The sequence below is a fragment of the Streptomyces guryensis genome, from assembly GCF_021261325.1.
In the GTDB taxonomy this organism is placed as follows: Bacteria; Actinomycetota; Actinomycetes; order Streptomycetales; family Streptomycetaceae; genus Streptomyces; species Streptomyces guryensis.
The window spans coordinates 57,672-115,342 of the sequence record NZ_JAJSBI010000009.1 but is presented as its reverse complement, the minus strand read 5'-3'; the positions used below and the strand labels follow the sequence as shown (position 1 = coordinate 115,342).

The following is a 57,671-nucleotide window of genomic DNA, read 5'->3' as shown; positions in this document are numbered from 1 at the left end:
CGGAAGCGTGCCCGGCCCGTCCTTCACGGTCACGAAGTGGGCATGGCTGGCGGAGAACGAGCCGGAGGCCGTGCGCGCCACCAGGGCGGTGCGCCTGCCCCACGACTACCTCACCGAGCGGCTGACCGGGCAGGGCACCACCGACCGAGGAGACGTCTCCGGTACGGGCTGGTGGGCTTCGGGGACGGAGTCCTACGACGAGGAGACCCTGGCGCACGTGGGACTCGATCCCGCGCTGCTGCCCCGGGTGGTCCGGCCCGGCGAGGTGGCCGGAACCGTGCGCGACAGCCACGACCTGCCCTTCTCCAAGGGCACCCTGGTCGCTCCGGGCACGGGCGACAACGCCGCCGCGGCGCTGGGCCTCGGGCTGCGTCCGGGCACGCCTGTGCTCAGCCTGGGCACCTCGGGCACGGTGTACGCCGTCTCCAAGCGGCGTCCGGCGGATCCGACCGGCACGGTGGCGGGCTTCGCCGACGCCCACGGCGACTGGCTGCCGCTGGCCTGCACCCTGAACTGCACGCTCGCCGTCGACCGCGTCGCGACGCTGCTGGGCCTGGACCGCGAGGCCGTCGAGCCGACCACCGCCGTCACGCTCCTGCCCTACCTGGACGGCGAGCGCACCCCCAACCTGCCCGGCGCCTCCGGTCTGCTGCACGGCCTGCGCCACGACACCACCGGCGGCCAGCTCCTGCAGGCGGCCTACGACGGCGCCGTGCACTCACTGCTCGGCGCGCTCGACCTGGTACTCGACGAGGACGCGGACCGCTCGGTCCCGCTGCTGCTGATCGGCGGCGGCGCCCGGGGCGCGGCCTGGCAGCAGACCGTACGACGGCTGTCGGGCCGCCCGGTTAAGGTGCCCGAGGCCAAGGAACTGGTCGCGCTCGGCGCCGCGGCGCAGGCGGCGGGCCTGCTGACCGGGGAGGATCCGGCCTCGGTCGCCCGGCGCTGGAACACCACCGCGGGCCCGGTGCTGGAGGCCGTGGAGCGGGACGAGGCGACGCTGGCGAGGATCGCCGGGGTACTCTCCGACGCGGCCCCGCTGCTGGAGCGGAGCACCGACAGCTGAGGACGGGGGCATGACCGCACCGCTGCACGAGGCCCACCCGGCCGGCCCGGGGCGGGTGCTGCCGGACACCCAGCAGGGCATGCGCCGCCGCAATCTCGCCCGGGTGATGCACAGCGTCAGCGCCGAGGGACCGCTCTCCCGCGCCGCCGTCGCCTCCCGCATCGGCCTGACCCGGGCGGCGGTGTCGACCCTCGTCGACGAGCTCATACGCACCGGGCTGCTCGAGGAGCTGGGCCCCGAGCGGCCCGGACGGGTGGGACGTCCCGGCTCGGCGCTCGCCGTCAGCGGGCACGGCCCCGCCGGCATCGGCGCCGAGATCGGTGTGGACCACCTCGCGGTCTGCGCGGTCGACCTGCGCGGACAGGTACGCGCGCGTGCCGTAAGGCACGGCGCCAACCGCGGCTGTTCGCCCGAGCCGGTGATCGAGGAACTGACCGGTCTGGTGCGCCGGGTGGTCGCCGAGGCGGAGCGCGAGGGGCTGTGGCCCGCGGGGCTCGCGGTGGCCGTGCCGGGCCTGGTGGCGCGCGACGCACGCACCGTCGTACGGGCCCCGAACCTCGACTGGCGCGACACCGACATCGGGGCGCTGCTGCCCACGGACATCCCGCTGACCGTCGACAACGAGGCCAACTTCGGTGCGCTCGCCGAACTCTGGCTCGGCGAGCGCACTCCCCACGACTTCCTGCACGTGTCGGCGGAGATCGGTATCGGCGCGGCGGTCGTCGTGGCCGGGGGGCTGCTGCGCGGGACGCGTGGTTTCGCGGGCGAGTTGGGGCATGTGCCGGTGCAGCCGGAGGGGCCCGCGTGCCCGTGCGGCGGGCGCGGCTGTCTGGAGCAGTACGCCGGTGAGGAGGCGGTGCTGCGCGCGGCGGGTCTGGAGCCGGGCGAGGACCGGGTCGGGCTGCTCGCGGGCCGGGCCGCGGAGGGCGACGAGGACGTACGGGGTGCGTTGCGCGAGGCGGGGAAGGCGCTCGGCATCGCGCTGACCGGGGCGGTCAACCTGCTGGACCCCGAGAGCGTGGTGCTGGGCGGCGCGCTGGCGGGGCTCGCGCCCTGGCTGCTGCCCTCGCTGGAGGCCGAGTTGGACCGGCGCACCGCGGGCCCGGCCTGTCCGGTGTCCGTGTCACGGCTGGGCCCCGAGGGACCGCTGCTGGGCGCGGCACATTCGGTGGTGCGGGCGGTGCTGGACGATCCTGCGGCGGTGGCCGAACGGGCCTGACCCCAGCGCCCGCGCCGTCGTTCGGGGGCAGCGCCCCGCATGCGCCCTAGGCTTTCGTGCGTCACGCACCGGCACCATCCGAGGAGCGCAATCGTGTTCGACCCCGCGGCGCAGCACCCGTATCCCGACAGCCACCGGCCGGACGCGGCACCGGCACCACACCCGCTGCTCGCGCCCGTGCTCGGTCTCCTGGGTACGTGGCGGGGCCGGGGTGAGGGCGGCTACCCGACACTCGAAGGGGACTTCGCGTACGGGCAGGAGGTCACCTTCGGCCATGACGGGCGCCCCTTCCTCCGCTACGAGGCCCGGGCCTGGCTGCTCGACGGGGACGGCGCACCGCTGCGTCCGGCGGCCCGGGAGAGCGGCTGGTGGCGGCTTCAGCCGGACGGCCGGGTGGAGGCACTGATCACTCAGCCCACGGGGATTGCGGAGATCGCCGTCGGCCGGGCGGGCGAGGGCACGGTGGACCTTTCCACCCACGACGTGGCGCTGACCCCCACGGCGAAGGAGGTCACCGCCACCCGCCGCCGCTACACCCTGGCCGGCAACGACACACTCACCTTCGTCTTCGACCTCGCGGCGGTGGGCAGGCCGTTGCAGCACCATCTCTCGGCAAGCCTGCGGCGCACGCCGTAGGCCACATCGCCCCCTCTGCTTCACCCGCAGGGGTGGCGGGGTTTTCCACATTCGCGCCGTCGTCCACCGAAGCACGTTGCGCCCTTCTGCCCAACTCGCAAGCGCCGTACCGTGATTCACGCGGGGCACTCCCGACGGATCGGGCGGCGCCGGGCAGTCGGCGTGGATTGGGGGGATTCACATGGCGGGTAATGTGGCGGCGGACGCAGGTCTCAGGCGTGACGCGATCGGCCTGCGCGAGGTGCTGTTCCAGAGCATCACGGCCATGGCGCCGGCCGCAGCCGTCGCCGCGTCCATTCCCTCGGGTGCGGCCTTCGCCGGCGGGAGCCTGCCGCTCGCGGTGCTGATCGCCCTGGTGGCCTGTCTGTTCACCGCGTCCTGCGTGGCCGAGCTGGCGCGTGAACTCCCGGCGGCGGGCTCGGTGTCGACGTACGCGGCGCAGGGTCTGCATCCGGTCGTGGGCTTCCTGGTCGGCTGGGGCTATGTGTTCGTGGAGGCTCTGGTCCCGCCGCTGCTGCTTCTGCAGCTCGGCTTCACCACGGCGGGCACGCTGCACCAGGAGTGGTCCTCGTATCCGGCGGACCTGTGGTGGCCCTGGGCGCTCGCGGGTGCGGCGATCATCGCGGCCGCGGGGTACTACGGGGTGCGTGCCTCGGCCCGCTTCGGCACCGTCCTGGGCATCTTCGAGGTTCTTGTCTTCCTCGTGTTCGCCGTCTGGCTGATCGGAAAGGCGGGAGGGGACAACACCCTTTCGGTGTTCGGCACTTCCCACACGGCCGAGGGCTACCGAGGGATCAGCGGGGTCTTCGCCGGGTCGGTGTACACGGTGCTGGCCTTCGCCGGGTTCGAGGCCGCGGCGCCACTCGCCGAGGAGACGCGGGACCCGCGCCGGACGATGCACCGCGCGGTCCTCGGCGCGGCGCTCGGCATCGGGCTGTTCTACGTGGTCACGACCTACGCGATGACGGTGTACCTCGGGCCGGACCGGTTCGCCAGGTTCGGGGCCTCCGGCGCCGCGTCCTGGGAGGGCGTGGCACGGGCGTCGTTCGGCCTGTTCTGGGTGCTGGTGTTCCTGGCCGTGGTGAACTCAGCGATCGCCAACGCCAACGCGTGCGCCAACGTCTCCACCCGGACGGCCTACGCTCTGGCCCGCATCCGCGTCCTGCCCCGCCTCTTCGCCACGCTCCACCCCAGACACCGCTCCCCCATCGCGGGAATCGCCGTGCAGACCGTGGTGGCGGTCGGTGCCGTGCTGGGGCTCGGCTTCGGCTACGACCCGGTGACGGCCTTCCTGTTGCTCGCCACGGTGATCGTCACGGTCGTGATCGGCGTCTACATCGTCGCCAACCTCGCCTGCGCCGGCTATTTCCTGCGCCGCAGACGGGAGTTGCTCAAACCGGTACGGCATCTGCTGCTGCCGCTGCTCGGCATCGTCGCGTTCGTGCCCGCGCTGCTGACGGCGGCCGGCCTACCCGTCTTCGACTTCGTCACCGAGCTGACCGCACCCGTCTCCTACGCCGGGCCGATCGTCGCCGCGTGGATGGCCGCCGGTGTCGTGGTGCTGCTGGTGCTGATGCGGCGGCACCCGGAGCGGATATCCGAGACCGCCCGCGTCCACCTCGACGACCCCTCCCCCACCGACCCTGCGCAGAGCGGAGCAGCACACCCATGAGCGACCCCCGCACCCTGACCGTCCGGCCCGAGCCGGGCGAGTACGCCTGGACGTTCGGCGGCGCACCGCCCGTCGCGCGCATCACGCCCGGCACGGTCCTGGACCTGTACACGGAGGACTGCTTCGCCGGGCGGGTGCGGTCCGAGAAGGATCTGGTGTCCGAGGTGTGCGAGTTCCCCTTCCTCAATCCGCAGACCGGACCCTTCTACGTCGAGGGCGCCCAACCGGGTGACACGGTCGCCGTGCACTTCGTGTCCGTGGAACCGGCCCGCGACTGGGCCGCGTCGACCACGGTCCCGCTGTTCGGCGCGCTCACCTCCACGCACACCACGGCCACCCTCCAGCCGCCGCTGCCGGAGACCGTGTGGATCTGGCAGCTCGACCGCGCCCGCCGCACGGCCCTGTTCCGGGCACACGACAGCGACATCGAGGCCGAGCTGCCCATGGACCCGATGCACGGCACCGTGGGCGTGGCCCCTGCCAACCTCGAGGTCCGTTCGGCCCTGGTGCCCGACGCGCACGGCGGCAACATGGACACGCCCGAGATGCGGGCCGGCGTCACCTGTTACCTCGGGGTGAACGTGGAGGGCGCGCTGCTCAGCCTGGGCGACGGGCATGCGCGGCAGGGCGAGGGCGAGACCTGCGGGGTCGCCGTCGAGTGCGCGATGAACACCGTGGTGATCGTGGAGCTGCTCAAGGGGCTCACCACGCCGTGGCCGCGCATCGAGTCGGACACGCACATCATCTCGACGGGCTCGGCCCGCCCGCTGGAGGACGCCTTCCGGATATCCCAGCTCGACCTGGTGCAGTGGCTGGTGCGCGACTACGGCTTCAGTGAGCTGGACGCCTACCAGTTCGCCACCCAGACGGTCGAGTCGCCGCTGGCCAATGTGTGCGACACCAACTACACCTGCGTGGCCAAGATCCGCAAGCAATGGCTGCCCGCGCGCGAGACTCATCGCGGAGTGCACGCTCAGCTGCGCGAGATCGCGACGACCCTGCGGGGCTGAGCCGCCCCCACCGACCGAAAGGCACGGGTTTACCGAAAGGCACAGGTTCACCGAAAGGCACGGCTTCATGGAACGGGCAAGACCGAGCACATCCAGGCGGCGGTTCCTGAAGGGCGCCGCTCTGGCCGCCGTCCCCTACGCGTTACTTCCCGAGGCGCGGGCCGGGGCGCAGGACCAGGACGTCGACTACCCGGCCGCCGAATGGCAGCCGGCGAGCAGATCCAACTACACGGTGTCGGACCGCCCCGTGTCCTATCCCCTCGACTGTGTGATCATCCACGTCACGCAGGAGACGTACGCGAAAACGCTCGCCATCTTCCAGAACCCGGAGAAGAAGGTGACCGCGCACTACCTGGTGCGCTCGGCGGACGGGCACGTGGCGCAGTGCGTGCGGGAAGCCGACATCGCCTGGCACGCGGGCAACTGGGACTACAACACGCGCAGCATCGGTATCGAACACGAGGGCTGGGTGGACCGGCCCGCATACTTCACCGACGCCCTCTACGAACAGTCGGCCAGGCTGACCGCGACGATCTGCGCCCGGCTCGACATCCCGAAGGACCGGGACCACATCATCGGGCACTACGAGGTGCCCGGGACGGACCACACCGACCCCGGGCCCCACTGGGACTGGACGCGCTACATAGAGCTCGTCAATCTCGCCTGACCGCGGCGGGCGACCGACGCCCCCGTCGGGAAGACCGGTGACCGGAAGCCGGCCGTCATTCGGGTGACCTGGTCGAAACGGTTGTCGACGCGCGTACCCGGAGTGACGATGTCCTCAGCCGCATCACCTTTCGGGGAGGCCGAGTTGACCGATCCGTGGGTGGCCCTGGAGCCGGGGGCCGACCCTGCCGAGCACGCACGGATGCTACGCCGTGCGCACGAGACGTTCACCGAGGCTGGCACGGTGACACGTCCGGTGCGTTCGGTGGTGGCCGAGTCCTGGCGCCGCTCCGCCCGCGCCGGCGTGGGGCCCGACGGCACGGCGAACGTGGAGCTGGTGGACGATGACCTCGGCACCTACCGGGCCGAGCATCCGCTGGCTCGGGTGATGCCGCTGTTCCGTGAGCTGATGGGGACGTTCGCCGCCGACGGGAAGCATCTGCTCGCGGTGTGCGACGCGAACGGCAGGCTGCTGTGGGTCGAGGGCCATCCGGCCACCCGGCGGGATGCGGGCCGGATGAACTTCGTGCCAGGTGCCCGCTGGGCGGAGACGGCGATGGGCACCAACGCGCCGGGGACCGCGGTCGCCGTCGACCGGCCCGTGCAGGTCTTCGCGGCCGAGCACTTCATCCGGCGCGTGCAGCCCTGGACCTGCGCGGCGGCTCCGGTGCACGATCCGCGCACCGGGCGGGTGCTCGGCGCCGTGGACATCACCGGCGGTGACGGCCTCGCGCATCCGCACAGCCTGGGCTTCGTACAGGCGGTCGCGCGCGCCGCCGAGTCCCAGCTGGCGCTGCTCACCCCGGCGCGGGCCGCCGCCGACATGCCCGAGCTGACGGCGCTCGGCCGGGACGAGGCACAACTCCTCGCCGGCGGGCGCAGGATCAGGCTCAGCCGCCGTCACAGCGAGATCCTCGTCCTGCTGGCCCGTCATCCGGAGGGTCTGACCGGCGACGAGCTGCTGTGCGCGTTGTACGAGGACGAGTCGGTGACACCGGTGACGCTGCGTGCCGAACTGGCCCGGTTGCGCAGGGTGCTGGGCCCTGGGCTGCTGGCCTCACGTCCGTACCGGCTGACCGTGCCGGTCGAGTGCGACGTGGCCGTCGTCGAGCGGCGGCTGGAGACCGGATCGGTCACGGCAGCCGCGACGGCGTACGCGGGGCCACTCCTGCCCGGCTCCCAGGCCCCGGCGGTGGTGCGCCTCAGGCATCGCCTCGCCGACGCCCTGCGCGCGGCGCTGATCGCCCGCCGCGACCCCGACCTGCTGGCCGACTGGGCACACGCGCCGTGGGGCGAGGACGACCTCGACGTGTGGCGGGCGCTCGCCGCGGTCCGGCCGACAGCGACGGTCCGGGCGCAACTGAGGTCGCTGGAGGGCGAGTTGACGGCACCGGCCGACTGGTCCGGCGCCGCGGCTCGGCGGACAGCCACACCGTCGTAGTGCGCGCCTGTCCCCGGCGCTCACGGCAACGTAGTTGCAACGTCGCCGTCCCTAGCCTCCCGACGGGAGCTGCCCAACGGCGGGCAGCGCTTCGAAGGAGGCAGACCAGCATGACCCGTTACGCGGCGCCCGGCACCCAGGGCGCGATCGTCTCCTACCAGGCGCGCTACGACCACTTCATCGGGGGCGAGTATGTGCCGCCGGCCCGCGGACAGTACTTCGAGAACCCGTCGCCGGTGAACGGGCAGCCGTTCACCGAGATCGCGCGCGGCACGGCGGAGGACGTGGAGCGGGCACTGGACGCTGCGCACGCTGCCGCCCCCGGGTGGGGTCGTACCTCGATGACCGAGCGCTCCGACATCCTCCTGAAGATCGCCGACCGGATGGAGGCGAACCTCGACAAGCTGGCCGTCGCCGAGAGCTGGGAGAACGGCAAGCCGGTGCGCGAGACCCTGGCCGCCGACATCCCCCTCGCGATCGACCACTTCCGTTACTTCGCGGGTGCGATCCGCGCGCAGGAGGGCTCGCTCGGCGAGATCGACGACGACACCGTGGCGTACCACTTCCACGAGCCGCTCGGCGTGGTCGCGCAGATCATCCCGTGGAACTTCCCGATCCTGATGGCGGTGTGGAAGCTCGCCCCCGCCCTCGCCGCGGGCAACGCGGTCGTCATCAAGCCCGCCGAGCAGACCCCGGCCTCCATCCACTACTGGATGAGCCTGATCGCGGACCTGCTGCCGCCGGGCGTGGTCAATATCGTCAACGGCTTCGGCGTGGAGGCGGGCAAGCCCCTCGCGTCCAGCCCGCGGGTGGCGAAGGTGGCGTTCACCGGTGAAACCACCACGGGCCGGCTGATCATGCAGTACGCCTCGGAGAACATCAAGCCGGTCACCCTGGAGCTCGGTGGCAAGTCGCCCAACATCTTCTTCGACGACGTCTGGGCGCGGAACGACGACTTCCGCGACAAGGCGCTCGAGGGCTTCACCATGTTCGCCCTGAACCAGGGCGAGGTGTGCACCTGCCCCTCCCGGGCCCTCGTACAGCGCGGCAACTACGCCGAGTTCCTCGAGGCCGCGGTCGCCCGGACCGAGCTGATCAAGCCGGGCCACCCGCTGGACACCGACACGATGATCGGCGCCCAGGCCTCCAACGACCAGCTGGAGAAGATCCTCTCCTACCTCGACATCGGCAGGCAGGAGGGCGCCCGGATCCTCACGGGCGGTGAACGCATCGAGTACGACGGCGAGTTGAAGGGCGGCTACTACGTCCAGCCGACGATCTTCGAGGGCGACAACCGCATGCGGATCTTCCAGGAGGAGATCTTCGGCCCCGTAGTCTCCGTGGCGTCCTTCGACGACTTCGACGACGCCATCAAGATCGCCAACGACACTCTGTACGGCCTCGGCGCAGGCGTATGGACTCGGGACATCAACACGGCATACCGCGCCGGCCGGGCCATCCAGGCCGGCCGCGTCTGGACCAACTGCTACCACGCCTATCCCGCGCACGCCGCGTTCGGCGGCTACAAGCAGTCCGGGATCGGGCGCGAGACGCACAAGATGATGCTGGAGCACTATCAGCAGACCAAGAACCTTCTTGTTTCATACAGTCCGAAGAAGCTTGGGTTCTTCTAGACCGTCACCGGCTACCGCACCAACCGGCACGGCAGGCTCGCGCTCACCAACGAGATCGGCATCGCCACACCGCCGTCGGCGATGTGCCAAGGGGTCATCGACCTGGCGGTGACGCAGGACGAGAAGTTCCTGTACGTGCAGAACGGGACCTCCGGCATCGTCGACGGCTTCCGCATCGGCAGGAACGGCTCCCTCACCAAGGTCACCACGGCCACCGGGCTCCCCTCCTTCGCCGAGTCCGGTATGGAGGGCATAGCCGCGGTGTGAAGAAGCGGCCACCGCGGCCGGGCGCCCTGGAGACTCCTGTCCGGGGCGCCGAACCCGTTCCGACCAGCAGGAAGTGCTCAACGCCGGTCACCGATCCGGCAGACAAACCATGCGGGTTGGACGCGCCCAGCCGACTGGAGCACCAGTTGGGAACAGACCGATCAGCCCGCCAGGACACCTGCCCTGCCAGTCGGTCCAAGGTCGTCACCCTCAACGTCGGCGGCGCCACTTGGGACCTGTATCGGGGCGACACCGGGCTTCACCCCCTCCGGTTTCACCAACGCACCGGTGAATCCTGGGCTTCTTCCAGCGCCGAGCCGAGGATGCCGAAGCGGCGCAGCTCCTCATGCTGGGCGGGGCTCAGTTCGGGCGCCGTTCAGTCTTACGTGTCCATGACGCGCGACGTGAACAGCCGCCAAGCGCCGACCACTCGGATGAGGCTGGGGCATCCGGGCGGCGAGTGATACGCGTCGCCACCGGGCCAGGAACCACGTTGTCATGAGCGCTGGAATCGGAGCAGCAGGCAACCGAAAGCGTCACCGTCTCGGCCCCGGCGCTACTTGGACTGCTCCGGGACAGTCCGGAGCCTCCATCAGACCCGGAGCGGTTCAGCGCTCCGCATCGCCGCAGCCCGCGGGTCGTCACCACGTCTCCGGCCCGACCCGACGGAGCCGCCTCGATGCGCGGCCGTTTGCCCGCCGAGTCGGTACGCCGGTACGCCGGTGCGCCGGGCATGTCAGGCCAGGGCTTGGCCTCTACCGGCCACGGCCTCGGGGCGGAGCAGGTCGGCGAGCATCTCGGCCGGCAACAGGCGTCTTTCCAGGACGAGTTCGGCGACGCCGCGGCCGGTGGCGAGCGCCTCCTTGGCGATGTCGGTGGCCGCCGTGTAGCCGATGTGCGGGTTGAGGGCGGTGACCAGACCGATGGAGTTCTCGACACTCGCGCGCAGCACCTCGGTGTTGGCGGTGATGCCGTCCACACAGCGCTCAGCGAGAGTCAGGCAGGCGGCGCGCAGATGGGTGATGGACTCCGACAGGGAGTGCAGGATGATCGGCTCGAAGGCGTTGACCTGGAGCTGTCCCGCCTCCGCGGCCATCGTGATGGTGACGTCGTTGCCGATCACCTCGAAGGCGACCTGGTTGACGACCTCGGGGATCACCGGGTTGACCTTGCCGGGCATGATGGACGAACCGGCCTGTACCGGCGGCAGGTTGATCTCACCGAGGCCCGCGCGCGGCCCGGAGGACAGCAGCCGCAGATCGTTGCAGCTCTTGGAGAGCTTGACCGCGACGCGCTTCAGCACGCCGGACATCTGGACGAACGCGCCGCAGTCCTGGGTGGCCTCGACGAGGTTGGCGGCGGTGACCAGCGGCAGCCCGGTGATCTCGGCGAGGTGGCGACGGGCCGACTCGGCGTACCCGGCGGGGGCGTTGAGGCCGGTGCCGATGGCTGTGGCCCCCAGGTTGATCTCATGGACCAGTTCGACGGCCTCGGCGAGCCTGCTGCGGTCCTCGTCGATCATGACGGCGTAGGCGGAGAACTCCTGACCGAGGGTCATGGGCACGGCGTCCTGGAGCTGGGTGCGGCCCATCTTCAGCACGTCCCGGAACTCGACGGCCTTGCGGCCGAAGGCATCCTGGAGGACGGCCATCGCCTTGAGCAGCCCGCGTACGGCGAAGACGGTCGCGACCTTGACGGCCGTCGGGTAGACGTCGTTGGTCGACTGCCCGAGGTTGACGTCCTCGTTGGGGTGCAGGTGCCGGTACTCGCCCTTCGCGTGGCCCAGCAGCTCCAGCGCCCGGTTGGCGACGACCTCGTTGGCGTTCATGTTGGTCGAGGTGCCGGCGCCGCCCTGGATCACGTCGACGACGAACTGGTCGTGCAGCTTCCCGTCCCGGACCTCCCGGCAGGCCTCGACGATGGCGGCGGCCTTCCTGGGCTTCAGCAGCCCGAGTTCCTCATTGGCGAGAGCTGCTGCCTCCTTGACGGCTGCGAGCGCGTCGATGAGGTGCGGGTAGGCGGAGATCGGCGTCCCGGTGATGGAGAAGTTCTCCGTGGCGCGCAGGGTGTGAATGCCCCAGTACACGTCGGCGGGGACGCCCCGGTCTCCGAGCAGGTCGTGTTCTCTGCGGGTGGCGGCGGTCATGGCTGTGCGGACCTTCTCTTGGAGCGGTTTCAGGCGTGGCGAACGGGGCGCACCGCAGTCATCGGCGCGTTGGCCGCCACGCGAACGCCTCAGGGGGACGCGGTGTCCCGTAACGGCGGGGGGCTCCCCACGACCACTTCGCGGAAAGCCCCCCCGAAGTGTCACCGAGGTCGGCAGCGGCTCAGCGCAGGCGGTCCTTGGCCTTGTAGTAGGCGCCGCCGAACGGCAGGAACCAGGGGGTGCCGTTGTAGAAGGGGACGGGGACCTTGGGGAAGCCGAGGCCGCGCAGGGGGTTGGCCTCCGGCTTGCCGTCCATCATCTCGGCGACGGCACGGCCCATGTAGGTGGCCATCTGGACACCGTGGCCGCAGTAGCCCATGGAGTAGTACAGGCCGTTGACCTCGCCCGCGTGCGGGAGGCGGTCCCAGGAGAAGCCGACCATTCCACCCCACACGTAGTCGACGCGGACGCCCGCCAGCTGCGGGAAGATCTCCGTCATCTCCTGCTTCAGGATGTCGCCGCTCTTGACGTCGGAGGCGGGGTTGGAGGGGGCGAAGCGGGCCCGGCCGCCGAAGGCGAGGCGGTTGTCGGGGGTGAGGCGGAGGTAGTGGCCGACGTTCTTGGAGTCGACCACCAGGCGGGCGTTGGGGATCAGTTCCTTGGCGCGCGCCTCGCCGAGCGGCTCGGTGACGATGATGAAGCTGCCGACGTTGATCAGCCGCTTGCGGAACCAGGGCAGGGCCTTGTCGGTGTAGGCGTCGGTGGCGGCCATGACCTGCTTGGCACGGATGGTGCCGTGCAGGGTCTCGACGAGGAAGCCGCCGCCGGGGAGGCGGGTGAGGCCGGTGGCCGCGTTGCGTTCGTGGATCTCCGCGCCGGCGCGTTCAGCGGCCTCGGCCAGGCCGTGGACGTACTTGCCGACGTGCAGGGCGGCGCTGAGCGGGTCGAGCAGGGCGCCGTGGTAGTAGTCCGAGCCCAGCTCCGACTTCAGCTCGCTCCGGGTGAGGAGCTGGGTCTCGTGGTCGAAGTTGTCGGCCAGGTCGCGCTGGGTGGCCTTCATCGACTCGAAGTGCTGGGGCTTGAACGCGACTCCGAGGCGTCCGGCGCGGTTGAAGTCGCAGTCGATCTTCTCGGTGTGGGTGAGTTCCTCGACGACGTCGACGGCCTCGCGGAAAGCGTCGTACAGCTCGCGGGCGCGCTCCTGGCCGAAGCGCTTGCGGGCCTCGCCGACACCGATGGTGATGCCCTGGGTGCACATGCTGCCGTTGCGTCCGGAGGCGCCCGAGCCGACCTTGTCCTTCTCGACCAGGACGACCCGGGCGCCCTTGCGGGCGGCGTGGTAGGCGGTGGACAGGCCGGTGAGGCCGCCGCCGATGACCACCACGTCCGCCTCGTCGGGCAGGTCCTTTCCGGACCGGTCGGGCAGGGCGGGGGCGGTGTCGAGCCAGTAGGGGATCTGCTTCATGGCGTGCGTCCTCTGTGTTCTCTGTCCTGTGTCGCCGTGTAGCCGTGTTGTCAGCAGCCGAGCAGCTTCGGCAGGCCCGACAGGTCGGTCAGCTCGTCGTAGGGCTGGTAGTCGGCGCTGCCGGGACGGCCGTAGCGGTTGATCCACACGCGGCGCTTCAGGCCGAGGTCGCGTGTGGGGATGTGGTCGTACTCCCAGCCCTGCGCGGTGTGGATGACCTGGGACGGCTCGACGCCCATCGTCTTGAAGGCGTGCTCGAAGGTCTGCCGGTCCGGCTTGTACGCGCCGGCCTGCTCGGCTGTGATGACGTAGTCGAAGTCGACGCCGATGTTCTCGACGTTCCGTGCGATGAGGTTGTCGTCGCTGTTGGTGATGATGGCGATCTCGTACTTGGTCTTCAGTGCGCGCAGGGCGTCCGGGACCTCCGGGAAGGGGCCGAAGGTGGGGACGGCCTCGACGAGAGCATCGCCGTCGGAGGTGCGGTACTCCAGACCGTGCAGGCGCATGGCCATCTGGAGGCTGGAGTGCAGGATCTCGTGGTAGGGGCGGTATGCCTCCAGGACGGCCTGGAAGCGCATGACGCGGAAGTCGTCGAGGAACTCGTCGACGTCCAGGTTGTCCAGGTCCAGCCGGTCGGAGAGGACCTTGAGGGTGGTGGGGCCGAGCTGGAAGTCGACCAGGGTGCCGTAGGCGTCGAAGGTGACGATCTCTCGCATGGTGTTCAACCTCGGTTTCCGGTTCTTACAGGGAGGGGGAAGGGTCAGACGATCCGCTCGCCGGGGGTGACGATCGCGTCGAGTGCGGCCAGGTCGGCCGCGTCGGGGAGCCAGTCGGCCGCCGCCGCGTTGGCGGTGACCTGTTCGGGGGTCATCGCGCCGCATATGACCGAGCCGACGGCCGGCAGGGCGGCAAGTCCGCCCACCGCGACCTGGAGGAGGGTCAGGCCGCGCTCGGTGGCATACGAGGTGAGCGCCTCGACCCGGTCGAGGGCCGCGTCGGTCAGCCAGCCCTGCCGCCAGGACAGGCGGCTGCCGGGCGGGGGCTGCTCGCCACGCCGGTACTTGCCACTGAGCAGGCCGTTGGCCAGCGGGTAGTACGGCAGCAGGCCGAGGCCGTGGCGCAGACAGGCCGGGATCAGGTCCTCCTCCACACCGCGGTCGAGCAGGTGGTAGCGGGCCTGGGTGCTGACAAACGCCTCGGACAGGTCCTCGGCCGGAAGGTTGGAGCAGCCGATGTACCCGATCTTGCCCTCGGCCACCAACTCCTGGAGCGCGGCCACCGTCTCGTCGAGCGGGGTGACGCCGTCCGGCTCGTGGTACTGGTACAGGTCGATCCGGTCGGTGCCCAGGCGGCTCAGCGACGATTCCACCGCGTGGCGGATGTAGCCGCGGGCGCCTCGCGGGCCGTACAGGTCGGCATCCCGGCCCATCTCCATGCCGAACTTGGTGGCGAGGACGACCTCGTCGCGGTGGCCCTTGAGGGCGGCCCCGAGGAGGCGTTCACCGTCCCCGCGCAAGCCGCCCTGGTCGCCGAACCCGCCGTACATGTCGGCCGTGTCGAACAGGGTGATGCCCGCGTCGAGGGCAGCGTGCACGACGGCCTTCGTTCCGTCCTCGTCGAGACGGGAGCCGAAGTTGTTGCCACCGACGCCCACCACCGAGACGGCCGGCCCGCGTTCACCGAGCGTGCGGTATCTCATGTCCGGCTCCCGAATCCGATGCAGACGTTCTTGGTCTGCGTGTAGCTGGCCAGGGCTTCGAGGCCCTTCTCCCGGCCCCAGCCACTGTGCTTGTAGCCGCCGAAGGGCAGCTCGACGCCGGTGCCGACGCCGGTGGCGTTGACGGAGACCTGGCCGGCCCGGATGCCCTCCGCGAGGCGCATCGCCTTGTCGATGTCGCGGGTCCAGACGTAGGAGGAGAGGCCGTACGGGCTGTCGTTGGCGATGTCCAGGGCCTGGTCCGCGTCGTCGAAGTCGATGACGGTGACGACGGGGCCGAAGATCTCCTCGCGGGCGCAACGGGCCTGGTTGGTCAAGCCGGTGAGGACGGTCGGCTCGACGTAGTAACCGTCGGCCAAAGCCGGGTCGGACGGTGCGCCGCCACCGACACGGACCGTCGCGCCCTCCTCGCGCGCCAAGTTGAGGTAGCCCAGCACCCGGTCGCGCTGACGGGCGGCGACCAGCGGGCCGATGTCCGGGTCGGACAGGCCGGGGCCGACGCGCAGGGTGGCGATCTTCTCCACCAACCGGTCCAGGAACTCCTCCGCGCCACGCTGAAGAAGCAGGCGCGTCCCGGCCGAGCACATCTGTCCCGCGTTGCTGAACGAGGCGCCCAGGATCGCGGTCAGCGCCAGGTCGAAGTCGGCGTCGGCGAAGACGACGAACGGCGACTTGCCGCCCAGCTCGGTGACCGACGGCACCACGTTGGCGGCGGCCGCCTGGGCGACCTTGATGCCGGTGGGAACCGAGCCGGTGAAGGTGACCTGGTCGATGCCGGGGTGCCCGGCGAGGGCCGCTCCCGTCTCGCCGTCGCCGGGGACGACGTTGAGGACACCCGGCGGAAGCCCGCACTCCAGTGCGATCCTGCCGATCTCCAGCGGGGTCAGCGGCGCCTCGGGAGAGGGCTTGAGCACCACCGTGCAGCCCGCGGCCAGCGCCGGAGCGGAGCCCCTCGCGGTGTTCTGCAGTGGGTAGTTGAACGGGATGATCTGCCCAGAGACGCCGATCGGCTCGCGCACGGTGTAGTCGAGCAGCCCCGGGCCCAGCGGGATCGTGGTACCGCCCAGCTTGTCGGCGAAGCCCGCGTAGAACTCGAAGTAGCGGGCAGCGGCCTCGACATCGGCCTTCGCCTGACTCAGCGGTTTGCCGGTGTCCTGGCACTCCAGCCGCGCCAGCCGCTCGCCTTGGTGGCGAATGGCCTCGGCGATCCGGTACAGGAGCCGACCCCGGTCGGCTGCCCGCATCCGCGACCACTCCGGCGCCGTGAACGCCGCGCGGGCCGCCGCCACCGCCTGGTCGACGTCCGCGCGGCCGGCCAGCGCCACCGTGGTGATGGCCGTGCCGTCGGACGGGTCGAGGACGGTGAAGGTGCGGCCGTCGGCGGCGGGCACCTGCTTGCCGTCGACGAGGAGCAACTGGGTGTCGCCGCTCATGGCCGTATCTCCCCCTGCACCTCACCGAAGATGACGACCTCGTCACCCGGACGGACGGTCCGGATCCGGCGCACCCAGAGCACGATGCCGTCCTGCGGGGCGATCACCTCTTCCAGCGTGTTGCCGTAGTGGTCGACGATGTGGGCGATCAGGTCGCCCTCCTTGCAGGTCTCCCCCGGCTCGGCGTGTCCGAGGAAGAAGCCGCCGGCCGCGGAACGGGCGAAGGTGCCGGAGGTGGCGGTGTAGCTGTCGCGCAGCTTCACCTCGCCGTCGATCATCTTCAGCTGCCGCATGATGTTGTGGATCGAGTCGACGTGCAGCTCGACGTTGGCCTCGCGGTAGGTGCCGCCGCCCGCCTCGATCGTGATGGCCGGCTTGCCCGCCGCGAGGGTGGGATGGCGGACGGTGCCGCCCCACTTGCCGCCCTTCCAGACCAGCTCGTGACCGGCCGCGAGAGCCAGGTCCGTGGCGAGCTCCTCGTAGCCGCCCTGGAGAATGACGAGCGGGGCGATCTCGCCGAACGTGCCGCCGGTGTGCAGGTCCACGAGCGCGTCGATGGCGGGCACGACCTGCTCGACGAAGGTGGCTGCCAGCCGCAGGGAGTACGAGCCGTCCGCGTCACCCGGGAAGATCCGGTTGAGGTTCAGGTAGTCAAGGCCGCTGGTGCGGGCGGCTGCCTCGAAGGCGGGGGTGTTCATGCAGGGGATGCCGACGAGGGTGCCGCGCAGGGTGGCCGGGTCGATGTCGGCGAGGACGCGGCGGATGGCCTCCTGGCCGTCGTACTCGTCGCCGTGCACGCCCGCGTCCACACACAGCACCGGGCCGTCCTGGGCGCCGTTGACGACGATGAGCGGGATGCCGAGCTCGACGCCGTAGCTGCTGGTGCCGACCGGGATGAGGCCCTGGGCGCGCTCGCCGGGGGCGACGGTCAGCGGACCGATGGAGTACATCAGGGTGTTCCTTTCGAAAGCATGCAGGGGTGTCACACGTGGATCACAGACGGGCGGACGCCTCGTCGAGGGTGTCGGCGAGGATGTCGGCGATACGGTCGAGGAGGTGCCGGTCGCTGATCAGCGGGGGCGCGATCTGCACCAGAGGCGCGGTGCGGTTGTAGACGCGGGCGAGCAGCCCGGCCTCGCGCAGTCTGCGCGGGATCAGGTCGGTGATCAGGCGGGCGCGGGTGCTGTCGCTGAAGCCGCCGCCGTCGAGGTCGCCGACGAGTTCGCAGGCGTAGAAGAAGCCGGCGCCGCGGACGTCGCCGACGATCGGCAGGTCGGCGAGGGAGGCCATCCGTCCCGCGAGGTGGTCCTGGAGCCCTCGGACGTTGTCCAGGATCCGGTCCCGTTCCATGATCTCCAGGCTGCGCAGGGCGATGGCCGCGCTCAGCGGGTGCCCGGCGAAGGTGTAGCCGTGGTTGAGGACCGCGCCAGGCTGATTGATGACCTCGACGACGCCGTTGCTCACCAGAGTTGCTCCCATAGGGGCGTATCCGGCGGTGATGCCCTTGGCGACGGTGACGATGTCGGGGCGGGCCCCGTAGCGGTCGCCGCCGAACCACTCCCCCAGCCGCCCGAAGGCGGTGATCACCTCGTCGGCGACGAGGAGGAAGCCGTACCGGTCGGCGAGCGCCCTGAGGCCCGGCCAGTAGCCGTGGGGCGGGGTGATGCAGCCGCCGCGGTTCTGCACCGGCTCGGCGATCAGCATCGCGATGCTCTCCGGGCCCTCCGCCAGGATCGCCGCCTCCAGCTCGGCGAGCAGCCGGGCGGCGTACACGTCGTCGTCGACGAACTCGGGGGCGAGGCCGAAGCGGTTGGTGTTGGACACGAACCGGGTCTCGATCGCGCCCGGCCCGTAGGGTTCGCGCAGCCCGGGGTCGTCGGTCAGGGAGAGAGCCCCGATGGTCAGCCCGTGGTAGGCGCCACGACGCGAGATCGCCTTCACCCGGCCCGGTTCCCCGCGCAGAGCGTGGTAGCGACGGGCGATCTTCCAGGCGGTCTCCACCGCCTCCGCCCCTCCGCCGGAGAAGAACGTGTGCTCGACATCGACGGGCGCGATCCGCGAGAGCCGCTCGGCGAGTTCGATGGCGGTGGGGTGCGCGGAGGAGGACCACAGCGGGCTGAAGCACAGCTCGCGCAGCTGCTTGTCCGCTGCCTCCGCGAACTCGGGGGCGTAGGAGTAGCCGAGCTGACAGCAGTACAGGCCGGAGAGACCGTCGATGTAGCGCTTGCCGTCGGTGTCGTCGACGTACGGGCCCTCGCCGCGCTGGACGACGAAGAGGTTCTCGCCGTCCTGGCCGAGGGAGCCGTTGGGGGTCATGTTGAGCAGGAGGTGTCTGGCCGCGGTGGCGGACAGTTCACCGGCGGGTGTGCGGGTGCTGGTGGTCATGATGCGGTCTCACTTCCGGCGGGGAGGCCCAGTCCGGGTTCTGTGGGCAGCAGGCCGTCCTGTTTGCCGGAGCCGCTGAGCTTGCGGACCACGCCGACCAGGGCGAGGGCCACGACGGCGACGGCGATGAGGATCGCGCTGACGGCGGTCACCGACGGGTCGACGTTGTACTGGAGGACGTTGAACACCTGCACGGGCAGGGTCACGGTGTCCACGGAGGACAGGAACTGCGAGATGAAGAACTCGTCGAAGCTGGTGACGAAGGAGAAGATGCCGGCGGCGACCATGCCGGGCATGGCCAGCGGGAGGGTGATCCGCCGCCAGACGGTCAGCCGGTTCGCGCCCATGCTGGCGGCCGCGTCCTCCAGCCGTTCGTCGATGCCCTTCAGGGTGGCCATGAGGATCATCACGGCGATCGGTGAGGCCAGGACGGTGTGACCGAGGGCGATGGCGATCGGACTGCCGAGCATGGAGGCAGGTTCGAAGAGGAGGAACAGGCCCAGGGCGACGACGACCTGAGGGATCACCAGGGGGGCGAGGACCAGGCCGTAGACCGCCGACCGCAGCGGCAGTTCGCTGCGAACGAGGGCGGTGGCCGCGGTCATCCCCAGGATCAGCGAGAAGACCGTGGTCATGGCCGCCACCAGGGCGCTGAGCGACAGCGCGGCGGGCCACTTGCTGCCGTCGGCGAACAACTGCTTGTACCAGCCGAGGGTCCACGCCTCCGGGGGGAAGGAGCCGAAGGCGTCCTTGCCGAAGGAGGTGACGACGATCACGATGATCGGCAGGGCCAGGAACAGCAGGATCAGCGTGGACAGGACGGCCAGGGTGATACGTCCGGCCAGCGTGGAACGCAGCTCGATCATGACGCCGTACCCCGATTCCGAAGGGCCTCGCCCGCCGACTTGAGCAGCCTGAGCAGCAGCAGTCCGGCGAAGGTGAGGAGCAGCAGGATGATGCCGAGCGCCGAGGCGCCGTTCCACTGGTTCTGCTTCATGACCTGCTCGTCGATGAGCGAGGCGACCATGGTCTGCTTCTCGCCGCCCATCAGGGCGGGCGTGAGGTAGTAGCCCAGGCAGAGGATGAAGCACAGCACGCCGGCGTTGACCAGGCCGGGGGCCACCAGGGGCACGTAGACCCGGCGGAAGATCGTGATCCGGCCCGCGCCCATGCTCGCCGCGGCGGCGAGCAGCCGCCGGTCGATGCCCTTCATCACCGCGAACAGCAGCAGCACGGTGTACGGCAGCATCACGGCGGTGGTGCCGATGACGACGCCGATCTCGTTGTAGAGCAACTGGACGGGCGCGCCGGGGACGTGCATGTCCGTCAGGGCGTTGTTCACCACGCCGTTGTCACCGAGCAGGATGATCCAGCCGTAGGTGCGCACCAGCGCGCTGATGAAGTGCGGGACGACCACCACGAGCATCGCCAGACCAGCCCACAGCGGCTTGAGCCGCGAGATGGCCGAGGCCAGGACGAACCCGACGACCAGCGCGAGCAGGGAGGTCTCGGCGGAGATCCGCAGGGTCGTGAGCAGGATCTCCAGGTTCGCGCCCTGGAAGGCGTCGGTGTACCAGTGGAGGGTGAAGCCGCCCTCCTCGCCCTTCAGGCTCAGCATCAGAGTGCTGAAGATCGGATAGACGAAGAGGATCAGCAGGTAGACGACGACGGGCGTGGCGTTGAGCAGTCCGAAGCGGGTGCGACGGTCGGACAACGCGCGGCCCAGGCCGCGCTTGCCCGGGGCGGGTGTGGGTGCGCCGGGCGCCGGGGTGGGTGCCAGTGCGGTTCCGGCCATCGTCATCCCCCGTGTTCCGTGTCCGGGAAGACGCTGATGTTCGCGGGATCCGCGGTGAGGCCGACGCGCTCGCCGAGGTCGGGGGCTCGGCCGGCGGGCAGTTCCAGCCGTACGAGTTCGGTGGCCGCCCCGCCGAGAGGGCGGACGGTGACGCGAACGAGCGTGCCGACGTAGGTGACGGTCTCGACCGTCCCGGTACAGAATCCGTCGTCGGGCGGACACAGGGCGAGTCGGCCGGGCTGGACCGCGGCACGGACCCGGGCTCCTTCGGTCCCCGCCTGCGGGCGGGCCTTCACTACACCGCCGGTGTCGAGACGTACCAGGGTGTGGCCTGACGTCTGCTGCTCCACGTGGCCCGGCAGGAAGTTGGCGGCGCCGAGGAAGTCGGCGACGAACGGGGTGCGCGGGCGCTCGAAGAGCTCCTGCGGGGTGTCGAACTGGTCGATGCGCCCGTCCCGCATCACCGCGATCCGGTCGGAGAGGACCAGGGCCTCTTCCTGGTCGTGCGTCACGTAGATGACGGTCAGGCCGAGTTCCTGCTGGATGCGCTTGATCTCGGTCTGGAGCTGGTCGCGCAGCTTCTTGTCCAGGGCGCCGAGCGGCTCGTCCATGAGGATGACCGGCGGGCGGTAGACCAGGGCCCGGCAGAGCGCGACGCGCTGCTGCTGGCCTCCGGACAGCTCGCGCGGCCGGCGGCGGGCCATGGCGGACAGCCCGGCCATCTCCAGGGTCTCGCCGACCCGGCGGCGCTGTTCCGCCTTGGACACGCCCCGCAGTTGCAGGGGGAAGGCGACGTTCTCCCAGACGGTCATGTGCGGGAAGAGCAGGTACTGCTGGAAGACGAAGCCCAGGCCGCGCTTCTGCGGGGCGAGGCGGGTCACGTCACGGCCGCCGACGACGACGCTGCCGGAGTCGGGCTCGCAGAACCCGGCGATCATCATCAAGGTGGTGGTCTTGCCGGAGCCGGAGGAGCCGAGGAAGGTGACGAACTCGCCGGCCGCGATCTCCATGGAGACCTCGTCGACGGCCGTCACTCCCCCGTAGGTTTTCCGAAGCCGTGTCACGGACAGGTGCTTGCCGGAACCGGTCAGGCCGGCAGCGGAGGCCAGGGACAGCTCGGGCATCACGTCGGTCTCAGGCATGCGTCCACTCCTGCCAGCGCTTGGACACGGCGTCCTGGTTCTTGATCCACCACTCGACGTCCAGGTCGAAGCCGGACTCCAGGTGCTCGGGCGAGCTGCCCAGGTTCGCGGCGGTGGCGGGCTCGAGCTTCTTGTAGGCGGCCGGCACCGACGGGGCCATCGGGTAGATCTCGGCGTAGGCCGCCTGTACCTCGGGCCGCAGCGCGAAGTCGATGAGCTGGTAGGCGGCGGCGAGGTTGGCGGCGCCCTTGGGGATGCCGAGGGCGTTGCTCTGCCGGCGGGCGCCGTTCCACTGGTAGGCGAGCGGGGCGCCGCCCTTGATCAGGGCGTCCAGGCGGCCGTGCCACACGCTGGAGGCGTCGACCTCCTTGCGGCCCAGCAGCACGCCGGGCAGAGCGCCGGTGTCCCAGAACTTGCGGACGTGGGGCTTGATCTCACTGAGGACCTTGAAGGCACGGTCCACGTCGAGCGGGTAGAGTTTGTCCAGCGCCACGCCGTCGGCGAGGAGGGCGAACTCCAGCTCGGGCAGGTCGGCGTCCAGAGCTTGCAGGGCGCGGTTGCCGGAGAACGTCTTGGTGTCCCAGAAGTCGGCCCACGAGGCCGGCTTCCTTCCGTCGAACGCGTCGGTGCGGTACGCCATCACGCTGGCCCAGTAGTTCTTGCCGACCGCGTTGGACGTCACCAGGGTCTTGGCGATGCCCGCGTTCTTGAAGTTCTTCAGCCGGTCGTAGTCGAGGTCCTCGGTGGCGTCCTGCTGCTTGAAGAGCACGAAATCGGCCATGGAGTCGTCGATGACGTCGAACTGGGGGCGGCCCTGCTTGATCTGGGCGAGCATCTGGGCGTACTCGATGTTCACCACCTTGACCTGGATGCCGGTCTCCTTGGTGAACGGCTCATAGATCGCCTGCTGGTTGGCGTCGCCGTACGAGCCGCCGCTGTTGCGGACCACGAGGGTCTTGGAGCCCTTGCCGCCGCTGCCGACGGACCGGCTGGTGCCGGTGCCGCAGGCGCTGAGCGATGTGGCGGCGGCGATGCCTGCGGCCACGCCGCCGACTCCGCGCAGAAACCCTCTGCGGTCTATCCGGACATCTCTCACCGGGTGCCTCCTGGTGGTGCGGTACATGAGGAAGGGGAGCGTGGGGGTGCGTGCTGGTGGGATCTCGTTCTGGTGGTGCGGGGAGGGGACTTGCTGGGGGTGGTGGGGTCAGTGGCCGCCGGAGTCCTGGGGAGCCGGGGCGGCGATGGCGGCGAGTTCGGCGCCGGGGGCGACGGTCAGTCCGTGCATGCCGTAGAAGATCCGACCGGTGGCCGGGGTGTGGACCTTGTGCTCCTGGCCGTCGGCCGGGTCGATGACGTGGCCGATGACCTGGCCCTCCGTCACGTCGTCGCCGGCGGTGAACTCCGGGTACCAGAGGCCGGTTGCCTCAGCGGTGACGCCGGCGGCCCAGACCCACTCCCGGACGGCCGACGCCGGGTCCTGGGGCTGGGTGTCGAGGACACCGAGCCGGCTCAGCACCCCGTACAGGCCGCCGACGAGACGGCGGGCGGTGTCCGCGTCGCGTTCGCCGAGTTGGCCGGTCTCCACGAGGATCGCCGGGACGCCCTGGCGGGCGGCTGCCGCGTGACTGTTGCCGCCTTCGGCGTTCATTCCGAAGATGACGTCCTCGACACCGAGCGCGCCGGCCATGTCCGCTGTCTTCGCGTCCAGTTCGGGGTCACCGGTGAGGCGGTAACCGACGAAATCCGTCAGGACCTCGTCGATGCCGCCGGAGTGCAGGTCGACGTAGGCGTCGGCGACGTCCACGAGGTTGGTGAACAGCCACGCCGCGAGACGTTCGGTGGGGCTGCCGTCGGGGTCGCCGGGGAAGACGCGGTTGATGTTCACGCCGTCGAGCGGGGAGACGCCGAGGCGACCCTGGTAGACGGCCGGGGGGTTGGCGACCGGGCAGACGATCACCTGACCGTGCACCTCGCCGGGCTCCAGCAGAGCGGCCAGTCGGGTGGCCGCGTCGACCCCCGTGAACTCGCCGCCGTGCACTCCCGCGGTGATCAGAACGCGGGGGCCGGGGTGGGCGCCGTTGACCAGGGTCAGCGGAATGTCGACGGTGAGGGTGCCGAGGTCGGCGGGGACGGTGCCGCGGGTCTTGGTCCCGGGCTCGGCGTGCAGGACGCCGACGGACAGGGTGTCGGTCATGGTCGTCACGCCTCCGCTCGGTCGAGGGTGGAGATGAAGTCGATGGGCCGGGGCGAGGTGCCGTCCAGCGCGAGGTTCGCGGCGATGTCGCCGAAGGCGGGCGAGAGCTTGAAGCCGTGTCCGGAGAACCCGGCGAGCAGGACGACGTTCTCCGCGCCCGGCAGCGGCCCGACCAGGGGGCGGCTGCTCTCGGTGTAGCCCTCCATGTAGACGGAGAGCCGGGTCGGATCGGGGTTCAGGTCGGGCATGTGACGCCCAATCAGTTCCGTGAAGATCTCCAGCTCCTCCGGGGCCACCTCTCGGTCGAGCCGGTTCGGGTCGCCGGCCGGGCGGTGCAGGGCGCGGGAGAGACCGAGCTTGACGGAGACGCCGTCCGGGGAGGGCAGGCCGTAGCAGTGGGTGGGCGCCGTGCGGATGAAGGCGGGGCGCTCCTCGCCGAACCAGGCGTCGGTGGTGGGTACGTACCAGGCGCTGATGAGGCGGCGGATGTCCACCTCCCAAGGCAGGTCCGGCAACAGGTCGTTCACCCATGGGCCGACGGTGACGACGGCGGTGTCAAAGTGCTCGCTGCCGGCGTCGGTGCGGATCTCGACGCCGCCTGCGACGGGGACGATCTCGCGGACCGTGGTGTAGCGGTGGATGCGGGCGCCGAGCTCCTCGGCGCGGCGGGCGGCGGTCTGAATCGTCAGCTCGGGCCGGATGAAGCCGGCTCGGCGGTCGAGCACGGCCGCGTCGCCGTCCTCGATCCGGAACTGCGGGAAGCGCTTGGCGAGCAGCTCGGCGTCGAGGACCTCGTGGTCGAGGCCGTGCTCGGCGATCGACTCGAGGACCGTGGCCATCTGGTGGTGATCGGTCGGCCCCATGAGCAGGCAGCCGGTCAGGCGGCGCAGCTCACGGCCGGTCTCCTGCTGAAGCTGCTCCCACAGGGCGTCGGCGTGCTGGAGCAGCGGCACGTACCGGGAGTCCTCGAAGTGGGCGCTGCGGAAGATCCGGGTCTCGCCGCCGGCCGCGCTGCGGTCGTGGCCCGGGGCGAAGCGGTCGTAGCCGACCACCTCGGCGCCACGGGCGGCCAGGCGCCAGGCGGCCTGGCTGCCCATCGTTCCGACGCCGACGACGGCGACGCGCTTCCTGGCAGCTGACACAGGGCTTTCCTTTCGTATCGCCGCGGCGCATGCTGGGCCCCCGGCGTGAGGCTGATCGATTCGAGGCGGTTTGGACGGGGACGGGCCCTCGGCGGGACCACAGCTCGCAATCGTCCGTATCTCGTAGCTCCGGCTCACTTCCGCGGGATCCCTCCCGAAGCCGTGCCACATTGTGGAATGCTGTGCTAGAATCTGGCACGAGAATGACAGTGGTAGAGAGGGGAGTCAAGAGGTGTCCGCAAAGAATTCCGAGGATTAACGGGGGGAAACCGGATGGAAATGAAGAGCGTCACGAGATCGCTGCGCATCCTGGAGGCGGTCGCCCAGCATCAGCCGGTGACCGTGGGCGAGCTGACGAAGATCTTCGGCCTGCCGAAGTCGACCGTGCAGCGCACGCTGGTCACACTGGCGGAGGCCGGCTGGCTACGGGCCAGCCGGAAGGACACCACGCGCTGGGAGATCGGCGCCCGGGTCCTGGCCGTACGCCCCGCCGCCCTGCAGGGGTCCAGCCTGTTCGCCGCCGCCCGCGACCCCATGGTGCAGCTGCGGGACAAGGTCAACGAGACCATCCACCTGTCGGTGCCGGACGCGCTCCAGTGCATGGTCGTGGTGGACCGCGTCGACTGCGACCACCCCGTACGAACCTTCCACGCCATCGGCGACACCTCACCCCTGCACGCCACCGCCACCGGGCGCGCGGTCCTCGCCCACCTGCCGAAGCAGGACATCGAGGAGCTCATCACGCAGGGTCTGGAGCGCTACAGCGAGACGACACCCGCCGACCCCGAGGAGCTGCGCGCCGAGCTGCGGCGGATCCGCACCGACGGCTACGCGGTCAACCGCAACCAGTGGCGGCCGGGCGTCTGCGCCATCGCCGCGCCCATCCTCGACGAGAACGGCACGCCGCTGGCCACCGTGGCCATCTCCATGCCCGATTCGCGGTACGACGCAGACGAGCTGCCCGAGTGGGGCCGCCTGGTCGCCGACACGGCCGCGGAGATCACGGGGCGCCGCTTGGGCACCTGAGCGTGTCGCGGCGGCCCGACTTCGGCCCCGCATCACCGAGGGTCGACTCCCCCATACGGGAGCCGACCCTCGGTTCGCTTCACGGCAGGACCGGCCTTGCGCCCGCCTGGGGGGAGAGTGGCGGGCACAAGGCGGCCGCCTCACGCCGCTGCGCGGTACGGCGTATTCAGGGCACGACCAGCGCCAAGCGCCAGACGCCGCGTCCGCGGAGCATCGGAACAGCACACTCCTGACGCCGGTCCGACCATCGGATACATCAAAGCGCGTGCCGCATTGTGGAACGCCATGCTAACATACGGCATGGTCATGCCTGAGGCTCCAGACGCGAGTCCGGAGGACAGCACGACGAATCCGCAGAACTGAAGGGCCGGGATGGAACTGAAGAGCCTGACCAGGTCGCTGCGCATCCTGGAGGCCGTGGCGCAGCACCAGCCGGTGACCGTGGGCGAGCTGACGAAGATCTTCGGGCTGCCCAAGTCGACCGTGCAGCGCACCCTGGTGACGCTCGACGAGGCGGGCTGGCTGCGGGCGAATCGCAGGGACACCACGCGCTGGGAGGTCGGCGCCCGGGTGCTGGCCGTACGCCCCGCCGCCCTACAGGGGTCCAGCCTGTTCGCCGCCGCCCGCGAGCCCATGTTCCGGCTCCGCGACACCCTGAACGAGACCATCCACCTGACGGTGCCGGACGCCCTGCACGGCGTCGTCGTGGTGGACCGCGTCGACTGCGACCACACCGTACGAACCTTCCACGCCATCGGCGACATCTCCCCCCTGCACGCCACAGCCACCGGACACGCCGTCCTCGCCCATCTGCCGAAGTCCGAGGTCGACGAGCTCACGGCGGGCGCACTCGAGGGTTTCGGCCAGGAGACCATCACCGACGCGGCGGAGCTGCGTGCCGAGCTCCGCCGCGTCAGAGACCGCGGATACGCCGTCAACCACAACCAGTACCGCCCGGGTGTCTGCGCCATCGCGGCACCCGTCCTGGATGAGGACGGCACGCCGCTGGCCAGCGTGGCCGTCTCCATGCCCGACTCACGCTTCGACCCCGGCCGGCTCGCCGAGCTGGGGCGGCTGGTGACCGACACCGCGGCGGAAATCACCGCCCGCCACCTGGGCTGAGAGCAGCGGCCGGCCGAACGCCGGCGCAGCGCTCTCTCCTCCCAGAGAGCGGAGCTGTGCCGGGCAGCGCCGGCCTCCTCGCGGCGTACGGCGCCCTGGGCGCATGTGGCGAGCCTTCCAGTGCGCCATTCCGCTCCTCACGGGCGGCGACGAACTGTTCGGGTAAACAGCCGCCCCCACCAGGCTGAGCAGAGGGCCGCACGTCGTGGCTTACTTGTCAGCCGCGTCCGCCGCCCCGGCCATGCAGCAGCCCACCGGACCAGCGGCCGGCCCTTGCGCCATGCGACGCATGCGCAGCCTGCCTCCGCACAGTGAGAGACCTGCGCCCGCCGCCAGGTGTTGGAAAAGCCGCCGCCCCGTGCCCGGTGGCGTGGAAACCGGGCACGGGGCAGCCCGTCGCGGTGCGCGACGCGGGGTAGTCAGGGCATGACCACCGTCATCGCACAGGCACCGCGAGGTACTGGTACTCAAGGAACTCGTCGATCCCCACCCGGCCGCCTTCACGGCCGAGCCCGGACTGCTTCACCCCTCCAAAGGGGGCGGCCGGGTTGGAGACGAGACCGGTGTTGAGGCCGACCATGCCCACTTCGAGGCGTTCACTGACGCGCAGGGCGCGGTCGAGGCCCTCGGTGAAGACGTAGCCGACCAGACCCCAGGGGGTGTCGTTGGCGCGGCGCACGACCTCGTCCTCGTCGTCGAAGGTGAGGATCGCGGCGACGGGACCGAAGATCTCCGTGTCCATCAGGCGGCTTTCGGGGTCGACTCCCGCGAGCACGGTCGGCGGATAGAAGCAGCCCGGCCCTTCCGGCGTACGGCCGCCGACGAGCACCTCGGCGCCGCGCTCCACCGCGTCGGCGACCAGTTCCTCGACCTTGGCGCGACCAGTCCTGTCGATCAGCGGGCCGACATCGACACCGTCCCGGGTGCCGGGGCCGACCACGAGGGCGCCCATGCGCTCGGCCAGGCGCCGCCCGAACTCGGCGGCCACCGAGCTGTGGACGAAGAAGCGGTTGGCGGCGGTGCATGCCTCGCCCATGTTGCGCATCTTGGCGAGCATCGCGCCATCGACGGCCTTGTCCAGGTCGGCGTCCTCGAAGACGATGAACGGCGCGTTGCCGCCCAGCTCCATCGAGGTCCGTACGACCGCGTCCGCGCTCTGAGCCAGGAGAATCCGTCCGACCTGCGTGGAGCCGGTGAAGGAGAGTTTGCGCATCCGCCCGCCGCGCAGGAGCGGTTCGCACACCTCCCCCGCACGGGAGGTGGTGACGACGTTCAGCACGCCGTCGGGCAGCCCGGCCTCCTTGAGGATCGCGGCGAGGGCCAGGCTGGAGAGCGGGGTCTGCGGAGCCGGCTTGAGGATCATCGTGCAACCGGCGGCGATGGCGGGACCTATCTTGCGGGTGCCCATCGCCAGGGGGAAGTTCCACGGGGTGATCAGCAGACAGGGGCCGACCGGGCGGCGGGAGAGCAGCATGCGGTTGCGGCCGTCGGGCAGGATGCCTCCGCCGCCGTCGATACGGACGGCCTCCTCGGAGAACCAGCGGAAGAACTCCGCCGCGTACGCGACCTCGCCCCTGGCCTCGGCCAGCGGCTTGCCCATCTCGGCCGTCATCAGGTGGGCCAGCTCGTCGACGCGGTCGAGGATGATCTCGTAGGCGCGGCGCAGGATCTCGCTGCGTGCACGGGGTGCCGTACGGGCCCACTCCTCCTGCGCGGCAACGGCCGCCTCCTCCGCGAGTCGCGCGTCCTTGGGGCCGGCGTCGGCGACGTGGCAGAGGATCTCGCCGGTGGCGGGATCGTCGACGGGCATGGTGGCGCCGTCCGCGGCGTCCACCCAGGCACCGCCGATGAACAACTGCGTGGGTGTGTCGGTCATGACGTCTCTCCTGGTTGATCGGCGGCGGGGTCGAGCAGTTCGGCGAGGTGCAGGGCGCGGACGTCCCGGTCACCGGCGAGATGGTCGATCTGGGTGGCACAGCTGAAGCCGTCGGCCACGACGACGGCCGGTGCAGCCTGGTCGATGGCGTCGAGGCGGGGCTTCAGTGCCAGGTCGGCGACGGCCATCGAGGTGTCGTAGTGCTGCTCCTCGAAGCCGAAGTTCCCGGCGAGGCCGCAGCAGCCCTCGGCCTCGTCGACCTTGCCCACGCCGAGCCGGCGCAGCAGGTCGGCGGGGCGCCGACCCTTGAAGGTGGCGTACTCGTGGCAGTGGGTCTGCAGGACGACGCTCGTAGGCACGGCGGGCGGGGTCCAGTCGGGGTCGGCGAGGTCGGTCAGGGCGCCGGTGAAGGTGTGGACCCGGTCCGCGACGCGCTGGGCGGCGTCGGTGCCGAGGAGTTCGGGCACGTCCCGCTTGAGGGCGGCGGCACAGCTGGGCTCGGCCACGATGATCGGCCGCTCGTCGCCGTTGTCGAGGTGGGCGACCGTACGGGTCATGATGCGGCGCGCGACCGACAGCTGGCCGGTGCTCACCCAGGTCAGACCGCAGCACAGGCCGTCTTCGGTCGTGCAGGGGATCCCGGCGTCGGCGAGTACCCGGCTCGCGGCTCCCGCGATCTCGGGACGGAAGGCGCGGGTGAAGCTGTCGACGAACAGCAGGGCCTTCGCCGGTTCTCCGTTCTTCGCCTGGCGCAGGACCTTGCGGAAGGTGCGCCGGGAGGCGAAGGCCGGGATCCTGCGCTTCGTGGTGACGCCCCCGAGGCGGGCGAGCAGGGTGCCGACCGGTCCGCGCAGGAGGGCGTTGATCGGCCGGGCTGCCCATCCGGCGAGCGACGAGGTCAGGGGAAGCCAGCCCAGCGAGTAGTGCGAACGGGGTCGCACGCGGCCCTTGTAGTGCTGGTGCAGGAACTCCGCCTTGTACGTGGCCATGTCGACGCCGACCGGGCAGTCGCTGGAACACGCCTTGCAGGACAGGCACAGGTCGAGGGCGTCACGGACCTCCGTCGAGCGCCAGCCGTCCTGGACCGTCTCACCGCGCACCATCTCCTGGAGCAGGCGGGCCCGGCCCCGCGTGGAGTCGTTCTCCTCCCCCGTAGCCCGGTAGCTCGGACACATCACACCGCCCGCGTCGCTGCGGCAGCGGCCGACGCCGACGCAGCGGCGGGCCGCGCCTGCGAAGCCGTCCTCGTCGTGCGGGAAGGTGAACTCGGTTGCCAGGGGCTGGATCTGGTGCAGTGCGAGATCGGCGTCGAGCGGGGCGGGCGCGACGATGACGCCGGGGTTCAGCAGTCCCTCGGGGTCGAAGACCTCCTTGAAGGCGGCGAAGGTGCCGATCATCTGGTGGCTGTACATGACCTCCAGCAGCTCGCCGCGGGCGCGTCCGTCGCCGTGTTCGCCCGACAGCGTGCCGCCGTGCGCGACGACCAGGGCGGCCGCCTCGTGCAGGAAGCGACGGGCGGCGGTGCGCCCCTCGTCCGTGGCGAGGTCGAAGTCGATGCGCACGTGGACGCAGCCCGCGCCGAAGTGCCCGTACATCACGCCCGTCAGCCCGTGGTCGGCCAGCAGCTTGCGGAAGTCCCGCAGATAGCCGGCGAGGTTCTCCGGTGCGACCGCCGAGTCCTCCCAGCCCGGCCACGACTCCCCGCTGTCGACGAGACGTGCGGCCAGGCCGGCCCCGTCCTCGCGGACCCGCCACAGGGAGCGCCGCTCTGCCGCGCTCTCCACAACCCGCCCGCCGGTCATCCGACCCTGAGCCTTGAGCACGTCGAGGAGCTCGGCCGCGCGCGTATTGACCGTGACCTGGTCGTCGCCGTCGAGCTCGACGTACAGCCAGGCGCGCCCCTCGGGCAGTCCGGTGACGGAGTCGGGACCACGCCGTGCCCGCATGGTGGCGACGATCGCCTCGTCCATGCCCTCGACTGCGGTCGGATTCCACCGCAGGATCTCCGGCACATCCTCGGCCGCGTCGACGACGTCGTCGTAGCCGAGGGTGAGCAGCGCCGAAGCCGGTGCGGTCGCCACCAGGCGGACCGTCGCGGCGGTGACGACCGCGCAGGAGCCCTCGGTGCCGACCAGAGCGCGGGCCATGTCGAAGCCGTTCTCGGGCAGCAGGTGGTGCAGCTGGTAGCCGGAGACCTGACGGGGGATCTGGCCCAGCTCGGTCCTGATCGGCCCCAGGTTGGCGCCGATCAGGCGTCGTACGTCCGCTTCGAGGCGGGTGACGTGGTCGGTGTCGCGTGGGTCGGTCGGGTGCAGGCCGGTACGGTCTGCGACGGCCCGCACACCGTCGGCCGTCACGATCTCCAGCGCCTCGATGTGGCTGCTGGTCCGCCCGTGCCGCACGGACCGGTTGCCGCACGCGTCGTTGCCGATCATCCCGCCGAGCGTGCAGCGGCTGTGCGAGGACGGGTCGGGGCCGAAGGAGAGCCCGTGCAGGGCGGTCGCGCTCTGGAGCGCGTCGAGGACGACTCCGGCCTCGACACGCGCGGTCCCGCCGGCCGGGTCGATGTCCAGGATCCGGTTCATGTACCGGGAGAAGTCCAGGACGACGCCCGGCCCGACCGCGTTGCCGGCCATGCTGGTGCCGCCGCCGCGGGCGGTGATGGGGACGCCCGTCTCCTTGCAGGCCCGCAGCACCGCGACCACGTCGTCGGCGCTGCGGGGGAAGGCCACGGCCTGCGGGGGAACGCGGTAGTTGGAGGCGTCGTAGGCGTACGGGCCGAGGGCGCCCGGACCGGATTCCACCCGCAGATCGGGAGCCGTCTCGGTGAGGCGGGCGGTCAGCCGCGCCACGCTGTCGCTCATCGCGGCGATGCTCCCGAGGTACCGGCTTCGACCGCGGTCGCCCACGCCTGGAGTCCCTCGTCCACCGCCGTCTCGTCGATCACGAGCGCCGGGATCATCCGCACGACCTGGTTCCAGGCGCCGCACAGCAGCAGGAGCAGGCCCTCGTCGATGGCGGCGCGCTGTACGCGGGCGGCGGTCTCGGGGTCCGGGCCGCCGTCCTCGGTGACGAACTCGCTGGCCAGCATCAGCCCGAGGCCGCGTACGTCCCCGATGGCCGGTGTCCGGCCGGCGACCGCCTCCAGGCCCTGCCGCAGCCGTGCTCCCATCGCCTCGGCGTTCTCGACGAGCTTCTCGTCCCGTACGACGTCGAGCGTGGCGCAGGCCGCCGCGCACGCCACCGCGTTGGCGCCGTACGTACCGCCCTGCGAGCCCGGCCACGCCTTCGCCATCAGCTCCTCGGAGGCCGCGATCCCGGACAGCGGGAAGCCGCTGGCCAGCCCCTTGGCGGTGACGAGGATGTCCGGGGTGACGCCGAAGTGGTCATGGCCCCAGAAGCGGCCGGTGCGGCCCACGCCCGTCTGCACCTCGTCCAGGATCAGCAGGAACCCATGGCGGTCCGCCCGCTCCCGCAGCCCCTCCATGAAGACCCGGTTGGCGGGGACGTACCCACCCTCACCGAGCACCGGCTCGACGATGATCGCGGCCGTGTCGGCGGGCGAGGAGATCGTCTGGAGCGTGTAGTCCAGCTCCTGGAGCGCGAAACGGGTGGCCGTCTCCTCGTCCCAGCCGTAACGGTAGGCCGACGGGAACGGGGTGACGACCACCCCGCTCATCAGCGGGGAAAAACCGGACCGGAAGCGGGTGCCGGAGGTGGTCATCGCGGCGGCGGCGACCGTACGACCGTGGAAACCGCCGTGGCACACGATGACGTTCGGCCGGCCGGTGGCCTGGCGGGCCAGCCGCAGCGCCGCCTCCACGGCCTCGCTGCCCGAGTTCGTGAAGAACAGGCTGTCCAGACCGGCCGGCAGCACCTCGCCGAGCTTGTCGACCAGTTGCCGCAGCGGCCGGTGCATGACCGTCGTGTACTGACCGTGGATCAGCGTGCCCACCTGCTCCTGCGCCGCCGCCACGACCCTGGGGTGGCAATGCCCGGTGCTGGTCACGCCGATACCCGCGGTGAAGTCGAGGTAGCGGCGGCCGTCCTGGTCGAAGAGGTGGACGCCCTCGCCCCGGGCCGCCACGACGGGCGTGGCCTGGCGAAGGTGCGGCGACAGTGCGGTCATGGTCGTCTCCCGGCGTGGGTCGTCGGACTGGTGCGCTCTGCCGAGCATCTCCGCCGCCCGGCGGCGAGCCAACGCGCGATCTGTCCGGTACGGGCCCGCTGTTCGGACGTTGTGTCAAGCACGGGCCGGAAATGCGGCGCTCACTGCCTCATTCCACCGAGGCAGGACTGCCCTTGCGCAGGTCAGCAAGGCTTGTCACAGTGGCCGGGCACTCCCCTCCCGGCTTCGCTCGGGCGGGGCACCCCCATGGAGACACCGTGAACGACAGCCGTTCGACGGCACGACCGCCGGACCTGGACGGCCCGGACAGCACCCCTCCCGCCCGCGCCCTCACCGTCGCCGCCGTCCTGGCTCTGCCCGTCCTGGCCGCCGGCCGGCCTCAGGTCGTGACCGGCATGACCTTGCTCGACCGGCCGGTCCGCTGGGTCCACATCACCGAGCTGACGGATCCCGCCTCCTTCCTCAAGGGCGGCGAACTCGTCCTGACCACCGGCATGCCCCTGCCCGAGGAGTCCGCAGGCATCCAACGCTACGTCGAAGAACTCGCCCGCATCGGGGCGGCGGCCCTGGTCATCGAACTCGTACGGCGCTACCACCGCCCGCCCGACGCACTCGTCCACGCCTGCCGCACCCGCGGGCTGCCCCTGATCACCCTCGCCAAGGACGTCAACTTCCTCGAGGTCACCCAGGTCGTCCACGGCCTCATCCTCGGCAACCAGGCCGAGGCGATGCGCCGCACCCAGCGCGTCCACGAGGCGTTCACGACGCTGACCCTGCGCGGCGCCGGACCCGAGGACGTCATACGCGCGGCAGCCGAGATGAGCGGCCGCACGGTCGTCCTGGAAAATCTGGTCCACCAGGCACTGATCTGCGAACCCTCCGGCGCCACCCTGGAGGAAGCGCTCACCGACTGGGAGCAGCGCTCGAGAGCAACCCCGCCCGGCGACCGCACGAGCCGACGCGGCCCGGAAGGATGGCTCACGGCATCGGTCGAGTATCAAGGCGAACGTTGGGGCCGCGTGGCCATGCTGCCCGTCCCCACCACCGAACCGGCCTTCGGACCGGAGCACATCACCGTCCTGGAAAGGACGGCGATGGCCCTGACCGTCGCGCGCCTCACCCACCCAACCCCCTGGGAAAGCACAGCGCACCGCAACGCTCTGCGCGACCTCGTCGAGCAGCGCCACCGCTCCGCAGCGGACGCAGGCGCCCGGCTGGCCGCACTGGGCCTGCCCACCGAGAACAGCCGCTTCCTCACGGTCGTGGTGGACCTCCCCGCAAGAGACACCACAACTCAAGCCGAGGCCCGCCTCTCCCAAGTCCTGCACGCCTCGGGAATCCCGGCGCTCATCGGCGAACTGACCCCCGGCCGCCTGGGAGTACTGCTCGCCCTGAGCCCCTCACACCCCTGGGAACCCGCGGTCGAACGGCTGAGCCACGTGGCGCGCGACCTGTCCCCGCGGGCCGTCGTGAGCGTCGGCTTGGAGGTCGACCTCCTCACTGACACTCCCCGTTCCTTTCATCAGGCGAGCCGCGTGGCCGAGGCCACCCCGCCCGACCAGCCTCTCCCCCAGGGCCGCTCCTTCCACGAACTCCGCGATGTCGACCTGCGCCGCCTGCTGTACGCGCTCCGCGAGGACACCCGGATCCAGGAGTACGCCGAACGACGACTCGGTCGGCTCCTCGATCACGACGCCCGACACGGCACCGACCTGCTGACGACCCTCCGCCACTACCTCGACGTGGCCGGCAACAAAACCAGCGCCGCCCGCCGCGGCGGCCTGTCCCGCGAGACGTTCTACCAACGCCTGCGCACCATCGAGCGCCTGCTCGACTGCGACCTCGAATCCGGCGAACAGCGCACCGCATTGCACGTGGCCATGATGGCGCTGGACGTCTTGCGCACCGGGTGACCCTATGCCGCGCCTGCGGATGTTCCGTCGAGGAACCGCCGCGCCCTGCCCCGCAGATGCGATCGCAGACCGTGCCGCAAGGTCAGGTGCGGCGAGGCCGGCCGCTGTATCCGGTTGGTGGTCGCGACCTTGAACACCCCGAGCGCACACAGCACATCACCGCGCAGGCCGTTCCACGACCGCCTTGTTCACCTGGAGCTCGCCTTACAAGTGATCATCAGATGCAGCAAGAAGGCCCAGGTCGGTGACCTGGGCCTTCTTCGTGGAGCGGGTGACGAGTATCGAAGTCGCGCTCTCAGCCGGGAAGAGACGGCCCCTGGAGGGCCATGAGGTCGTTGACCCGCCTGTGTGACTCAGCGGCGGCCTCGCGAGAGCGGGTTCCGCACCGCCGTTGACCGTCGTCGTCCGCTCACAGGGATCTTGGGACCATTGGCGACGTCTTCTGCACGATCCAAGGGGTTATTTCATATTTCTCTGACACTTCTCAAATAAATCTCTGAGGGCGCTGAAATATCGACCCGGCGGGTCCGTCGTGGCTGCAGCGAGGGGTAAGCCATGACGCCCGACGCACAGGCAACGTTGGGCGCCCTCACCCACGGAGCCGACGATTTAAAGAAAAGTCAGGCAGTTGCCGGAGGGCGTTGGCAGCGGGGGCCGAGTCGACGGCAGCCCGCTGGTCGGGAGGGCGTGGAGGCCGCGCGGCAAGGTGCTTGCCGGCTTTCCGCGCGACCTCCCGCCGAACCGGGCATGACGGTTTCCCGGCCATCCGGCCCTCCAGCGATACTGCGTGAATGGATTGGCAGGCCGTTTGAGCGGATTCGGTCATGGCAGATATCACAGGCCACAACGGTCTTGCGACGCCGGTGTGACATTACGCGCGCCCGGCCGCAGGCCGCCATCCGGCATGCGCGAGGTCGGCGAGAGCACGGACATGCCGCACACGTTGCCCTTGTCTCCACAGATACCGCACCTTTCCGCCAGGAGTCTCGCTATGAAGTCCTTGTGTGGATACTCCACCCGGACCGGCTGACTGGCGGAATGGGCTCAGAACATGGTGTTGTCGTTGAGGGGAGGGGTCGACGGCACGTCCTGGACGGAGTCCCAGTGTTCGAGGATCTTGCCGTTCTTGCCGACGCGGAAGATGTCCACGACGGCCTGGCCGCGGTCCTCGGGGTTGAGGCGGTAGTGAGCGTGGATCGCCACGAGGTCGCCTTGGGCGATGACGCGCTTGCGTTCCACGATCAGGTTCGGGAACTGCCGGAAGAAGTTGGTGAACTGCTCGCGCAGGCCGGCCGAGCCGTTGGGGATGGTCGGGTTGTGCTGGTAGTACTCCGGCGTCAAGTACCTGACCGCGTCGGGGTTCTTGTCGACGAGGAGTGTGTCGAAGTAGGCGGTGGCCACCTTCTGGCTGAAGGGGGTCATCCAGCGGGGGCCGGGCTGGTTCGTGCGCGGCCGGCTGACCGTGCCGAACATGTCGTTGCCGTTGACGGTGGTCGCCGGTACCTCCTGGACCACGTCCCAGTGCTCGGCGATCATGCCCTTCTTGTCGAAGCGGAAGATGTCGACCACGGACGAACCGCGGGTGCCGGGCTCGTAGACCGGGTTGGAGTGGACCATGACCAGGTCGCCCTGGGCGATGACCCGCTTGACGTTGTACACGTGGTCCGGGAACCGCGCGTGCCAGTCGCGGATGAAGTTCTTGATGGCCTCCCGGCCGTCGGGGGCCATCGGGTTGTGCTGGATGTAGTCCGCACGGATGTACTGGTCGGCGACCTTGAGGTTGCCCTCTTCGAAGAGCTGCCTGAGTACGCGGACGGCGACGCGCTTGTTGCGCTCCTCGGCGTGGGGCTTCGCCTGCCGGGAGTCCGCGTCGGTCAGGGAGGAGACGGGAGCGGACGCCGTGGCGGCGGGCACGAATCCGGCCATGGATCCGATGGTCGCCGTGGCCAGCAGAGTGGCAACGGTCCTCCTGGACAGGTGGGTCTTGCTCATGACGGTCTTCTCCAATACAGGTGCGATGAGCGATGCGTTACGTGGTGGTTGTGGGCGGCGGAATCACGCGGGGCTGAAGGCGAGGAGGAACTCGACGGTCCCCTCGTCCTCGACGGCGATCCCGCCGAAGTTCGGTGCGTCGATGCCGTGTTCGGCGAAGGTGACGGGAATCGAGCCGTTCACGCGGAAGCCGTCGGCGGTGCGCTGGGCGATGAGGTCGAACGTGACGGAATTGGTCTCGCCATGGATGGTCAGATCCCCCGTGGCCTCGCCGGTGACCTGTTCGTTCACGTCCGGCACCGAGCCGAAGTCAACGGGCTCGGTGAGCTCGAAGACGGCGTTCGGGTACCGCTCGGTGTTCATGATCGGGCCGCGGAACTGGCTGTCGCGTTGGTCGGAGTCGCTCCGCACCGAGGCCAGGTCGACGGTGAAGCTCCCGCCGACAGCCCGGGCGCCCTCGATCTCCAGCTCCCCGGTCACCTCTTCGGTACGGCCCACGGCCGTGACGTTCTGGCCGAAGAGCACCTCGTCGACGCGGTAGCCGGCCTGCGAGCCGCTGCCCACCCGCCACCCGCCCTCGACGCCCTCCCCGGCCTGCTCGCCGGATCCGGAGCCGGAGGTGCTCGCCGGCGTGGCCGGTGGACTGTCGAGTGAAAGCGCGGCTGGTGGGTCGTCCTGGATGTAGTTGATGTAGACGTACGGGCCTCCGACGCCCACGAGGGCGGCGGTGGCAACGCCGACGATCAGCCAGCGCTTCCAGCGTGTGGGTCTGGTGCGTGCCATTGATTCCTCCGAGAGGCAGATGGCCAGATCTTGAAAGTTCAAGCATTGGCCCAGAAAATACCCTGGGCCATGAATGCCATGGGGTCAGCCGTGGGCTGCGAGGGGGACGTGCTCCCACTCGGCCCAGGTGGCCGGCTTGCGCGCGTAGTGGTCCTTGGCCGGCTGGAGCGACGGCCTGCCGAAGAACACCCGCAGTGGCGGGTTCTCGGCATCAACCATCGTCAGCAGGGCGGGACCGACGGCCTTCGGATCGCCCAGGTCGGACAGGTCCAGGCCCTCGGCCAGGGCCTGGCGGACTCCGTCGTAGAGCGGGTCGGGCTCGGAGTTGACCGCGGAGGCGCCGGGCCAGTCGGTGGCATAGGGGCCGGGCTCGACCAGGGTGACCTTGATGTTCTGCCCGGCGACCTCGGCGGCCAGGGCCTCGGACAGCCCCTCCACCGCCCACTTGGAGGCGGCGTAGACACCGAGGCTCGGGAAGGAGAGCACGCCGCCGACGGAGGAGACCTGGACGATGTGGCCGCCGCCCTGGGTGCGCAGCAGCGGCAGCGCGGCCTGGGTGACCCAGAGCACGCCGAAGAAGTTCGTTTCCATCTGGTCGCCCGCCTCCGCCTCGGTCAGCTCCTCGACCATGCCGAAGTGGCCGTAGCCCGCGTTGTTGACGACGACATCCAGTCGGCCGAAGTGCGCGTGGGCCTTGTGGACCGCGTCGAACGCGGCGGTCTTGTCGGTGACGTCCAGGGGCAGTGCGAGCAACTGCTCGCCGTGGGCGATCGCGAGGTCCATCAGGGCCTCCGTGTTCCGTGCGGTCGCGGCGACCTTGTCTCCGCGATCCAGCGCGGCTTCGACGAACGAGCGGCCGAAGCCGCGGGACGAGCCGGTGACGAACCAGGTCCTGGACACGAGAACCTTCCAGTCGAAAGGGGAGTTGATGGAATGGGGGGTCAGGCCAGGAGCTGCTCGGAGACCTGCCACAGGAGCACGGCCGCCTCCGGGTCCACGGCGTGCGCGGCGACCCCGGTGTTGGTGCCGGGCCGGTGCGGTCCGGCCTCGTCGCAGTCCTCGAAGTACCGGCCGGTGACGCCGTCGACCACGGGCGACGCGGCCAGCAGCACCGAGGTCGCGGCCCCCTGCTCCACCGTCTTGAGGGACAGCTCGGGCGGCTGCGTTCCCTCGCCGATCAGGGCCTGCAGGTGGGCCCCGAACTGCGCCATCTCGGCGTCCCCGATATGACGCATCAGGTTGGTCCGGATCCCGCCGGGCATCAGCGCGTTGACCGCGATCCCGTCGTCGGACCAGCGCCGGGCGGCCTCGACCGCGAACAGCACGTTGGCCGTCTTGGACTGCCCGTAGGCGAGCCACGGGTCGTACGGCCGCTCGGTGAAGTGGAGGTCGTCGAAGACGACGGGTGAGAAGAGGTGTCCGCTGGAGCTCACCGACACCACGCGCGCACCGCCGGCCGCCGCGAGAGCGCCGTGCAGCCCGGTGGCGAGGGCGAAGTGCCCCAGGTGGTTGGTGGCGAACTGCAGCTCCCAGCCCCGCGGCGTCCGGGTCTCCGGAGTCGCCATCACGCCCGCGTTGTTGACGAGGATGTGCAGCGGCCCTTCCCACGCGGTCACGAACGCTTCGACGGACGCCGGATCGGTCAGATCCAGGGAGGCGACCGTCACGCCCTCGGAGCCGGTGGTGACCTTGATGTCCTCCACGGTGTGGCGCCCGGCGGCCGTGTCCCGCACGGCGAGGACGACCTGCGCGCCGGCCCCGGCGAGCGCCCGGGCGGTCTCCACACCGATACCGGAGGCGGCTCCGGTGACGACGGCGCGGCGGCCGGTGAGATCCGTGCCCGCGATGACGTCGGCGGCCGTGGATCCGGCGTGGAAGGGGGTGGTGATGCGTGTGCTCGTGGTCATGTCGGCACGTGCTCCCGGTTTGGTACGATCAAAAATCGGAGGCTCCTCCGCTTTGCTTGAACTTTAAACGGAGGAGCCTCCGATTGTCCAGGAGGAAGGAATGCTGTGACCGGCACCACACGCGGACTGCGTGCCGACGCGCGCCGCAATCGGCAACGCCTGCTCGACGTGGCCGTACGCGCCTTCTCCGAGCGGGGCACGGACGCGTCGCTCGAGGCCATCGCCAAAGAGGCCGGTGTGGGCATCGGCACGCTGTACCGGCACTTCCCCACCCGGGAGGCCCTGCTGGAGGCCGCATACCGCAACGAGGTCGCGCGGGTCTGCGACAGCGCCGAGGAACTGCTGGCGCAATACCCGCCCGACCAGGCGATGCGGGTCTGGATGGACCGGTTCATCGACTACCTGGCCACCAAGCAGGGCATGGCGGACGCGCTGAAGGCCGTCATCGCCTCCGGTGACTCGGACCCGTTCGCCGAGAGCCTGGACCGGATCAGCACGGCCATCAGCACGCTGCTGAAGGCCGGGGCCGAGGCGGGCGTCCTGCGCTCCGACGTCGACCCTCTCGACGTCGGCTTCAGCCTCGGCGGCATCCTGCTGATCACCACCGACAAGGGGCTGCGCGACCGCGCGGGCCGCATGCTCGATCTGCTCCTCGACGGACTCCGCCACCGCGCCGTCTGAACTGGAGACCGCCTGCGACTGGGCGTACACATCACCTGTTTCGACCACCCCGACGGCCCGGCCGCCCTCGGACCCGAGCCGGCCGCGGCGGGTGCGGCCGCGGAGGAGGCCGGCATCAGCCGGCTCTCCGTCATGGACCACTAGTTCCAGATGGAGGCGTACGGCCTCACCGCGACGGAGCCCATGCTGGAGGGCTACACCACCCTCGGCCCTCTCGCACTCCGCCCCCGGCTCTTGAGACCCGGAGATGAGCCGGGGGCATGGCGGCCTGGCAGTAGGCATTGCCGCCCGGGCCGTGGACGCCACCGTTGAAGGTCACCCGGTACGGGCGGTTCGGCGCGAAACGGCGGGCGGTGGTGAAGCCGACCGCGTCCTCGTTGTGCATGCCGTTGATGACCCGGACGCTCAGGTGCCGGCGCAGACCGTGGTCGGTGCTCAGGCCTGAAGAGGGAATGGGCGGTGAGGGCGGCGCGGGACCAAGGCGGTGGACTGCGGCGGTGGAGCGCCCTCGACGGCCTCAGCTCCTGCCTGAGCGCCGTCACTTTGCAGGAAGGTGAGCCCGCAGCTATCCTTATACTCAACAATGCGACTAGGTGCCTAGTTGTTTAGCGATGGCCGTGTGCCACTTCCATCAGCAGCGTTGACGAGAGGCGGTCGGCCCCGTGTCGAGCAGTGGGTATCTGCGCTATGTCGCCCTGGGCGACAGTCACACCGAGGGGCTCGGAGACGGCGACGACGTCCGTGGTCTTCGGGGCTGGGCCGACCGGCTCGCCGAGCAGGTCGCCCGCCACAGCCCCGGCCTGCTCTACGCCAACCTCGCGGTGCGCGGCCGTAAGGCCGGTCAGGTGCGCGCCGAGCAGCTGGCTCCGGCTCTCGCGATGCGGCCCGACCTCGCCACCGTGGTGGCCGGGGTCAACGACGTGCTGCGCCCGGGCTGTGACCTCGACGAGGTGGCCGGCCATGTCGAGGCGATGTTCGCCGCCCTCACCGCGCAGGGCGCCACCGTCGCGACCCTCATGTTTCCCGATGTCGGGCGTATCACGCCGTTGGCCCGCCCGATCGGTCACCGTGTTCTCGCACTCAACGCACGCATCCGGGAGGCCGCCGGCCGCCATGGCGTGGTGGTGGCGGAGACGGCCGCGCACGCGGCGGCGACCGATCCTCGGTTGTGGAGTGCTGACCGGCTGCACGCCGGCCCCCTGGGACACGCGCGCATCGCGGCTGCCGTGGCCCAGGCGCTCGGTCTGCCGGACAGCGACGACACATGGACCCTCCCCCTTCCGGCCGAGAGGACAGGCATCTCCGGCTGGAGGACCGTGGGTGCCGAACTGCGCTGGGCCGGCACCTTCCTCGGCCCCTGGGTCGGCCGCCGCCTGCGTGGCCGCTCCTCCGGCGACGGCCGCCAGGCCAAGCGGCCGGCCCTGCTTCCGGTGGCCGCGCCCACCGGGGACACCTCCTCAGCCGTATGAGGATCCGCCCGCGACGACGCCGGCGGATCCTCCTGCCGCACTTCTCTCTTCCTCGTACCGGAGCTGGAAATGAGTAACGCCCACCCCTTCCGCGTCCTGCGCGCGAAGCGTCTGTGGACCGTCAACGGCGTCATCGTGGGCTTCGTGGCACTGCTGTTCACGGTGTTCTACGTCGGCGCCAACATCGACCCTGCCGGTCACCTGCACAAGCTGCCCGTCGGCCTGGTCAGCGCCGATGAGGGGTCGAAGGTCGGCGGCAAGCAGACCGACCTCGGTGCACAGATCACCCAGTCGATCAAGAAGTCGTCCCAGGGCGGAGACAGGATCGACTGGAAGCTGATGGACGAGGAGGAGATGAAGGAGGAACTGGGCAAGGGCAAGCTGTTCGGCGCGCTCGTCGTGCCCCGCGACTTCACCGCCACTGTCGCCGCCCTCACCGGCCCCGGAGTGGCCGGCAAGCCCGTCCGCCCGACACTCACCGTGCTGACCAACCAGTCCGCCGGCAGCGTGGGGTCGAGCATGGCGCGGCAGGCCACGACAACGGCCGCGCAGTCGGCCTCCGCGCAGGTGGGTGAACAGCTGACCGCTCAGGCCGAGGCCGCGCAGGCCCAGCTGCCCGCTGCCGCGCGCCTGCTGCTGGCCGACCCGGCCGTAGTGCAGATCGAGGACGGGCATCCGCTCGACTCGCACAGCGGCCTCGGTCTGAGTGCCTTCTACTACTCCCTCGTCCTCGTCGTCTGCGGCATGCTCGCCGCCAACGTCATCAGCGGCCAGGTGGACCACGCCCTCGGCTACACCCACAGCGACATGGGCCCGCTGCGGGTCCACAACCCGCTGCTGCGCGCGACTCGGGTCCAGACCCTGGCCATCAGCAGCACGCTCATGATCGTTCTGTCCCTGCTCATGGGCAGCCTGGCCCTGGCCGGTGCGGTGGGCATCATGGGCATGGACGCCTCTCACCTGCCCCTGTTGTGGCTCTTCTCCGTGTGCACGATCGCGGTTGTCGGCATCGGCGGGCTCGGACTGCTCGCTGTGTTCGGCACGCCGGGGATGCTGTTCATCACGATCTTCTACATCGCCATGGCGGTACCGACGTCCGGCGCCACGGTCCCTCTCCAAGCGCTCCCCGGTTTCTACCGCGTCCTCGGCGAGTTCGAGCCCCTGCGCCAGATCACGGGCGCCGTCCGCTCGATCCTCTACTACGACGCCCAGGCCGACGCGGGTCTGACCCGGGGCTGGGTGATGCTGGGCGTGGGACTCGCGGTCGCCGGCCTCTTCGGCTTCGGCGTGACCCGGTTCTACGACCGCAAGGGACTCCATCGCATTCCCGCCGACGAGGAACCGCGGCCGCTCCTCGCCCGGGCATAGTCCGACGACCGGTGAGGGGTGGAGTCGGGCACGACCGCCCACTCACTTTCTTGACCGATCGTGCAGGTGGGATCGTCGCGGTCAGCCGTCGGCCCGGAGCGCGGCCGTGCGCTGTTCGAGCCTGCGCAGCGCCATGTCCCCCCACTGGAGGTTCTCCCTCTCGAACGACATCCCGCGCAGCAGGGTGAGATACGGGCCGATGCGCTCGGCCTCGGCGAAGTACGCCTCCTCCGAGCGCCCGTCGAGCAGGCGCTGCCGGAGCCGCTCGTAGCGGGCCAGCTTGGCGGTGGCCCACTCCATGCGCTCCGCGATGGCAGTCCGGACCGCTTCCATGTCGCCCGCGTCCAGGCACTGCACCTTGACAAGCAACTCGTCCCGGATCACCGCCGGTTTGCCCAAGGGTTCGGCGGTGTAGGCGTGGACGGCCTTCCGCCCGGCCTCCGTCAAGGAGAACAGCCGCTTGTTGGGGCGGCGCTTCTGCTCGACGACGCGGGCCGTGACGAGTCCTTCGGCCTCCATGCGATCCAGCTCCCGGTAGAGCTGCTGAGGCGTCGACATCCAGAAGTTGGCGACCGTCGCGTCGAACGCCTTCGCGAGGTCGTACCCGGACGCCTCGCCCTTCAACAGCGCGGCCATCACCGCGTTCCGCAAAGCCATGGATGCACGCTAACAGATTAATCAATAGCGTGACTAAGAGTCATTCCTCCCCTGTAGACAAGCCCTAACAGGCTCTCTATTCTCTACCACACCTATTAACATTTTTGTGTATCAGAGGTGGGCTCATGCATCCCTTCCGCAAGGCCGTCGAGAGCCGCGACCTGGACGCCGTGGCCGCTCTGCTGGCCGACGATGTCGTCTTCACCAGCCCCGTCACCTTCAAGCCGTACCAGGGCAAGGCGATCACCGCGGCGATCCTGCGCGGCGTGCTCCGGGTCTTCGAGGACTTCACCTACATCCGCGAGATCGCCAACCCCGACGGCCGCGATCATGCCTTCGTCTTCACCGCCACCGTCGCCGGCAAGCAGCTCCAGGGATGCGACTTCCTGCACTTCGACGACGACGGGAAGATCGACGAGTTCACGGTGATGGTGCGCCCGCTCTCCGCCGCCCAGGCGCTCGGCGAGGCCATGGGCGCCCAGTTCGAGCAGATCGCCCGAGAGGCCGCCGAACAGTAACCACGACGACGGACTTCGACGCGGTGGTCATCGGCGCGGGGCGACGCCGGACTGACCGCCGCCACCCTCCAACGCTGGGACTGCGGCCCCTCCTGGCGGAGCGCCACAACGTCCCCGGCGACTGCGCCACCTCCTTTCGACGAGGCCGCTGCGAGTTCGAGACGGCGCTGCACCAGCTGTCCGGAGTTGGCCTGGAAGTCCAGCCCTACATGCTGCGTGGGCTGTTCGAGAAGCGGGGCGTCGCTGACTCGCTGTAGTTCGTCCAGAAGCACGACCTGTATCGCGCCGTGGTACCCGGCCGGCACGATGTGACCCAGCTCGCCGACTGGGCCGGCGCCGTGGACGCCCTGGAGGACGCCTCCCCGGCAACCGCGCCCGCGTCGAGCGTTTCTTCGCGCTCCCCAGGGACGTGTCGGAGCCGTCACGGCACACGACCTCGATGCCCGGATGCTCGCGCAGCCAAGCTTCCAGCGTGTCGGCGGTGCGGTCGGGCAGCACGTCGATCCGCTCATAGGCCTCCGCGTCGATCACCACGGTGGCATAGCGGTGCGGCCGGCGCAGAGCGAAGTCGTCGACGCCGATCACGCGGGGTGTCCGCCCGGTGCTCAACGGCATGCGCAGCAGGGCGCGCAGGGCCGTGTGGCGAGCAGGCCCGCCGCGAGTATCGCCGGCAAACGAGATCCCGCCCGGCCCGCCAACTCCTTCACCACAGCCTTGAGTTACCTGGTCAGACGGGCCGTGCGTCGCTGGTGACACTCACAAACTCCGAGCATCTGCTCGCGGAAGGGCGGCCGGCAGCCGTGCGTGGGACACACCAGGCGCCGCCCCCGCACACGAACGTCGAGGACGGCTGCCCGTCCGCCGCCTCTGCTGGAGGTCTTGGGCACGGCGTCGATGAAATGGACCGCGGGCGGCGTAGCGGGACTTGACCAGCAGCTGGAGTTCGGTGGCCAACCCTGGCATCAGATCGAGCAGGCGGGTCACTCGTGCCCCCCTTGGCCCAGGCCCTCGGCGCTGTACTCGACCGGATGGCCGCCCCCTCCGGATCCGGCCCCGTCATCGCAGGCCGGTCGAACGGAACCTGGTCGGTCTGCTGACCGAGGAATCTTCACCGCGGCGTTTGCCGAGGGGCAGGCGCCCGTGGGAGGTCATCGCCTCCGCCGCAGGATGCCTGCCGCCTTTCGACCGAGCCGACATGGCTACGTCGGCGCCCTTGTCCACCGGAGCAACGGATCCGGGCTCCCCCTCGCTCCCGGTCAGGCTGGAGGCACCACGGGCAGGACGATGCGGGAGGGGCGTGCGGGGTCGTGGAAGACCTGCTGGTGGGCCACCCGGCCCGTGGCCGCGGTTTCCTCGGGTTCGCCCGTGTTGAGATTCCGGTCCCAGCGGGGGAAGTTGCTGGAGGTGATCTGGACCCGAATCCGGTGACCCGCCCGGAAGACGATGCTGGTCGACCACAGGTCCACGACGTGCTCGGCCGCCTCGCCCGGTGGCGCCGCACGCACCCGCACGATGCCGTCGGCCACGTTGCGGGAGACGCTGTTCTCGTCGACGTCGCACAGGCGTGCCACCCAGTCTGTCGAGACTCCGTCCGTGGCGGCGAAGAGCACCGCCCGGACCCGGCCGGTCACCTCCAGGTCCTCGGCGAGCGGTTCGGTGGTGAAGACCAGGACGTCATCACGCGCCTCCACGGCCGACTGGTCCAGCGGTCCGGGACGGAACTCCTCGGCGATGAGGAGCGCGCCGCCAGTGGTGGGCACCGGGTCCATGGGGTCGTAGGTGAACTCCTCGGCCGACTCGGCCGTGGACGGCGGCTCCAGGGTCAGGCGTCCGTCGGTGCGCAGGTGGAAGTCCGTGTCCACGGCTCGCGACAGGGGCCATTCCGTCTCCTCGCGCCACTGGTTGACGCCCATGACGAACAGCAGAACCTTGCCCGTGTCCGGCTCCGGGGCCTCGCCGTTCTCGCCGATCGTGCCCTGGAACCAGTCCAGCTGCATGTCGATCAGGCGCCCCCGCATGCCCATGAAGTCGGAGTTCGCGGCGAACCCGAAGTTGACGTCGCCGACCACGTTGCGCTGGTTGGTGTGGGCCCACGGGCCCATGACCAGCGTGGCGGACCGGCCGGCGCCGCGCATGGCGGTGAAGTTGTCGAGGGTGCCCTGGGCGAAGATGTCGTACCAGCCGCCGACCTGGAAGGTGGGCAGATCGACCTCGTCGTGCCGGCCCGCGACCCTGCAGGACGCCGCCCATTCCGGCTCCCGACGGGATCGTTCGTAGCCCAGCTCGGGTATCTCGTGCCGGGCGAACGCCGGGAACCTTCCGGAGGGCAGCTCCCCGTAGCCGCCGCCCGCCAAGCCGTCGAGATCCTGCACGAGCCCGGTGATGCCGCTCACGAGCCCGTTGAGGTCGCTGCTGTGCCGGCGCATCAGCATGTCGGCGCCCATCATGAGGGACCAGGGCGCGGTGATGCCGAGCTCGATGGCGCCACCGCGCGTCCACAGTCCGTCGTCCGGATCGGACCACGTGACCATCGGCGCGATCGCCTTCAGCTCCGGCGGCTTCGACAGCGCCGCCATCCACTGTGTGTTGCCGAAGTAGCTGCCGCCGCACATGCCCACGGATCCATTCGAACCGGGCAGCGCGGCGGCCCACCGTACGGTGTCGTAGCCGTCGCTCTCCTCGTAGGTCCACGGCTCCCACGGCCCCTCGGAAGCGAACCGGCCACGGGTGTCCTGGATGACCACCAGGAAGCCGCGCCGAGCCGCCGCCAGCGGGTCAAGCATGGCTGCCATCAGGGGCGACTGCTTGCCGTACGGCAACCTGACCATCAGCACCGGCCACGGTCCCGTACCGCCGGGCCGGTAGACATCCGCGCGCAGCACCGTGCCGTCACGCATCTGAGCCGGGACATCGAACTCGATCTGAATCTCTGCCATGCGCCTGCTCCTTTGCACGCGACGACGCTGTCAGGCACATGGTCGAACTCGGCCCCCGCCCCGTACTACCCCCGAACGGGGGTGCCTACGGCGCTACCGGGACCGTCACTCCCCCGTGTTCAGCAGGTCGGCCAGCAGGTCGGGCCGTTCCAGGGCGATGAAGTGGCCTGCTCCCGACACCTGCGTGAAATCGGCGGCCGGCAGCAGTTCCTTGTCGGCGCGTCGGTCCGAAGGCCGCGACCAGTCCTTCTCCCCGTAGACAAGGTGGACGGGGGCCTTGACCTCCGGGTAGCGCGAGCGGGCGGCGATGAGACTGGGCATGCTCTGGTACACGGCCCGGGCGACGCTCGGGTAGCCGGGGCGGCCGCCCACCTGGAGGAGTTCGTCAAGGTAGTCCTCCCGCAGCGCGGCCTTGTCGACCAGCCCGCCCTGCAGGATCCTGCGGACGACGGGCTTGGGCTCCACCCCGGCGACCACCGGGCCCACCCCCGGCGTGAGGACACCGCCGACCACCACGCGGGCGAGCAGACTGGACCGGGCGATCCCGCCGGGGAAGTCGTACAGGTTCACCGCGACGACGCGCCGGACCCGCTCGGGCAGGTCGGCCGCCGCGGTCAGGGCGAGCACCGCCCCCATGGACTCCCCGACCAGGGTCACATCGTGGAGGTCGAGTTCGGTCAGGAGGCGCTTGACGCCCTCACGCATGGCCGGCTCGTCGTAGGAGGCACCGGGCACGATCTCGGAGTACCCCATCCCCGGCAGGTCGAGGGCGTACACGGTGTACTGGTCCGCGATCAGCGGGATGAGAGCGCGGAAGTGCTCGGCCTGGGTGCGGACCGTGTGCAGCAGGACCAGGGGGGCGCCGGTGCCCGCCTTGAGGTAGCGCAGGGTCCCCTCGTTGCGGTGTCCTGCGCGCGGGGCGAGGGTGTGGCTGGTGGTTCCCGGGATGTGAATCGTGGGACGTGGCTCTGAGCTGGGCATCTCGCTGGCTTCCCTCTGCGTGAACTGTTGCGGACGGTGATTCGGACGGGGTCTGCCCGGAGGGCATCGTGACCACGGACCAGATCTTGGATTCATCGAGAAACCGACCGGTTTCCAACATAGTAAACCGATCGGTTTCCGGGCGCAAGGCCGAGGTTGTCACCCTCGCCACCAGAGTCAGCGCACTGGAGAGAACACGAGAGCGCCATCCGCACGGTGGTGGCCGAGTCCGCCCTCAAGGGCTACCGCGGCACGCCCGAACGCTCCCCGGTCAGCCACGTTGTCGAGCCATCGCCCCACTCCATGCCGCGACTATGCGCGCTACGAAGCCGCCCAGGGTGCTCTGCCCTGGGCGGCTGTCCGCACGGAAGACCGCGACGACGCCTGGCGCGTGATCAGGCGTCGGCCTGCAGCTGGGCCAGTTCGGCTTCCAGGTCGGCCATGGCCTCGCCGCCGGCCATCAGGTCGGTGATCTCCTCACGGGTGCGGTCGCCCTTGCGGAAGTCGTCGGCCTTCTGGCCGCGGATGAGGACGGCGAAGTGGTCGCCGACCATCATGGCGTGGCGGACGTTGTGGGTGACGAGGATGACCGCGACGCCCTTGGCGCGGGCCTGCATGACGATCCGCAGGACGTGCGCGGCCTCCTTGACGCCGAGTGCGGCGGTGGGTTCGTCGAGGATGAGGACGTTGGCGCCGAAGTAGACGGCCCGTGCGATGGCCAGGGCCTGGCGCTCGCCGCCGGAGAGGCTGCCCACAAGGCGGTTGCCGTCCGTGACGCGGGTGATGCCGAGGGACTGCATCTCGCGTACGGCGATGTCACCGGCGAGCTTCTTGTCGAACAGTTTGAACGGGCCGAATCCCTTGGTGGGTTCGGCGCCGACGAAGAAGCAGCGGCCGACGCCCATGAGCGGAAAGGTGCCGCCGAACTGGTGCACGGTGGCGATACCACGCGCGCTGGCGTCGCGGGGGCTGTCGAAGACGACCGGCTCACCGTTGACCTCGATGGTGCCGGTGGTGGGCTTGTGGAACCCGGCGAGGATCTTGATGAGGGTGGACTTGCCGGCGCCGTTGTCACCGAGCAGGCACAGCACGCTCCCGGCGTTCACTTCCAGGGAGATGTCCGTGAGGGCATTGGTGCCGAGGAAGGACTTGCTGATGCCGTCCAGGCGCAGGAGGGGTGCGGTCATGGTCAGGCCTTCTTCGCGGAGCGGGGCTTGTAGGACAGGGCGAGGCGGCGGAAGGTGTTGTTCATCAGGACCGCGGCGAGGATGAGGATGCCGAGGATCAGGCTGGCCCAGTCGGAGTTCCAACCGGTGTAGTAGATGCCCTGGTTGACGATGGCGAACGTCAACGTGCCCAGCACGACGCCGACCACAGAGCCGTAGCCGCCGGTGAGCAGGACGCCGCCGATGACGACGGCGATGATGGAGTTGAAGACGAAGGACTGGCCGTTGGCGACCTGGGCGCCGTTGTAGAGGATGGTCTGGATCACGCCGACCAGGGCGGCGCCGAAGCCGCTGGCCATGTACAGGGCGATCTTCACCTTGTTGACCGGGATGCCGGTGGCGCGGGCGCTCTCCTTGTCACCGCCGATCGCGAAGATCCAGTTGCCGTACTTCATCATCTGCAGCACCACGGTGACCAGCACTGCCAGGCCCAGCCACCAGAAGATCGCGACCTCGAACTGGCCGGCGATCAGCTTCCCGAACAGGGTCTTCGACAGCGGGTCGGGACTGACGGCGACGCTCGTGGTGCCGGTGGTGACGCGGGACAGACCGAGGGTGAGACCGGCCAGGCCGGACAGTGTGGCCAGTGTGACGACAAGGGAGTGCACATTGGTGCGGGTGACGAGGATGCCGTTGAGCAGGCCGGTCAGCAGGCCGAGCCCGAGCGCGCACACAATGCCGACGATCATCGGGGCGCCCCAGTGGCCGGAGACGATGGCCAGCGTCATCGAGCTGCCGGCCAGCACCGACCCGACGGACACGTCGAGTTCACCGGCGATCATCAGCAGCCCGACCGGGATGGCGATGATGCCGAGCTCGGAGGCGATGTTCAGCCAGCTCGCCGCGCCCGCCGGGGCGAGGAACTTCTCCCCGCCGAAGATCGCGAAGAAGACGAAGACGCTGATCGTTCCGATGAGCGCACCGACCTCGGGACGATGTCGCAGCTGGCCCACCGGGCTCTCGGACTGCTTCGGGGGTGCGGCGGCGGGCTTCGTCCCGGCCGTCGTGTCGGGAAGTGAGGTTGTCATCGGAGTGGTGTCACCTTCGTGGATCCGGATGCGGTGCGAGGCAAGGCCTCAAGGAGGGGCAGGGGCTCGAGAAGAGGTGCCGGGCCCGGAACGGCCCGGCACCTGAGGGTGGGTCAGCGAACGCCGGCCTTGGTGCCCGAGATCGCTGCCGCGACGTTGTCCTGGGTGACAAGAAGCGGGCCGGTCAGGAGCGGGTTCTGCGGCGGGAGCACGCCGTAGGACAGGTACTGGTTGGCGATCGACACGGCGTAGAAGCCCTGCAGGTACGGCTGTTGGTCGATGGCGAACAGCTGCTTGCCGTTCTTGATCCGGTCGAGCTGGCTCTGCGAGAGGTCGAAGGTGCCCAGCTTCACCTTGTCGCCGACCTTGGCCTGCTCGATGGCGGCCGCGGCGCTGTCCGCGTCCTGGACGCCGATCGTCACCAGTGCGTCGATGCTGCTGTCGTTCAGCAGCGCGCCCTTGATCGCCTGGGTGACGGCGGACGGGTTGCCGAAGTTGGAGGAGGGCAGGGGAAGTTGCTTGGACTTGGCGCCCTTGCTCTCGGCTCCGTCCTTGATGCCCTTGCAGCGGGCTTCCTGGTTGGCCGAGCCGGGCACGGTGTTGACGCACAGGATGTTCTTGGCGCCCTCGTCGGCGAACTTGGCGCCGCCCGCCTTGCCCGCCTCGTAGTCGTCCGATCCGATGTACTTGATGGCGCCGGTCTTCTTGGCGGCGTCGACACCGCCCGAGTTGTAGATGAACACCTTGACGCCCTTGGCGATGGCCTGCTTGATCGCGGAGTCCTGGTTCTCGGGCACCCAGTCGGGCACGAGGATCGCCGACGGGTTCTGCGACAGGGCGGTGAGCGTCAGTTTGGCGGCGTCCGGGCCGAGGTTGTCGTAGTTCTGCGGGCCCAGGAAGGTCACCTTCCCGCCGCCTGCGCTCACGAGCTTCGCCGCGTCCTCGCCGCCTCGCTTGATCGCGGACCAGAACGGGTCGTCGGGCTTGCCGCCGATGACGTAGATGGAGTTCTTGCCGTTGCTCTTCGTGCCGGACGCCGATCCGCCGCCGGCCGACGCCGTCGCCTGCCCCGTGTCGCCGCCTTTGGCCTTGCCGCTGGCGCACCCGGTCAGCGCGGCCGCCGTCAGGGCAAGCAGGCTCACCGCGGTCAGAGCTCTTCGGGAAAGACGGCGACCGAGCGGTCGGCCCGGCTGCTTGCGTTCCATGTGCTGGTTACTCCTTCGTGCGATGCCAAGGCGGCGGGGGGAGCGTGGCGCCGACTGCGTCGGTCCGGTGGTGCTGCGGTGCGTTTTCGGACATGACGGGGCGCAGCCGAGCGAGGGAGGCGGGCTGCGCCCCGGATCTGGGGGTCCTCGGTGACGGGTGGGCCGAGGTCGGTGGTCCCGCCGGCCGTCCGTGCGGCGGGCCTGCGGTGCGGCCCGAATTGTTACGCCGGGATAACTTTCCGGGTATGCCCCGGCACCGCTCGCGGCAATGGGGATCCATTCGTTCCGCAATCGCTTTAAATCGCTTTAAGCGGTGCGCAGAGCATGCTTGCGTTTCGGGAACGTGTCAAGAGTTCCCTCCGAAATGCGCGCTTCAGTTACGTCCGCCGCACTGCACGGCGATCAGCGCGTCCTGGCCGTGGTCCCGCGTACTACAAGGGAGGGCGCGAGGACGATCTCGCGGGGCGTGGTGCGGCCGCGCTCGAGACGTTCCATGGCTGCCGCCACCGCCTGCCGCGCCTGTTCCTCGGCGTTCTGGCTCACGGTGGTCAGGTCGAAGCAGGCCAGCCGGGAGAGGGCGTCGTCGTCGTAGCCGACGACGGAGACGGTGTCGGGGACCTCGACTCCGGCCCTGCGCAAAGCGGTGAGGAGACCGATGGCGCACTGGTCGTTGTACGCCACGACAGCACTCGGAAGATCACCGCTGTCGAGGAGGTCCCGGCCGGCCCGCTCGCCCGCCGCCTCGGTGATGTCCCCGCGTAGCACCCTGATGCGCTTGTCGAGCCCGTGGCGGCGCATGGCGTCCCGGTAGCCGCGGCGCCGGTCGGTGACGATGGCCCCCTTGCCGCCGTCGACGTAGGCGATGGAACGGTGGCCCAGGGCGACCAGATGGTCGACGATCTGGCCGACCCCGTCGTCGTCGGCGGTGCGTACCACGTCGAGATCGGCCTCGGCTATGCGGCGCCCCACGGAGATGGCGGGCGCCTTGCGGTCGAGCTCGGCCAGGACATGGGCAGGAGACACCGCGCCAAGGAGGATCAGCGCCTCGCAGCGGAAGGCCAGCAGCGTCTCGAAGGCCATGTTCTCGTCGCGAGTCCGGGTCAGGGTGCTCAGGACGAGGTCGTAGCCGACCTCCTCGGCGGCCGTGTGCAGATGCTCGACCAGTTCTGCGTGGAAGGGGCTGTGGATGTCGACCATGACGCCGAGCAGCCGACTGCGTCTGCTGGCCAGCGCGCTGGCGTTGCGGTCGGGGCGGTAGCCGAGTTCGGCGGCGGCCTTCAGGACGCGCCGGCGGGTGCGCTCGCTGGGGCCGGCCACGTTGCGCAGCACCAGGGACACCGACGCCGTGGACAGGCCCACACGCGCGGCGACGTCCTCCAGTCGTGGGCGCGGAGTCGCGCCATTGCCGCCTGCAGGGTGAGCGGAGTCGAGATCGTCCACTTGGTCTCCCGTCGATTCATGGCATCACCCTTGACATGCCCCTGTGGGGCCGCTGATAGTAACAGCGCTTAAAACGCTCTAAATTAGTCACTGGTCAAGCCCTCTGCCCAGCGCCGATCGGCACCAACGGCTGGTTCGAGCCCTAACTAATGCGGTTGCGCCGCTCGCGGGCCTTCTCGGCGCACCGCATGTCCCGACGAGCTCTGCGGCGGCGTTCTGGGGGCTCTTGGTGAAGTGACCGCCGCTCGGTCGGCGCCTCACATATTCCTGAGGACGGTCAGTGCGCTGAGTACGAGCTGGTTGGCGATCTTGGACTTGCCGTGCGCGGCCAAGGCCGTGACTTCGCGTTCGCGGCCGGTCAGGACTGTGACGGCATCGGTCAGCGTGAGGAAGCCGCCTGTGCCCGGGGTGGCCTGGAGCGGGTGACGCGGGCCCGACCGGCGGCGGACGAAAGCGGATGGCGCTTTTGGGAAACGCCCGCCCGCTGATCGGGGCGACCCTGGAGTTGCTCGGTCTGATTCCCCGGCAGACCGGTGCTGACCTGCAGTCGGGCGCCATACGGGAGAGGCCGCCCGATAGCCGGCCAGCACCAGGGCCGTGGTGTCCGGTCCAGGGTGCGCACAACGCATCGTGTGAGCGACGCCGAAGGCGCCCTTGCCCGGCCGACGTGGCCCGAATTCTGAACGAGCGGGCGGCTCCCGCTCACCCCGGGGCCCCGCGCTCACTGAGCTTCCCCGCCCGCTTGAGGACTTGATCAAGTGAGGCGAGGCGTAGCCCTCGCTCGTTTTCAAGAATCGCCATCAAAGCCAGGAGTCGCCGGCCGCCACGGTGCGGATGCTCGACAGCAAGGCCTCGGGACCGACGCCCTTGCCGAGCGAGCCGCTCGCGCCGACGCGTACTGCGGACCGACGGTAGCCACTACCTGACATGGGTCGATAAGCAGTGCCACCCACCCGAGAGCGGATACGTCGGGACGGACGTGCGGCGCTGCGTACTGCTGGACGAACCGTTGGGCTTTGCCTGCCCCTTTTCGACGGACAGGGCGCACCTGACGTCAGCCATGCACGGCGCAGGCCGCATCACCTTCCTCACACACTCGAGCAGGACGACCCCGCTCGCGGTGGCGCATCCGGCGGCATGCGTCAGGCGGGTGCGGCCGTGGTGCCGCGCACGACGAGGCGCGGGGCGAGAACCACCTCGCGGGGTTCGGTGCGGTCCTGGTCGAGGCGTTCGACCGCGGCGGTCACCGCGTGCTGGGCCTGTTCCTCGGCGTTCTGGCTGACGGTGGTCAGGTTGAAGCAGCTCAGCCGGGAGAGGGCATCGTCGTCGTAACCGGCCACGGACACCTCGCCCGGGACTGCGACGCCGGCCCGGGCGAGGGCGGCCAGGACGCCGATGGCGGACGGGTCGTTGTAGGTGAGAACGGCGGTGGGCAGGCTGTCGCCCTCGAGGAGCTTGCGGGCGGCGCGTTCGCCGGCTGCTTCGGTGTGGTCGCCGTGCAGGATCCGGATGTGGTCGTCCAGGCCATGGCGGCGCATGGCGGTGCGGTAACCGCGGCGGCGGTCGGTGGCGATGACGCCCTTGCCGCCGTCGACGTAGACGATCTCGCGATGACCGAGGCCGACCAGGTGGTCGACCAGCTGGCCGACACCGTCGTCGTCGGCGGTGCGTACGACGTCCAGGGCAGCGTCGGAGATGCGACGACCGACGGCGATGACGGGAGCCTTGTTGTCCAGGGTGGCGAGCGTGTCCGCAGGCGCCGTCGGACCGAGGAGTATCAGGGCCTCGCTGCGGAAGGCGAGAAGCGTCTCCACCGCGGTGTGCTCGTCGCGGGTGCGAGTCTGGGTACTGAGGACGAGGTCGTAGCCGACCTTCTCGGCCGCAGTGTGCAGATGCTCGACCAGTTCGGCGTGGAACGGTCGATGGATGTCGACCATGACGCCGAGCAGCCGGCTGCGCCTGCTGGCGAGCGTGCTGGCGGTGCGGTCCACCTGGTAGCCCAGGTCGGCGGCCGCCTTCAGGACCCGCTGCCGGGTGCGCTCACTCGGCCCGGGCACTCCGCGCAGCACCAGAGACACCGACGCCGTGGACAGGCCCACCCGTGCGGCCACGTCCTCCAACCTGGGGCGTTTGTGCGCGCCGTTCCGGTGATGGGCGGATCCATCGTTACCCACTTGCGCCTCCCCGCGGCAAATCTCCTCGTGCAACACCCTTGACACCCTCAGGAAACACGACCGATAGTACCAGGACTTAAAGCGCTTTAATTTGTCATGTTGTTCCAACGAACTCAGCCCTGAAGCGCGACGCCCCACCGCCGGCATCGCGCACTCGGACACCGGCCTCTCCACTCCACCCAGCTGCTTGCGGGGCCTGGTCTCCGCTCCCCTGCAGCGGCCCACCCGAAGTCCGCGGACCCCACTCCCCTTCGCACAGTGAGGTGCACGCATGAACCGCACAGCGCATTGCCGCTCCCGCAGAATCGTCCCCGTCGTGGCCGTGGCCGCAGCGGCCGCCCTGACCCTGGCCGGCTGTTCCAGCAGCTCCGGCGGCAAGAAGGCCGAGGAGGAGGCCGGCAACGTCTCCGCGGGCAAGGCCAATACCCCCCGCATGACCATCGCGATGGTCACCCATGCACCCTCCGGCGACACCTTCTGGGACACCATCCGCAAGGGCGCCGAGGCCGCCGCCGCCAAGGACAACGTCAAGCTGATCTACTCCAACGACGAGAACGCCGGCGACCAGGCCAACCTGGTGCAGAACGCGATCGACCAGAAGGTCGACGGCATCGCCGTCACCCTGGCCAAGCCGGACGCCCTGAAGGCCGTGGTCGCCAAAGCGGAGAAGGCCGGCATCCCGGTCGTCGGCCTCAACGCGGGCCTGAGCGTCTGGAAGCAGCAGGGCCTGCTGTCGTTCTTCGGCCAGGACGAGTCCGTCTCCGGCCAGGCCCTCGGCTCCAAGCTCAACGCCACCGGCGCCAAGCACGCCCTGTGCGTGATCCAGGCCCAGGGCGACGTCAACCTGGAACAGCGCTGCGCCGGCGTGAAGAAGACGTTCAGCGGCAAGACGGACATCCTCTACGTCAACGGCACCGACATGCCGTCCGTGAAGTCGACGATCACCGCCAAGCTCAAGCAGGACTCCTCGATCGACGAGGTGGTCGCTCTCGGCGCTCCGATCGCGCTGACGGCGGAGCAGGCCGTGTCCGAGGGCGGCGGCAAGGCGAAGATCGCCACCTTCGACCTCAACAAGGACCTCGTCTCCGCCATCCAGGACGGCAGGATCCAGTTCGCCGTCGACCAGCAGCCCTACCTGCAGGGCTACCTCGCTGTCGACTCCCTGTGGCTGTACAGGACCAACGGCAACTTCAGCGGCGGTGGCGAGCAGCCCGTGCTGACCGGCCCGGCCTTCGTCGACAAGTCGAACGTCGACGCGGTGGCCAAGTTCGCCGCGAAGGGCACGCGGTGATGAGCGTGACCCAGCATGCTGAGCCGGCGGTGACCGCACCGCCGGCCTACGGCCCCGGCAAGGAGACCGACGGGCGGACCAGGCGGCGGCCCTTGGCGCTTCAGCTGCTCGCCCGGCCCGAGGTCGGCGTCTTCCTCGGTGCCGTCGCGGTGTTCGTGTTCTTTCTCGTCGCAGCGCCTCCGGTTCGTGACGGCAGCTCGATGGCCAACATCCTCTACCAGTCGTCGACGATCGGGATCATGGCGCTGCCGGTCGCGCTTCTCATGATCGGCGGTGAGTTCGACCTGTCGGCCGGCGTCGCGGTGATCACCTCGGCGCTGACCGCCAGCATGGTCGCCTTCCAGTTGAGCATGAACGTCTGGGTGGGTGTGCTCGTCGCACTGATCGTGTCGCTGGCGGTCGGCCTGTTCAACGGCTGGATGCTGGTCAGGACCGGCCTGCCCAGCTTCCTGATCACGCTGGGCAGCTTCCTGATCCTGCAGGGCGTCAACCTCGCGGTGACCAAGCTGATCACCGGCAACGTGGCCACCGACGACATCAGCGACATGGACGGCTTCAATCAGGCCAAGAAGATCTTCGCCTCGTCCTTCGACGTCGGCGGCGTTCAGGTGAAGATCACCATCGTGTGGTGGCTGGTCTTCGCGGCCCTGGCCACCTGGGTGCTGCTGCGCACCAAGTACGGCAACTGGATCTTCGCGGTCGGCGGTAACAAGGAGTCCGCCCGCGCGGTCGGTGTCCCGGTGAACTTCACGAAGATCTCGCTGTTCATGCTGGTCGGCTTCGGCGCCTGGTTCGTCGGCATGCACCAGCTGTTCTCCTTCAACACTGTCCAGTCCGGTGAGGGCGTCGGCCAGGAACTGATCTACATCGCAGCGGCGGTGATCGGCGGCTGTCTACTGACCGGCGGCTCTGGTTCCGC

At 70.0% G+C, this 57,671-nt stretch carries 46 protein-coding genes and 1 pseudogene (2 of these 47 cut by a window edge); 18 read left to right on the top strand and 29 right to left on the bottom strand.

What is annotated here, in order from left to right; translation table 11 throughout:
- The 9 genes from xylB to LJ657_RS19585 form a co-directional block, all read left to right on the top strand.
- Positions 1-1,066: the 3' portion of a xylulokinase gene (gene xylB, locus LJ657_RS19625; protein ID WP_232649946.1), read on the top strand. It extends 377 nt beyond the left edge of the window; the window shows 1,066 of its 1,443 coding nt (coding positions 378-1,443); its start codon lies beyond the left edge, outside the window; its stop codon occupies positions 1,064-1,066.
- Positions 1,067-1,076: 10 nt separating this feature from the next.
- Positions 1,077-2,285: an ROK family transcriptional regulator gene (locus tag LJ657_RS19620; protein ID WP_232649945.1), complete on the top strand. Its 1,209-nt coding sequence runs from the start codon at positions 1,077-1,079 to the stop codon at positions 2,283-2,285.
- A gap of 93 nt (positions 2,286-2,378) precedes the next feature.
- Entirely contained in the window at positions 2,379-2,921 is a 543-nt protein-coding gene (locus tag LJ657_RS19615) for a heme-binding beta-barrel domain-containing protein (protein WP_232649944.1), read from the top strand.
- A gap of 181 nt (positions 2,922-3,102) precedes the next feature.
- A complete protein-coding gene (locus LJ657_RS19610) occupies positions 3,103-4,593 on the top strand; it encodes an APC family permease (protein WP_232649943.1) in 1,491 nt (496 codons plus the stop codon).
- The gene (locus LJ657_RS19605) at positions 4,590-5,603 is read left to right on the top strand and encodes an acetamidase/formamidase family protein (RefSeq protein ID WP_232649942.1); all 1,014 of its coding nucleotides are present in this window, start codon (positions 4,590-4,592) and stop codon (positions 5,601-5,603) included. The genes LJ657_RS19610 and LJ657_RS19605 overlap by 4 nt, the downstream gene beginning before the upstream one ends.
- A gap of 67 nt (positions 5,604-5,670) precedes the next feature.
- Positions 5,671-6,270 carry an N-acetylmuramoyl-L-alanine amidase gene (locus LJ657_RS19600; RefSeq protein WP_232649941.1) on the top strand — a complete coding sequence of 200 codons (600 nt, stop codon included), beginning with the start codon at positions 5,671-5,673 and terminating at the stop codon, positions 6,268-6,270.
- 108 nt (positions 6,271-6,378) lie between these two features.
- Entirely contained in the window at positions 6,379-7,710 is a 1,332-nt protein-coding gene (locus tag LJ657_RS19595) for a GAF domain-containing protein (RefSeq protein WP_232649940.1), read from the top strand.
- Positions 7,711-7,820: 110 nt separating this feature from the next.
- The gene (exaC, locus tag LJ657_RS19590; protein WP_232649939.1) at positions 7,821-9,344 is read left to right on the top strand and encodes an acetaldehyde dehydrogenase ExaC; all 1,524 of its coding nucleotides are present in this window, start codon (positions 7,821-7,823) and stop codon (positions 9,342-9,344) included.
- A gap of 81 nt (positions 9,345-9,425) precedes the next feature.
- Positions 9,426-9,611 (top strand): hypothetical protein, encoded by a 186-nt coding sequence (locus tag LJ657_RS19585; RefSeq protein ID WP_232649938.1) that lies wholly within the window; start codon positions 9,426-9,428, stop codon positions 9,609-9,611.
- Between the two features lie 736 nt (positions 9,612-10,347).
- Here LJ657_RS19585 and aspA read toward each other — a convergent pair.
- The 13 genes from aspA to solA all read right to left on the bottom strand — a co-directional run bounded on the left by aspA (position 10,348) and on the right by solA (position 25,030).
- Entirely contained in the window at positions 10,348-11,757 is a 1,410-nt protein-coding gene (gene aspA, locus LJ657_RS19580) for an aspartate ammonia-lyase (RefSeq protein WP_232649937.1), read from the bottom strand.
- A gap of 181 nt (positions 11,758-11,938) precedes the next feature.
- Entirely contained in the window at positions 11,939-13,222 is a 1,284-nt protein-coding gene (locus LJ657_RS19575; RefSeq protein ID WP_232649936.1) for an NAD(P)/FAD-dependent oxidoreductase, read from the bottom strand.
- Between the two features lie 50 nt (positions 13,223-13,272).
- Entirely contained in the window at positions 13,273-13,938 is a 666-nt protein-coding gene (locus LJ657_RS19570) for a haloacid dehalogenase type II (protein WP_059207484.1), read from the bottom strand.
- A 44-nt stretch (positions 13,939-13,982) separates the two neighbouring features.
- The gene (locus LJ657_RS19565; RefSeq protein ID WP_232649935.1) at positions 13,983-14,921 is read right to left on the bottom strand and encodes an aldo/keto reductase; all 939 of its coding nucleotides are present in this window, start codon (positions 14,919-14,921) and stop codon (positions 13,983-13,985) included.
- Complete coding sequence (locus tag LJ657_RS19560) at positions 14,918-16,372, bottom strand: aldehyde dehydrogenase family protein (protein WP_232649934.1); 1,455 nt, start codon at positions 16,370-16,372, stop codon at positions 14,918-14,920. The genes LJ657_RS19565 and LJ657_RS19560 overlap by 4 nt, the downstream gene beginning before the upstream one ends.
- Positions 16,369-17,322 (bottom strand): succinylglutamate desuccinylase/aspartoacylase family protein, encoded by a 954-nt coding sequence (locus LJ657_RS19555; RefSeq protein ID WP_232649933.1) that lies wholly within the window; start codon positions 17,320-17,322, stop codon positions 16,369-16,371. The genes LJ657_RS19560 and LJ657_RS19555 overlap by 4 nt, the downstream gene beginning before the upstream one ends.
- Before the next feature lie 43 nt (positions 17,323-17,365).
- The gene (locus tag LJ657_RS19550; protein WP_232649932.1) at positions 17,366-18,757 is read right to left on the bottom strand and encodes an aminotransferase class III-fold pyridoxal phosphate-dependent enzyme; all 1,392 of its coding nucleotides are present in this window, start codon (positions 18,755-18,757) and stop codon (positions 17,366-17,368) included.
- On the bottom strand, positions 18,754-19,623 hold the full coding sequence (locus LJ657_RS19545) for an ABC transporter permease (protein ID WP_232649931.1): 870 nt from the start codon (positions 19,621-19,623) through the stop codon (positions 18,754-18,756). Before LJ657_RS19545 ends, LJ657_RS19550 begins: the two co-directional genes overlap by 4 nt.
- Complete coding sequence (locus LJ657_RS19540; protein WP_232649930.1) at positions 19,620-20,558, bottom strand: ABC transporter permease; 939 nt, start codon at positions 20,556-20,558, stop codon at positions 19,620-19,622. Before LJ657_RS19540 ends, LJ657_RS19545 begins: the two co-directional genes overlap by 4 nt.
- Positions 20,555-21,694, bottom strand: coding sequence for an ABC transporter ATP-binding protein (locus LJ657_RS19535; RefSeq protein WP_232649929.1), 1,140 nt, complete (start codon positions 21,692-21,694; stop codon positions 20,555-20,557). The genes LJ657_RS19540 and LJ657_RS19535 overlap by 4 nt, the downstream gene beginning before the upstream one ends.
- Positions 21,687-22,790 carry an ABC transporter substrate-binding protein gene (locus tag LJ657_RS19530; protein WP_232649928.1) on the bottom strand — a complete coding sequence of 368 codons (1,104 nt, stop codon included), beginning with the start codon at positions 22,788-22,790 and terminating at the stop codon, positions 21,687-21,689. Before LJ657_RS19530 ends, LJ657_RS19535 begins: the two co-directional genes overlap by 8 nt.
- A 108-nt stretch (positions 22,791-22,898) precedes the next feature.
- Complete coding sequence (locus LJ657_RS19525) at positions 22,899-23,888, bottom strand: succinylglutamate desuccinylase/aspartoacylase family protein (protein WP_232649927.1); 990 nt, start codon at positions 23,886-23,888, stop codon at positions 22,899-22,901.
- A 5-nt stretch (positions 23,889-23,893) separates the two neighbouring features.
- Positions 23,894-25,030: an N-methyl-L-tryptophan oxidase gene (gene solA, locus LJ657_RS19520; RefSeq protein ID WP_232649926.1), complete on the bottom strand. Its 1,137-nt coding sequence runs from the start codon at positions 25,028-25,030 to the stop codon at positions 23,894-23,896.
- A gap of 279 nt (positions 25,031-25,309) precedes the next feature.
- On the opposite strand from solA, the gene LJ657_RS19515 reads away from it, so the two are divergent.
- A complete protein-coding gene (locus LJ657_RS19515; protein ID WP_232649925.1) occupies positions 25,310-26,056 on the top strand; it encodes an IclR family transcriptional regulator in 747 nt (248 codons plus the stop codon).
- 378 nt (positions 26,057-26,434) lie between these two features.
- Entirely contained in the window at positions 26,435-27,178 is a 744-nt protein-coding gene (locus LJ657_RS19510) for an IclR family transcriptional regulator (protein WP_232650181.1), read from the top strand.
- 436 nt (positions 27,179-27,614) lie between these two features.
- On the opposite strand, the gene LJ657_RS19505 is transcribed toward LJ657_RS19510, so the two are convergent.
- The 3 genes from LJ657_RS19505 to LJ657_RS19495 are packed head-to-tail and all read right to left on the bottom strand — an operon-like array spanning position 27,615 to position 33,183.
- A complete protein-coding gene (locus tag LJ657_RS19505) occupies positions 27,615-29,054 on the bottom strand; it encodes an NAD-dependent succinate-semialdehyde dehydrogenase (protein ID WP_232649924.1) in 1,440 nt (479 codons plus the stop codon).
- The gene (locus LJ657_RS19500) at positions 29,051-31,918 is read right to left on the bottom strand and encodes an FAD-binding and (Fe-S)-binding domain-containing protein (RefSeq protein ID WP_232649923.1); all 2,868 of its coding nucleotides are present in this window, start codon (positions 31,916-31,918) and stop codon (positions 29,051-29,053) included. The genes LJ657_RS19505 and LJ657_RS19500 overlap by 4 nt, the downstream gene beginning before the upstream one ends.
- Entirely contained in the window at positions 31,915-33,183 is a 1,269-nt protein-coding gene (locus LJ657_RS19495; protein WP_232649922.1) for an aspartate aminotransferase family protein, read from the bottom strand. Before LJ657_RS19495 ends, LJ657_RS19500 begins: the two co-directional genes overlap by 4 nt.
- 257 nt (positions 33,184-33,440) lie before the next feature.
- Here LJ657_RS19495 and LJ657_RS19490 point away from each other — a divergent pair, with 257 nt between their 5' ends.
- The gene (locus tag LJ657_RS19490) at positions 33,441-35,096 is read left to right on the top strand and encodes a PucR family transcriptional regulator (RefSeq protein ID WP_372487937.1); all 1,656 of its coding nucleotides are present in this window, start codon (positions 33,441-33,443) and stop codon (positions 35,094-35,096) included.
- Between the two features lie 1,044 nt (positions 35,097-36,140).
- Here LJ657_RS19490 and LJ657_RS19485 read toward each other — a convergent pair.
- From LJ657_RS19485 to LJ657_RS19470, 4 genes are all read right to left on the bottom strand, one after another.
- Complete coding sequence (locus LJ657_RS19485) at positions 36,141-37,088, bottom strand: nuclear transport factor 2 family protein (RefSeq protein ID WP_232649921.1); 948 nt, start codon at positions 37,086-37,088, stop codon at positions 36,141-36,143.
- A 63-nt stretch (positions 37,089-37,151) separates the two neighbouring features.
- Positions 37,152-37,871 carry a YceI family protein gene (locus LJ657_RS19480; RefSeq protein ID WP_232649920.1) on the bottom strand — a complete coding sequence of 240 codons (720 nt, stop codon included), beginning with the start codon at positions 37,869-37,871 and terminating at the stop codon, positions 37,152-37,154.
- Between the two features lie 84 nt (positions 37,872-37,955).
- Positions 37,956-38,771, bottom strand: coding sequence for an SDR family NAD(P)-dependent oxidoreductase (locus tag LJ657_RS19475; protein ID WP_232649919.1), 816 nt, complete (start codon positions 38,769-38,771; stop codon positions 37,956-37,958).
- Between the two features lie 41 nt (positions 38,772-38,812).
- On the bottom strand, positions 38,813-39,778 hold the full coding sequence (locus tag LJ657_RS19470) for an SDR family NAD(P)-dependent oxidoreductase (protein ID WP_232649918.1): 966 nt from the start codon (positions 39,776-39,778) through the stop codon (positions 38,813-38,815).
- A 105-nt stretch (positions 39,779-39,883) separates the two neighbouring features.
- On the opposite strand from LJ657_RS19470, the gene LJ657_RS19465 reads away from it, so the two are divergent.
- From LJ657_RS19465 to LJ657_RS19450, 3 genes are all read left to right on the top strand, one after another.
- A complete protein-coding gene (locus tag LJ657_RS19465) occupies positions 39,884-40,459 on the top strand; it encodes a TetR/AcrR family transcriptional regulator (RefSeq protein ID WP_232649917.1) in 576 nt (191 codons plus the stop codon).
- 662 nt (positions 40,460-41,121) lie between these two features.
- A complete protein-coding gene (locus LJ657_RS19455) occupies positions 41,122-41,928 on the top strand; it encodes an SGNH/GDSL hydrolase family protein (protein ID WP_232649916.1) in 807 nt (268 codons plus the stop codon).
- A gap of 69 nt (positions 41,929-41,997) precedes the next feature.
- Complete coding sequence (locus LJ657_RS19450; RefSeq protein ID WP_232649915.1) at positions 41,998-43,296, top strand: DUF3533 domain-containing protein; 1,299 nt, start codon at positions 41,998-42,000, stop codon at positions 43,294-43,296.
- A gap of 81 nt (positions 43,297-43,377) precedes the next feature.
- Here the strand turns inward: LJ657_RS19450 and LJ657_RS19445 are convergent, their stop codons facing one another.
- Positions 43,378-43,953: a PadR family transcriptional regulator gene (locus LJ657_RS19445; RefSeq protein WP_232649914.1), complete on the bottom strand. Its 576-nt coding sequence runs from the start codon at positions 43,951-43,953 to the stop codon at positions 43,378-43,380.
- A 125-nt stretch (positions 43,954-44,078) separates the two neighbouring features.
- Here LJ657_RS19445 and LJ657_RS19440 point away from each other — a divergent pair, with 125 nt between their 5' ends.
- The gene (locus LJ657_RS19440) at positions 44,079-44,471 is read left to right on the top strand and encodes a nuclear transport factor 2 family protein (protein ID WP_232649913.1); all 393 of its coding nucleotides are present in this window, start codon (positions 44,079-44,081) and stop codon (positions 44,469-44,471) included.
- A gap of 408 nt (positions 44,472-44,879) precedes the next feature.
- Here LJ657_RS19440 and LJ657_RS48970 read toward each other — a convergent pair.
- From LJ657_RS48970 to LJ657_RS19395, 8 genes and pseudogenes are all read right to left on the bottom strand, one after another.
- Positions 44,880-45,331, bottom strand: a pseudogene (locus LJ657_RS48970) (transposase); the annotation flags it as partial.
- Between the two features lie 396 nt (positions 45,332-45,727).
- The gene (locus tag LJ657_RS19430) at positions 45,728-47,407 is read right to left on the bottom strand and encodes a CocE/NonD family hydrolase (RefSeq protein WP_232649912.1); all 1,680 of its coding nucleotides are present in this window, start codon (positions 47,405-47,407) and stop codon (positions 45,728-45,730) included.
- A 105-nt stretch (positions 47,408-47,512) separates the two neighbouring features.
- Positions 47,513-48,388: an alpha/beta fold hydrolase gene (locus LJ657_RS19425; protein WP_232649911.1), complete on the bottom strand. Its 876-nt coding sequence runs from the start codon at positions 48,386-48,388 to the stop codon at positions 47,513-47,515.
- A gap of 395 nt (positions 48,389-48,783) precedes the next feature.
- The gene (locus LJ657_RS19420; RefSeq protein ID WP_232649910.1) at positions 48,784-49,575 is read right to left on the bottom strand and encodes an ATP-binding cassette domain-containing protein; all 792 of its coding nucleotides are present in this window, start codon (positions 49,573-49,575) and stop codon (positions 48,784-48,786) included.
- Positions 49,576-49,577: 2 nt separating this feature from the next.
- Positions 49,578-50,642 (bottom strand): ABC transporter permease, encoded by a 1,065-nt coding sequence (locus LJ657_RS19415; protein WP_232649909.1) that lies wholly within the window; start codon positions 50,640-50,642, stop codon positions 49,578-49,580.
- Between the two features lie 113 nt (positions 50,643-50,755).
- On the bottom strand, positions 50,756-51,847 hold the full coding sequence (locus LJ657_RS19410; protein WP_232649908.1) for a sugar ABC transporter substrate-binding protein: 1,092 nt from the start codon (positions 51,845-51,847) through the stop codon (positions 50,756-50,758).
- 402 nt (positions 51,848-52,249) lie between these two features.
- On the bottom strand, positions 52,250-53,287 hold the full coding sequence (locus LJ657_RS19405; protein ID WP_232649907.1) for a LacI family DNA-binding transcriptional regulator: 1,038 nt from the start codon (positions 53,285-53,287) through the stop codon (positions 52,250-52,252).
- A 1,142-nt stretch (positions 53,288-54,429) separates the two neighbouring features.
- Complete coding sequence (locus tag LJ657_RS19395; RefSeq protein ID WP_232649906.1) at positions 54,430-55,398, bottom strand: LacI family DNA-binding transcriptional regulator; 969 nt, start codon at positions 55,396-55,398, stop codon at positions 54,430-54,432.
- Positions 55,399-55,732: 334 nt separating this feature from the next.
- Here LJ657_RS19395 and LJ657_RS19390 point away from each other — a divergent pair, with 334 nt between their 5' ends.
- Both LJ657_RS19390 and LJ657_RS19385 read left to right on the top strand, forming a co-directional pair.
- Complete coding sequence (locus tag LJ657_RS19390; RefSeq protein WP_232649905.1) at positions 55,733-56,752, top strand: sugar ABC transporter substrate-binding protein; 1,020 nt, start codon at positions 55,733-55,735, stop codon at positions 56,750-56,752.
- On the top strand, positions 56,752-57,671 hold the 5' portion of the coding sequence (locus LJ657_RS19385) for an ABC transporter permease (protein WP_232649904.1). The gene runs 160 nt beyond the window's last position; only the first 920 of its 1,080 coding nucleotides appear in the window; the start codon lies at positions 56,752-56,754; its stop codon lies off the right edge, out of view. The genes LJ657_RS19390 and LJ657_RS19385 overlap by 1 nt, the downstream gene beginning before the upstream one ends.

Bases quoted from the DNA above. Each gene is read 5' to 3' on its own strand.
- LJ657_RS19620 (WP_232649945.1), top strand. From the start codon at position 1,077: ATGACCGCACCGCTGCACGAGGCCCACCCGGCCGGCCCGGGGCGGGTG.
- LJ657_RS19610 (WP_232649943.1), top strand. From the start codon at position 3,103: ATGGCGGGTAATGTGGCGGCGGACGCAGGTCTCAGGCGTGACGCGATC.
- LJ657_RS19605 (WP_232649942.1), top strand. From the start codon at position 4,590: ATGAGCGACCCCCGCACCCTGACCGTCCGGCCCGAGCCGGGCGAGTAC.
- LJ657_RS19600 (WP_232649941.1), top strand. From the start codon at position 5,671: ATGGAACGGGCAAGACCGAGCACATCCAGGCGGCGGTTCCTGAAGGGC.
- LJ657_RS19595 (WP_232649940.1), top strand. From the start codon at position 6,379: ATGTCCTCAGCCGCATCACCTTTCGGGGAGGCCGAGTTGACCGATCCG.
- exaC (WP_232649939.1), top strand. From the start codon at position 7,821: ATGACCCGTTACGCGGCGCCCGGCACCCAGGGCGCGATCGTCTCCTAC.
- LJ657_RS19585 (WP_232649938.1), top strand. From the start codon at position 9,426: ATGTGCCAAGGGGTCATCGACCTGGCGGTGACGCAGGACGAGAAGTTC.
- aspA (WP_232649937.1), bottom strand. From the start codon at position 11,757: ATGACCGCCGCCACCCGCAGAGAACACGACCTGCTCGGAGACCGGGGC.
- LJ657_RS19575 (WP_232649936.1), bottom strand. From the start codon at position 13,222: ATGAAGCAGATCCCCTACTGGCTCGACACCGCCCCCGCCCTGCCCGAC.
- LJ657_RS19570 (WP_059207484.1), bottom strand. From the start codon at position 13,938: ATGCGAGAGATCGTCACCTTCGACGCCTACGGCACCCTGGTCGACTTC.
- LJ657_RS19565 (WP_232649935.1), bottom strand. From the start codon at position 14,921: ATGAGATACCGCACGCTCGGTGAACGCGGGCCGGCCGTCTCGGTGGTG.
- LJ657_RS19560 (WP_232649934.1), bottom strand. From the start codon at position 16,372: ATGAGCGGCGACACCCAGTTGCTCCTCGTCGACGGCAAGCAGGTGCCC.
- LJ657_RS19555 (WP_232649933.1), bottom strand. From the start codon at position 17,322: ATGTACTCCATCGGTCCGCTGACCGTCGCCCCCGGCGAGCGCGCCCAG.
- LJ657_RS19550 (WP_232649932.1), bottom strand. From the start codon at position 18,757: ATGACCACCAGCACCCGCACACCCGCCGGTGAACTGTCCGCCACCGCG.
- LJ657_RS19545 (WP_232649931.1), bottom strand. From the start codon at position 19,623: ATGATCGAGCTGCGTTCCACGCTGGCCGGACGTATCACCCTGGCCGTC.
- LJ657_RS19540 (WP_232649930.1), bottom strand. From the start codon at position 20,558: ATGACGATGGCCGGAACCGCACTGGCACCCACCCCGGCGCCCGGCGCA.
- LJ657_RS19535 (WP_232649929.1), bottom strand. From the start codon at position 21,694: ATGCCTGAGACCGACGTGATGCCCGAGCTGTCCCTGGCCTCCGCTGCC.
- LJ657_RS19525 (WP_232649927.1), bottom strand. From the start codon at position 23,888: ATGACCGACACCCTGTCCGTCGGCGTCCTGCACGCCGAGCCCGGGACC.
- LJ657_RS19515 (WP_232649925.1), top strand. From the start codon at position 25,310: ATGAAGAGCGTCACGAGATCGCTGCGCATCCTGGAGGCGGTCGCCCAG.
- LJ657_RS19505 (WP_232649924.1), bottom strand. From the start codon at position 29,054: ATGACCGACACACCCACGCAGTTGTTCATCGGCGGTGCCTGGGTGGAC.
- LJ657_RS19500 (WP_232649923.1), bottom strand. From the start codon at position 31,918: ATGAGCGACAGCGTGGCGCGGCTGACCGCCCGCCTCACCGAGACGGCT.
- LJ657_RS19495 (WP_232649922.1), bottom strand. From the start codon at position 33,183: ATGACCGCACTGTCGCCGCACCTTCGCCAGGCCACGCCCGTCGTGGCG.
- LJ657_RS19485 (WP_232649921.1), bottom strand. From the start codon at position 37,088: ATGAGCAAGACCCACCTGTCCAGGAGGACCGTTGCCACTCTGCTGGCC.
- LJ657_RS19480 (WP_232649920.1), bottom strand. From the start codon at position 37,871: ATGGCACGCACCAGACCCACACGCTGGAAGCGCTGGCTGATCGTCGGC.
- LJ657_RS19470 (WP_232649918.1), bottom strand. From the start codon at position 39,778: ATGACCACGAGCACACGCATCACCACCCCCTTCCACGCCGGATCCACG.
- LJ657_RS19450 (WP_232649915.1), top strand. From the start codon at position 41,998: ATGAGTAACGCCCACCCCTTCCGCGTCCTGCGCGCGAAGCGTCTGTGG.
- LJ657_RS19445 (WP_232649914.1), bottom strand. From the start codon at position 43,953: ATGGCTTTGCGGAACGCGGTGATGGCCGCGCTGTTGAAGGGCGAGGCG.
- LJ657_RS19440 (WP_232649913.1), top strand. From the start codon at position 44,079: ATGCATCCCTTCCGCAAGGCCGTCGAGAGCCGCGACCTGGACGCCGTG.
- LJ657_RS19430 (WP_232649912.1), bottom strand. From the start codon at position 47,407: ATGGCAGAGATTCAGATCGAGTTCGATGTCCCGGCTCAGATGCGTGAC.
- LJ657_RS19425 (WP_232649911.1), bottom strand. From the start codon at position 48,388: ATGCCCAGCTCAGAGCCACGTCCCACGATTCACATCCCGGGAACCACC.
- LJ657_RS19420 (WP_232649910.1), bottom strand. From the start codon at position 49,575: ATGACCGCACCCCTCCTGCGCCTGGACGGCATCAGCAAGTCCTTCCTC.
- LJ657_RS19415 (WP_232649909.1), bottom strand. From the start codon at position 50,642: ATGACAACCTCACTTCCCGACACGACGGCCGGGACGAAGCCCGCCGCC.
- LJ657_RS19410 (WP_232649908.1), bottom strand. From the start codon at position 51,847: ATGGAACGCAAGCAGCCGGGCCGACCGCTCGGTCGCCGTCTTTCCCGA.
- LJ657_RS19390 (WP_232649905.1), top strand. From the start codon at position 55,733: ATGAACCGCACAGCGCATTGCCGCTCCCGCAGAATCGTCCCCGTCGTG.